Here is a 57,671-nt window from a genome sequence, read left to right as displayed (position 1 = left end):
TCGTTTCTCCTGTTTTAGTCGTCCATGAACGCCATTGGTGACCATAAATTGGACCGAGATCTCCATTTTCATCAGCCCATTCATTCCAAATACGCACACCATGATCTTGCAAATATTTTACATTTGTATCACCATTTAGAAACCATAAAAGCTCATAAATAATCGATTTTAGATGCAATTTTTTTGTTGTCAGAAGTGGGAACCCTTCCATTAAATCAAATCTCATTTGGTAGCCAAACGTACTAATCGTACCTGTACCAGTTCGATCTTCCTTTTTAGTTCCGTTCTTTAAAATATGTTCACATAATTGTAAGTATTGCTTCATTTCTGTTCTCCCATCTATTATTTTAATTGTTGAATATATTTAAAAGTATTTGGAGCTAATGTTTTTAATAGAAAGTGAGATTCTTCATTAGCATAATACATCGCAAATGTTTCAGCAAAATATTCTTCTGGATATCGTAAAAAATATGCATGATTTCCAAAGACTTTAGAAGCTTCAAGTTTCCAAATATGTTTAAACGTTTGATCGTATCGAATACCTTGAAAAACCATTTTATCTAATGTATGAGCAAGTTCATGCAATTCTAAATTTACGGAACCATGACCTTTTCCTTTTTCGCTATGACCAATTTTTATCATCACCACATCCGATCCACCAGCACCTGGAACATCATCCCATGTGGTCGAGGTATTTGTGTACCCCCTAGGAGTGACCCCTTTTAAATGTCTGGCTGTCGGTAAATCTGTTAATTTTCCATCAAATAACCGAATTTTAATTTTATTTATAGCCATTTTCTTTAAAATCGATGATGGGATTCGATCAATTCTTTTAATCATTTCCCCAGCTTCTCGTTCATTAAACGGGGTATGTGGAAGTAGAATAATAGAATCCAAATATTCTTTTGACTGAAGAGGCAATTGTGCCAATAAAGAAGATGGAGGAACATCTTTCAACCAAACACCATCACTTGCTGCTTCTGATTGCTGTACAAATAATAATAAAAACGCGAAACTGATGATGTATGATGTTCGTTTCATGCTGTCTATTCCTCTCTAAGAAAAATTCTATTAAATTATAACATAAAAAGATATCAGAACATTGAGCTTAAAGTCTGAATTTATGAGAAAGTTTATTTTCCACTCATCCATTTAGGTGGCTGATTTTTTCCCCAATAGATACTTCCTAAATCATAATGTTTTTCAAACCGATCTTGATTCATATGGTAATGAAATTGAAAAACAAATCCTTCTTTAGGAATATGAAGCCTACTTACATGAAAACGAGCAATATCTTTTAAAGTTACTCGATTATAGATATTGAAAATTTTTTCATGATATTGGTCACCAGGCCACTCAGTAATAGCTAGATTCGAAAGTTCTTCTGAAGGAATCTGCTCCAAAATTTCGCTGATCGCATTTTCTATTGCTGGCAATATTTCATGTTGAAAAGGCTTTTCTATTTGTAAAAGAATCTTTTCACCAAATTTTATATAAGATTGGGCTTTTGCTTTTTCTATGAAATGTTCATAAAGTTCCTCTTGGGTAATACTTTGAATCTTCTTTATTTCAACTTGCTGATGATCGTTTGATTCATCTTGAGTATCTGAAACTCTATCATTTGAAGCATAAGACTGAAATGGTGTAACTAATCCAAACGTGATAACAGTAACAAACGTAATAAATATATTTTTCATCCAATGTTTCATTGTCTAGATCCTTTCAAACTCTTTTTATCTATTATACATGATTTTAAAGAATTTTTTAAAAATTTTATTTTTATAATTTTGAAGAAACTTTATACATCAATGATACCATAATGAAATTTAGAAGTTTTTCGAATTAATTGTTGAAATCGAAAAACTTTAAAACGTTCACTCCGGTAATGATCTTTTAAAACGACTCGATGCCTAGCTACACGCTTTGCTTCTTTTATATGTTCGATCGTTAGTGGTAATCTTGATGCAATTGCTTTTATCGAACGAATTCCATCTGATTCATCGATACTTTCTTCAAACATTGGATCAAAATAAACGCAATCAAAACTGTTATCGTCTAATGACTTTAAAATTTGCAGGTGGTCTCCTTGTAAAACTTCTATTCTTTTCATTGCTTCATCAATCGGATCCATATTTGTTTTCCACTGCAATAATCCCTCTTTTACCAATCTGAAAATCAATTCATTTTTTTCTATGCCAACAACTTTGCCAACGTTCCCTACAATAAAACTTGCGACAATGCTATCAGAAGCAAGGCCTAATGTACAATCTAGAAAAGTAGATCCTTCTTCCAGATTGCAAGCATCAATCAATGGGTCCCTCTCCCCTTTCATGATACGTTTTATACGAAACATAGCGGAGTTAGGATGAAAAAACATAGGCTTTCGATTACCGTAAAAATAGATTTCAATCCTTTCTTTTCCGACAACAATGATGTCTACAGGCAACTCGGATTGTATTTGTTGAATCGTTCTTTTATTTCGTTCCAAATAAGGTATACCCCATGCTTGGCTAAGTTGTTTTGCCTTCATTATTAACGAAGGATTGGTTCGCCCCGACGTTGTTATATACATGATTTTTCCTCCATCAAGAAAAAGGGGCTTTAATAAATAGCCCCTTTTTTCAACAAATATCCATTTATTAATTAACCATTGGAAATGTACTATTTTCATCTATACCATTTTAATAGACCTTAACAGTATACTGTCAATTATTCACAATATTTTTCAAACGCTTGTTTAATATTTTCAATAATATCTCCTAATGCATGATCTTCAATTTCTTCTCTCGGAATAAAGTGAACGACTTCTTTTCCTTTTAATAAGGCCATGGAAGGCGATGAAGGTTCATAACCTGTAAAATATTCTCTCATCTTTGCCGTTGCTTCTCGGTCTTGACCGGCAAAAACTGTCACTAAATGATCTGGTTTTTTATTTGAACTAATAATGGCTTGAACAGCTGCAGGTCTAGCTAATCCAGCCGCACAGCCACAAACAGAATTGACGAAAACAAAAGTAGTAGAGTTGTTTTGTTGTTCCATAAACTCTACAACTTCATCTTCGGTTGTAAGTTCTTTAAATCCAGCATTCGTTAGCTCTTCTCGCATTGGTTTTACTAATTGTTTCATATATTCCTCATATGCCATTGACACTGTTTATCACTCCTATTACTGTTGTTTTCTTGCCTCGGTCATCTGCTTCCAAACGGAACCTTTAGCCTCAGAACCACCTTCAATACGTTCAATCGCCATTTTCACTTGTAACGCAACTTCAAATTCAGGATCATTTTCAGCTTCTTTTAAAGCAGGAAGTGCTGTTTCATCTCCTACTTCGTATAAAAACATCGCTGCTCTCCATCGAACAAGTTTGCTTTCATCTTTAAGTGCTTCTGTCATTTGCGGGATGGCTTCTTTAAAACCTAAATCTGATAAGCAATCCCCAGCCGTTCTTCGCACTGTTACACTTTTATCTTTTAGCGCTTTATACAAATATGGCAGTACTTTAACATCTTCAATCATACCTAAATATACCGTTGCAAGTCTTCGAATCGAAGCTTTTTCATCTTCTAATGCTTTTTCTAATACAGGTAAATCTTCTAAAGTAGGATCTGGCATTTGTTCTAAAAGTTGGTACCTTTTTTTCCAATCTGGATCATCTAACATGTCCAATGTAACTTTAATTTTTGTACGTTTTACTGTTTTTGCATATTCAGGATTACGTGCACGGTTTACTAAATGATTGAGACGCTCATCAGGATATGCAGCATTTAATTCCTCGACTATATCATGTCCTATTTCATCAAAATCACCATAACGAACACCTTGATCTACCCATTTTCGTAAAAGAATGTAGTTGTCATCCTCAAGTTGTGCCTTTTTCATTGCTTCAATAAAGCGCTCTGGTAGTCCGTAACGCTTTTCTTCCGTTCCATCTGTCAATTTTACTTGTAGAGGTATATCTTTAAAAAATTGCACTTGAACTTGAACTTCACCAAAATCATCGATTAGTTTACGTTCTTCTATATTAGTTTCTTTAGCTTCACCAAAAACTTGACGAACTCTCGATAGAATGTCTTTCCAATCATACTTAGCGTTTCGTTCGACCGCTAAGAAATCCGCCACATGATAAACTCCCTTAACCCCTTCAATTTGTAAAATCGCTTGAATTTTTGGAGGAGCCTCTTTCATATTTTCTTTATTGTAATTATTCCTTATCCCAGCTTCCAACTCTTGATTTAATATAATTTTCATCGTATTCGGACTTGGAGTCGGTTCAATTGATTTAATTTCCACCAAACATTCTCCTCTCACTACAAACAATTTTCTTTCCTTTATCTTATCGCTTTATGAATCGAACTTCAAAAAAGACGTTTATTGCTGTTCCATAATTTCAGCTAAGTATGTCCAACGTTCGATAAGTTCTTCTAATTGTTTATTCTTTTCATCCGCTTCTTTCATCAACTGTTGAAGTTTTTCATAGTTTGTAACTTCTTTTGTTATCTCATCTTGTAGTTGTTCTATTTCTTTTTCTAATAGAGCAATCCTATCATGGATTTCTTCCCATTCTTTCTGTTCTTTAAAACTTAATTTCTTTTTTTTCTTCTTTTCTTGTTGGGCAGGGATTGCTTTTTCTTCTTTATTCACTTTTTTCTCTTTTTTTGTATTAGTATTCAAATAATCCGTATAGGAGCCATAATATTTTTCTATTTTTCCGTCACCTGAAAAAATGAGCAGTTGGTCACAAACTTTATCTAAAAAGTATCGATCATGTGAAACTGTGATAACTACACCTGAAAATTGATCTAAATAATCTTCAAGAACGGTTAGAGTTTCCGTATCTAAATCGTTCGTTGGCTCATCAAGCAATAATACATTCGGTTGTTCCATTAACAATTTTAATAAATATAATCGTTTTTTCTCTCCGCCTGAAAGTTTGTATATCGGAACACCATGCATGTAAGAAGGAAACAGGAATCGTTCTAACATTTGGGATGCACTAATCATTGTTCCATCAATTGTTTTTATAACTTCACTCGTTTCTTTCAAATATTCAATGACTCTTTTTTTATCAACGATATCTTCTGTTTGTTGACGATAGTAAGCCATTTTTACGGTTTGACCAATCGTTATCATCCCATGATCTAATGTTTCTTTACCGGCAATGATATTTAAAAAAGTTGATTTCCCGCTGCCGTTTTGACCGACAATCCCAATACGATCATTTTGTTGAACAATTAAATTAAAATCTTCTAAAATTTTCTTTGAATCATATTTTTTATACCCATTCTTCATTTCAATGACTTGCTTTCCAAGACGTTTCGATGAGAGTGATATTTCCAACGTTTCTTTTTGAATTTGATTTGAAAGATTTTCTTCTAATTGTTCAAAACGTTGAATTCTTGCTTTTTGTTTCGTTGTTCGTGCTTTTGCACCTCTACGAATCCATTCCAATTCTTTTTTATATAAACTTTTCTGTTTCTCAAATTGTTTTGCCTCTACTAATTCCCGAGTGGCTTTAGCTTCTAAATATGCCTGATAATTACCAGGATATTCATATAATTTTCCACTCGTTAATTCGAAAATTTTATTAGCCGTTTGGTCAAGAAAATATCGGTCATGCGTAACGAACAATACAGAACCTTTATATGTTTGTAATTCTTCCTGTAGCCATTGAATAAGCTCATAATCTAAATGGTTTGTCGGTTCATCTAAAATAAGTAGGTCTACTTCTTGAATTAATACTTGAGCTAATGCGACACGCTTTTTTTGCCCACCAGATAAATGAGAAATTTTTTGATTGAAATCATGGAGTCCTAATTTCGTTAAAATTGATTTTACTTTTGCATTCCGTTCCCAAGCATTTCGTTGATCCATTTTTGCTTGTAAATGAAATAATCTATCTTGGATATTACGATCATTCGGACAATTGTTTAATTCTATTAATGTTTTTTCATATTGATGGATGAGTTTATTGATTTCATCATCTATAGATAATACTTGTTCTAAAATAGTCGCATCATTATTAAATATAGGTTGTTGATCTAATAGTGTAATTTTATAATCTTTCGGATGTTCAAATCGGCCAGAATCTGCCTCTTCCTTTTGTGCAATAATTTTTAATAACGTTGATTTCCCAGTTCCGTTTATCCCGATTAATCCAATTCGTTCTTTTTCTCCAATCGAAAAATTAATTCCTTGAAATAAAACTTTTTCACCATATGACTTACTAATACTTTCCCCTCGATAAATTCTCATTGTTCTCCATTCCACTCTTTATAAAATTGATTTAAAAATTGTTCTAAAAACTTATGTCGACCCTCAGCCAATTGTTTCCCGCTTTCCGTTAGCATCAAATCTTTCAATTTAAGCAGTTTTTCATAAAAATGATGAATGGCTGATGTTTGATTCGTTCGATATTCTTCTTCACTCATGTTTTTTCTTACTTCATATTTTGGATCATAAATAGGATTACCTTTATGGCCTGCGAACGCAAAAGCTCTTGCAATCCCTATCGCACCAATAGCATCTAATCGGTCAGCATCACGAACAATTTTTGCCTCTATCGTTGCAAGTTTTCGTTCATGTCCACCTTTAAATGATATAGACTCGATGATTTCCAAAATACAATCTTTTACATGAACGTCTATGTTGATTGTGTCAAGAAAATTTAATAGTTTCTTTTTTCCGGCATCTTTGGAAGAATTTAATTTAGGATCTGATATATCATGTAATAAAGCGGCCATTTCGATAACAAACAAATCCCCTTTTTCTTCCATAGTCGCAATTTTTTTCGCTAAATTTCGAACTCTATCAATATGATACCAATCATGACCGGAAGAATCATTTTTATGTTGTTCGTATACAAAGCTTTCAGTTTTTTTTATGATTTCGATCATTTTTCTTCCTCCGTTGATTGGATGAGGTTTGTTAATTCTTGTATTACAGATATTGATTTTTGAACGGAATCTCTTAATTTATCAACATCTGTTTCGCCAATAAAGTCGAAGACTATCAGTTCCATAAACAATTCATTTTCTAAGTTTTTTTCCATATGAATTTTTTTTACGTTCACTTGATGGTAATACCGGTTTAGTAGCTTTCGGACACGTTTATCTGTAATGTCGTCCAAAACCTCTGGTATTTGATAACTAATTGTATATGTACACCGTAATGAATCTTTCTTTATCACTAATTCATCATAATGATCTTCAAATGAAAAATGAAGTTGTAAACATACAGTAATAGTCTTATGTTGAGATACATCATTTAATGAGAAGGATATATTATACGTTCTTTCCATTTTTGCAATATTAACAAAATCATTTCTATCTAAAATTTGAATCATACCGTTTAAATCCATGTCGTACACGATGCCTTCGAGTACAACTTTTAAATTATCAAAAGCTGTAGGATCAAACATGCTATCATCCTTTATATTTAATCATTACAACTATATTTTACCTTTTCTCATGTTTAGATGAAAATGTATGATAAAATTTTTTATTGGCAGTTTCTTCCCTTTCCTATATAATTTAAGAAAATATTTGTTATATAAAAATAGAATTTATTTTACAAATAAAGTAGTTTTTTATAGAGATTTTTCTTGGGTAAAGGAGGGAGTCGGGGATGAGTTCAACAGTCTTAATTTTATCAGCTAGTTACGGTAACGGACACCATCAAGCCGCAAAATCCATCGAAGACGAGTTTTACCGACAAGGGATTAATAAAGTCGTTTTTTCAGATTTATATGCAGAATCTTATCCAATTGCTGCGACCATCACTCGATCCTTATTATTTAAAGGTTTTAAATATGGAAGTCCTGTTTATAAAGCTTTTTATTATGGAACGGATAAATTTTCACATACCGGATTATCATACTTTTTACAACATTTAGGTAGATCTAGAGTAAAAGAACTTATTCATCTTCATCACCCACAATGTATCATTACTACTTTTCCTTTACTCGCTGCTCCCTACTTACGAAACAAAGATCATTATTCTATTCCAACATATACGGTCATTACTGATTACTGCTTACATTCCCTTTGGGTTCATCCGTATATCGATAAATATTTTGCAGCTTCGGTAAACGTTAAAGAAAAATTATTAAAACACGGTGTTTCTGAAGATAAGATTGTCATTAGCGGTATTCCTATTCGATCAAATTTTGAAAAAAAGGTAAGTAAAGATTACATTTATAAAAAGTATCACCTTTTTAAAGATTCGAAAATTGTTACCGTTCTAGCTGGAGCTAGCGGTTTACTAAAAAATACTGATAAAATTTGTGAAGGACTTCTGAAATTAAAAGAGGCTCAAATTATTGTTATATGTGGAAACAATGATACGTTATACCAAAAACTTTTCCCGCTACAAACTGTTTATGGAGATAAAATTAGGCTACTTCAATATGTTGAAGATATTCATGAAATATTTGAAGTATCTTACTGTATGATAACTAAACCTGGAGGTATTTCAATTACAGAAGCTGCTTCTAAAGAAACGCCTTTAATCCTATATAAACCGATACCTGGTCAAGAAAAAGAGAATGCTCAATTTTTTGAACAATCTGGTGCAGGTAAAATTGCTAACAATGTGAAAGAAACGATCAATGCAGTAGAAGAACTTATTCATAATGAAGAAAAACAAAAAGCGATGAAAATGGCGTTAAAAAATATTTATCAACCCCATTCATCCAAAATTATTGTCAATGAAATCATAAAGGATTGCTTTCAATACGAACATACAAATTAAATATGAATCCATTAACTGTTCTCATAATAAGGGAGCAGTTTTTATTTTTTGTTATTAAAAATAAAAATTTTTGGTAACAATAAATTTTAAATAAAAGAAAAGGAGTTTATCAATGACAGAAAAAATTGTAGCTTGCCAGAAAAATGCATTTGGAAATATCATTAATTTCCAAACTTCAAGCGGAAGAATTATTTCTTATCGTAAAGCAGTTGCTGAAATTGAAAATGGTAACATTATGGGTGCAGAAATCATTTATAATACCCAATCGGAAATTCCCATTATACAATCGTTTGAAGAAGGGGAATATGTATCTATGGATGAATTGCCTTCCTTTTGAATATTCATTTGTCACTTGCAAAAATCAAAGAATATTCTTGAAAATCTTGACTCTAATGGTAAACTGATGTATATTAATAACATCTAAAACTGAATATCTCCGCCTCTTGTGCTGATATATTCTGTTTTATGATGATTATTTTATGTGACACATTCATTGTGTCAAAGATTTAGGAGGAAGAAATATGCAAAACGGTAAAGTAAAATGGTTTAACAATGAGAAAGGCTATGGTTTTATTGAAGTTGAAGGCGGAGACGATGTATTCGTTCACTTCACTGCAATCCAAGGTGAAGGATTTAAATCATTAGAAGAAGGTCAAGAAGTTTCTTTTGAAATCGTTGAAGGAAACCGTGGACCTCAAGCTGCTAACGTAGTAAAATTATAATTTTGGAAAAACAACAAAACTAAAATATACAGGCTGGCAACTTAGCCAGCCTTTTCTTATTGTTATATTTTCTATTCTTTTGATCCTTTTAACGAAATGATCTTTTTACCCAATTCTTGAATTTGATCACCCACCGTACATTGGGTAATACAAAATTTGTGGGCAGAACATTTTCCTTTTTCATTTTTTAAATGCTTATATATGAGACACCCTTTACAGTATGTGGTCAATAATGTATCAACTGAATAAAACAGTTTTTTTCTTTTAAGCGAAAGTTTCATGTTATCCATCATCTCTTTTACTTTCAATTTTTATTCCTGCCAAAGCTTGCGATGCTAATTGATCCGCTTCTTTATTTTCATTTCTCATAATTGGAATATACTCGGGATAAAGTTTTAGTTGAGATATTTTTTCCTCAATTTTATCTAACCAGCGATTTAAATCTTCCTCGAAGCATGGCCATTCCCCTTTTAATTGCATTAATACCCCATGACTATCGCCTTTAATCGTTAGCTTTTCTCCTGTGATTCCTAATTCCTCAACTTTTTGTAAACCAAAATATAAAGCTGCATATTCAGCTTCATTATTATTTATTAGTCCTTCTAAACGTTCATTCCATCTTTGACGTATGGATTTAGAATCTTGTTGATAATATAGGACAACACCTATTCCAGCGGTTTGAGAATGTCGATGATAATTGCCGTCAAAAAATAACGTTAACTGACTAGGTTTTCCTACAGATTTTTCTAGAAGCTTTTTAAATTCTTTTTTTGTCCATGTAATTCCTGTTTCTTCATGAAAAATACATTCTGATTGGGGAGACATTTTTTCTAGTTGCTGGGCAATTTGAAGAGCTTCTGTTTGATCCATCCATTCAGAAATAAATGATTTCTTTTCCTTTTTCTTATATGGATATTTCCATTCAATTTGTACTTTCATGTATATTTCATCACCTTTTTGAAAAATTAGACTTTTTTTCAAACTATATAAATTTTTTCAATTAATCGTTATAATGGTTGTTGACAATTGAATACATCCTATCGCGGTTCGAGAACTCCCGCGTTATCAAAACTACAGGAGGAATAAAAATGTTTAATGAATGGTTAGGACTTATTTTTGCAATTGTTAATTTATCATTCGTCCTTATTATTTATCGACTTTTTGGACGAACAGGATTATTTGTTTGGGTTGGTTTTTCAACCGTCCTTGCAAATATTCAGGTTGTTAAAACAATCGAAATCTTTCATTTAACCGCAACATTAGGAAATTCCATTTACGGGTCTGCCTTTCTCGTAACAGATATCCTAAATGAAAAATACGGAAAAAATGAAGCAAAAAAAGCGGTTTGGATTGGTTTCACAACCTTACTTATGATGACGGTTATCATGCAAATGGTTTTACTGTTTCAACCAAGTGAATTTGATATTGCACATGAATCACTTGAAACGATTTTCAGTCTAACTCCTAGAATTGCCGCTGGTAGCCTACTAGCTTATATTATAAGCCAAATGCTTGATGTTTACTTATTCAGCTTTTTTAAAAAGCTTTTCCCTAAAGATTCGCAATTTTGGATTCGAAACAATGGGAGTACAATGATCAGTCAATTAATAGATACACTCGTATTTACTAGTGTAGCCTTTATTGGTGTTTATTCATTTGATGTATGGATGGATATCTTTATTACCACATATGTATTAAAATTCATTATTGCTGTTCTTGATACTCCATTTGGATATATGGCAAAAAGAATGAATAAAAAACCGCTTTTTAAATGAGAGGACCTGCCTCTCATTTTTTTTCACTTTTTTGTCATTAAAGTATAATATCTTTATAGTAATAATTGATTTAGAAAGGAATAGTTACATGATTGAAGTCTATTTTGATGGTGCTTCCAAAGGAAATCCTGGTCCTAGCGGAGTTGGCATATATATAAAAGATGGTGCAAAGCAATGGAGATATTCCCTTCCGATAGGGGTTTATAATAATCATGAAGCAGAGTTTATCGCTTTTATAAAAGCTTTAGAAATTTGTATGGAACAAAAATTTTCTATCGTTTCATTTCGTACAGATTCAAAACTTGTATGTGATGCGGTGGAAAAAGAATTTGTAAAAAACACATTATTTCGTCCTTATTTAGAAAAAGCACAAGGTTATATTCAGAATTTTGACTTATTTTTTATTAAATGGATACCATCTAAGGAAAATAAAAATGCCGATGAATTAGCAAGAAGTGCAATTGTTTCTAATACATAATGTTTTAAGGGAGAGGTATTCTTTGCATAAAAATAAATTTTTTGCGGATATTTCTTTGTTATTTGTCGCTTTTATTTGGGGTTCAACATTTGTTGTAGTTCAAAATGCCATCTCTTTTTTAGAACCCCATACGTTTAATGCTATACGGTTTTTCATTGCCTCAATTCTATTATGGCTTTGGCTTATATTTTTCCAACGAAAACAACTTTTATTATTAAATAAAAACGTTATTTTAGCTGGAGGTATTTTAGGTTTTTGGCTATTTATTGGATATGCATTTCAAACGATTGGTCTTTTATATACGACGAGTTCTAAAGCTGGATTTATTACTGGTTTAAGTGTTGTTTTAGTTCCATTGTTCACATGGTTTTTCTTTAAGCAAAAATTAACTCCATTCGCTTTGTCAGGAATATGTGTTGCTACCATTGGATTATATTTATTAACAATGACCGGACCGGTTGGAGTAAATATAGGCGATGTGTTTGTCTTTATTTGTGCGATCGGATTTTCTTTTCATATTATTTGGACTGGGCAATATACAAAGTTATATCCTGCTCTATTGCTAACAGTTATTCAAATGACAACGATAACCATCTTATCTTCCATATGTTCATTTAGTTTTGAAAAATGGGAATCAGTATTCCATTCTAATGTTGTATTAAATATGGAGGTCATCTTTGCTTTACTAATTACAGGTATATTGGCAAGTGCACTCTCCTTTTTTATTCAAACCTATGTCCAAAAGTACACGAGTCCATCCCATACTGCATTAATTTTTGCTATGGAGCCAGTTTTTGCTGCATTCACAGCATTTATTTGGGTTGGAGAACGTTTGCATATTGCCGGTTTAATCGGATGTATTTGTATTTTTGTAGGAATGGTCTTTTCAGAAATTCCATGGAAAAAGAAAGGTAAATCTAGTTTAACACTAACTTAAATTCTAAGAATTTCCCCATACATATTTGTTTCAATAACGTGAATAATACCATTGAATAAATGGATGGAGGGAATTATCATGAGCAAGAAAAATCATAAAAATAGAGGAAACACTAAGTCTGGTGTCAATCCTCAAGGGTATGCTGAAGATGTTTTGACAGAAAATACGAAAAGTGAACTTGAAAACATCGCCAAAAAGAAAAATACAAAAATATAAACATTTATTAATTGTAGTGATTGAAAAAAATTTAAGGATAGATGAACATGATTATTTTCTAAGTTCATCTATCCTTTTTCTTACGTTTATTGACCTCATCAAGTAATTTTTTACAATTATTGATGTACATTTAAATGAAAGCACTTTAAGATAAGTAAAAATTTCCTTTGTCTATACAGCTGTGATTTTCATATGAATTTGTTCAACTGAGTGAATAATACTTGTTTTACCTTTAATATCTAATTGATGTAATCGATTTCTGACTTCATCCACATCAATAGATAGTTTTGACTCTTCGAAATTAAACTGAATTGGGACGTCACATTTAATTTTCGCCAATTGACGGGATAAGAGTAGTATTTCCCGATCTTCTTCGATTTTTTTCCTTTGTGAAGGTGTTAATAAATGGAGAGAATCGAGTAATTGATGAACGCTGCCAAACTCTTTTATTAATTTCTCAGCCGTTTTCGGTCCGATGCCACGGACACCTGGATAATTATCACTAGAATCTCCCATTAATCCTTTTACATCAATAAATTGTTTTGGATGAAAACCTTTTTCCTCTAAAAATTTTTGATGTGTATAAAACTCATAATTTCCAAAACCTTTTTTCATTATGGATACATAAATATTTTCGTCTAATAATTGTAAAATATCATGATCCCCCGTTAGAATATATACCTGTGCGTCATGATGATACGTTTTAGAAATCGTCCCAATGCAGTCATCTGCTTCATATCCTTCTACACCAACGTTCGGAATATGAAAAGCATCTGTTACCTCTTTGGCTATATCAAATTGTGGAATAAGTTCTTCCGGTGCACTCGAACGGTTAGCTTTGTAATCATCAAACATTTCATTTCGAAAGGTAGTGCTTCCCATATCCCAGCAAACAGCTACGTGAGAAGGGTTAAAATGAGAAATAGCTATTAATAGATGTTTTAAATAACCATTCACAGCATTCGTCGGGATACCTTTATTGTTAACCATAAATTGCCCTGATACAGCCGTTGCATAAAATGAACGGAATAATAAGGCCATTCCATCTATTAGTAATAATTTATTGGGATTTGATTGCAAAAAGTTCACCTCAATTTGTTTCAATGTTATTTTCCTTATAAGAAATCCAATCGCTAAAACTGCCCACATACAATTTTACATTTTTAAAACCTGCTTCGTTTAATAATAACACGTTTGGAGTAGCAGTAACACCTGAACCACAATAAACAATGATTTCCTTATTTGGATCAATTGAAGAAAATCTTCTTTTTTGTTTCTCAATTGGTGCAAATTGTTTTTCTTCTAATCCTTCCATCCACGGATAGTTGACAGCCCCCGGGATGTGACCTGCTTTGTGATCGATCGGTTCAAATTCCCCTTTATATCTTTTTTCTTCACGGGAATCGATTAAAATTACATCTTTTTTCCCCTTTTCTACGACCTCTTTCACTTCATGGTATTGTGCAATTAATCGATCATTCTTCTCTATTTGAAAGGAAGAAGGAGTGATGTTCGGTTCAACAGTACTTATTGGATTTCCCGCTTTGATCCAAGAATCATACCCACCGTTTAAAACAAAAACATGTTCGATACCAGCATATTTAAGCATCCACCAAAGTCTACTAGAAAACGCTGCTCCTCCTTGATCATAAACAACGACTATACGATTTTTCGTTATTCCGCACTTTTGAACGAATGTTTCAAACTCTTGATCATCCGGTAATGGATGTCGCCCCCCATGTTCACCTACTTTTCCTGATAAATCCCGTTCTAAATGCGCATAAATAGATCCAGGGATATGACCTTTTTTATATTCTTGTTCACCCCAAGTTGGGTCGCTTAAATCAAAACGACAATCGATAATCGTCAAATTTTCTGCTTTTTCTTCCATCCACTTTTTTAATTGGTCAACATCGATGATGGACGACATATCAATCCCCCCTTTTTTCTTTCGCCATCAATTTTTTCACATGTTCTTTAGGTTGCCAACAAGAAAATGAATAATTTGGTTTCGTTTCATAACCTAGTCTTTGGCATTGATAGATCATTCCATTTTTCCATTTGTTAGCTGAGAAATGTATGCAAGTTGCACATACGTGGAAACGATTTTTCATGTCATTTCTCCTAAATGGATTGTTGCTTAAGAGTTTCATAAATTTTTTCTAATTCATCTATTTGAAGCATCTGATTTAATGCTAAAAGAGATCTTTCATAAAAGTCTTCCACTTCATTTAACAATTGGTGAGTAATATGTTCAAAATGAGACTGTAAATTTTGCTCAAATGAAAGAATGAGTAATTTCTTTTGTGATTGAATATATTCGGTTACAGGTTCATTCAGTTGTTTTTCCAACTCTTCTTTCATCAATGTCTTCTCATCAGCTTCAAAAAAAGATTTGGCATTTCGATATAGCGACATAGCCTTTTTGAAACGAGCAATATCAAGATAATCCCATAATTCATTAAACTCAGGTGTTTGGATGTTCGGCAATTCAATCATAGAAAAAGAGAGTTGAGGGTTAATTTTCTCTAGTTGATCCGTCAGTATATCTCTCCATTCAAATAATCGTTTATTCATAAAGGTTTCCACTCGAAGCGTTGTTGCACGCATTTCTTGAGCTAAATCGAAACTTAATGATTGAATAAGCTCTTTTAATGCCTCCATCAATACTTCTTTCATTTCATTTCTCGAACCTTTTAAAATAGAAGGATTAAACGATTCTTTAAAGAAATCTTGGAATCGATAAAAAACTCGCTGTTTGATATAAAAAGTAAGTTCTTCTATTTCTTGGTTCAATTGATTTTGAATAGTATGGGAAGTTGATTGACCTATGATTTCAAGAGCTTGATCTTTTTCTTCGGAAATAGCTTTAATTCGACGTTGTTTTGAATCTTCATCCATTTTCGCTTCTTCTAACATAGTTTGAAGTCTATTTAACGCCCGATAAAATTCCTCTTTCGCTTTTTCGACTGAAATATGGAGTAAATCGTTTCGAATAAATCGATGGAAAGCATTTTCAAAAGCATCTATTTGAGATCCTAATCTTTCATTCGTTTCTTTTTCTTTTATAGCTAGTAAACTTGAAACTGGAAATAAATTAGCATTTCGAATCCCATATTGAAGCAATTGCTCACGCACATAGGATAATACACCTTGTAGTTCTTCTTCTGAATTTGCTAGATCGATAGCATTAACTATGAAGAACATTTTATCTAATTCAAAAATATCTTTTACCCTACCTAATTGAATGAGAAATTCACGGTCCGCTTTTGAAAAAGCATGATTATAATACGTTACATATAAAATCGCATCAGAATGTTTTATATATTCAAATGCAACTCCAGTATGACGTGCATTGATTGAATCTGCCCCAGGAGTGTCAACTAATGTAATTCCCATTTGAGTAAGTGGACAATCATAATAAAGCTCAATCCATTCAACAAAGCAAGATTTTTCTTCTTTCGCAACAAATTGTTGAAATTCATCCAATCCAGCAATGATTGTTTCATTCAAGTGATTTTCAACATTTGGATATCCAGACAAAAACGCTTTTAAAAAAGAGAAATACGCTTTATTTTTTTGATTCACTTGTTTTGTGTCTAAAACTTGCTGAATTTTTTCAAAACTATCTTGAAAATTTGAACTTTGAACATCAAATTTACTTAAAGCATCGTTAATATCAGCAAAAATCATTTCCCGACTTTTTAATTTAATCCGAGCTGTTCCATGCTTAAATTCGCTTGTTGGCGGTAAAATTTTATTAATTGAAGCTGTCGTCGGATTTGGTGAAACAGGTAGAACGTACTGTCCCATTAACGCGTTGGCAAATGATGATTTTCCAGCACTAAATGCACCAAAAAGCGCTACCGTAAATGATCTCTGTTCTAGTCTATCTGTTTTCTCTTTCAGTTGTTGAACGATTTGCTTAAATGTAGGTATTGTACTTAAATGTTTAACTGCTTCTTTTAATGTAGAGATTACTTGTTCTTCATCAATGTCATAAACTTTTTCATTTTGTAATTCAATATTTTCATATTGTTCAGTCTGCTCGACTTTTGGTTTGTCAAAATCTATTGATGAAAAAGAACTTTCAATGATTGTTATATCTTTTTGTTGTTTCCATTCTTTGAATAAACGATGAATCTCCTCATCTTGAATATTAATTTTCCCTAGATTTAACGAAAGAAGAATCTCTTCTTTATAGGTTTGAATGTTTTCTTTTTCAGATAGTAAAAGTTTCATTTCCTCTTTGAGTTCATTTGCTAGAAAATATTGTTGATCTATTTTTTCGAATTTTTCATTCGAAAGATGAAGAAATTCATTCATCATCCTTTGGAATAAATCATTAGCTTTATTTCTAGCCAATTTCTTAATAACATCAGCTAAATCATTCGTATAGTTTAATACATAATCTCCGTTTACTTGTGCACCTTTTTTTACTAATGAAAGAAGGTCTTTTTCATTCAATTCAATTGTAAAATATTCAATCTCTTTCGTAATTGGATGTTGAAGTTGCAAGCTTCTATAAATAGTTAAAAGTAATTCTTTTATGTGCCAATGGATTTGTGAGTCTAATTTTTCCTTTAAATCGTTTAATAAATTAGAAAACCTTTCCCGTTTCACTTCTTCGGTTTTCTTTTTCGCAAAAAACATCCCTACTTTAAAATTTGGTTGAGTGGACTCTAAAAACAACCTAGCTAATTCTCTCGTTTGAAATGGCATTAAGTAGGCATTTTTTAAAATTGCTTGTAATTCTTCATTAAAATACTGTTCTAACTCTTTTTGTTTCCTCTGATACTGCTCTCTTTCATGAATATAGGAATCTATGTCATCAACACCATTTTCCATTATACGATTTTCAAGAAGTGATTTCTTTTCTTCCCACTGTTCATACTTCCATTGAATATGTTCTTCGATAAGCATTTGTAAGGAAGATTCAAAAGATGTCTCTACATTTAACTTAGCCATTCTTTCTTCTAAATATTTTACAAAATTATCATATTCATTTTGCGGATGATCATCCTTTTTTAAGCTTGTATAAAAAATACGGTCAGGTCTAACTCCCCAAGAAGCAAATGAATCAATGACTGATTGTTTAAATTGGTTAAAAGATAATTCTTTTTCGTTATGTTTATCTATTTGATTGATTACTAATATAAGACGCTTTTTTTGATCAACCATTTCTTTTGTAAATAAAAAATTTTGTTCAGATTGAACATGATTGTAGTCCATCACATACACAACAAGATCGGCTAAGTAAAGAGCTGACTCTGTTGCCAATTTATGAGCTTCATCGGTCGAGTCAATTCCTGGAGTATCCATGACAACTGTTTGTTTTGGAAGAGTAGAATTAGAACTTGAAATTTCCAATGAATGAATTTTTTCTCCATCTTTACTGTAATTTTTAATTTCATGAATGTTATATGGAGCCAAATATTTTAATGCCTTACCATCGTGGAAATTCACTTTGGCGTATGATTCTTTTCCTTTAAAAACTTTTACTAAGTTTGCACTTGTTGGAATTGGACTTGATGGAAGAACATCTTCTCCAACTATTTTATTGATCATACTTGATTTTCCGGCTGAAAAGTGACCGCAAAAAGCAATCACTTTCTCTTCGTTATTGAATTTATTTGCGAGTTGTTTTATTTTCTCGCAACGTATGGAATCACCTTCATGTTGAAATTTTTTATATAAATATATTGCTTGCTTTGCATAGTCTTTTGTTAATACGTGCTGAACCATTTCTATCCCCTTACGTTTTTTTTAGTTTTATTGTAAACGATTTCTCTATTTTTTCCTATCTTTATTGAATTTTCATCAAGAACTAAAAGAATGTGAACGCTTAGTCGCTGCTAGATTTGGTCCAATGTAATTGTATATGTTCCTATACAATAAAAAAAGAGGGAATTCCCTCTGTAATTAATTCTATTTTATTTTCTATTCCATTTTGGGAAAAATCTCATTTGAGTAGAAAAATGCTGTCCATATTCCATCCATCGGTTTAAACCTTGTTCTTCAAGTGGAATTCTAATCATCATAAGAATCATATTCATGAGTGAAAAAACAATCATGGTAGCATACGCTTCAAATAGGCATGGAATGACGATTAATTCCAAGGCAACGATTAAATAATTGGGATGTTTCATATAGCGGTATGGCCCTTTTTTAATAGGTTTCTCATTAGGAAGAATAATAACTTTTGTATTCCAGTGGATTCCCAATGAGTATATAGTCCATATTCTTCCAATTTGTAAAAGAAGAAATATACTAAACCATAATGGCCAAAAATTAGATAGTGAATAAGAAGAGATAACAACTTCTGTTAATAGTGAAAGGAAAAACATGACATGTAATCCAACAATCCATTTATAATGATCTCCACCTATTTCAAAAGCTCCCTTTTGTAAAAGAAGTTTTTCATTTCTCTTTGCAAACAATAACTCTCCTATTCGTTGCATCATTAACCATATGTACATGGTGTAAAAAAAGTACATTATGGATCCCACCTAACGAGTAAAAGTTCGGATGAAAATCCCGGACCTAGTGCACAAGCTAATCCAATCGTACCTTGCTCTCTTTTTGTTCTCATAAAATTTTGTAATACGTAAATAACAGTGGCTGAAGACATATTCCCATAGTTTTTTAATATTTCCCTTGATGGTTGAATGGCTTGTTCCTCAATCTCCAACGCCTCAACAAAGGCATCTAATACTTTTTTTCCGCCTGGATGAGCAATCCAACAGTCCACTTGGTCGATAGAGAGATGATGTTTTTTTAAAAACTTAACAACTTGGTCTTTAAAATGTCTTTTTACAAGAGAAGGAATGTCTTTAGAAAAAATAACAAATAATCCTTCTTCTTTTACCTCCCACCCCATGACATCAAGAGAATGAGGCAATAATGTTGAAAATGAATCTACGATAGTAGGATAATTTATATCTTTTCTTTTAGGTACGAGCGCTTGATCCCCACATATTAATGTGCATGCGGCACCGTCGGCAAATAAAGATGCCCCAATTAAATTACTTTTCGATTGATCATTTTTTTGAAACGTTAAACTACATAATTCAACTGTTAAGACGATAACTTTTGCTTTTGGATAAGCAAGGCAATAATCAAATGCTCTTGCTAAACCACTTACCCCACCTGCACACCCTAATCCCCATATTGGTATTCTTTTTGTATGTGGAGAAAAAGGTAATTCATTCATAATTCGAGCATCGATACTTGGTGTGGATAAACCTGTTGTACTAATAAAAAATATAGCATCAATTTCATCATACTTTACTGTCGATATTAAAAATTCTTTATTACTTAAGCATTTTATTATTGCTTCCACACTTAATTTAGTTGCCCACTCAATAAACTCATGATTCTTTTCTCGAAAAGAATGATCATTCTCATACCAGTTTAATTCTTTCACAAAATAACGTGATTCAATTTGTCCAGACTGAAAAATTTTTAATAAACGCTCAATATCCTTAAAGGAATGCTGAAATAAATGTTTAACAAAAGGTTTCACCTGTTTTTGAAAAACTTTATTCGGGGGGGTTATACAAGAAACAGATACGATTTGTGGCAATGGAATCCCCCTTTCTTTCATAATTATTACATAATATTTCCACGTCTAAATGAATTATTCGAAATTTATCTAAATTAATATCGAAAAGTGCATGATATTGTTGTATTATGTCAATATATTCTGAAAATAAATACGTCGCGGAGGACGACAATGAATATCAATGAAAAAATTACACGTTTACTGAACAGTTCCATACTTTCGGTACAAAAAGTACTTCCTTTTCCATTACAAATAATGAAACTAGAGCCAATAACACAACCTTATTTTCAACATTCGATTGGTGTTTTAATTGGTTTAACGGGAGAAATATCTGGGAGACTTTTAATCGAAGGGAACTCATCGATTTTTCAACAAATTGGAGAGAAAATGTATGGGTTTCCACTTGAAGGAGATATATTGGAGTCATTTGCAGGAGAAATAGGAAATATGATTAGCGGAAATTTGGCTACTCTACTATCAAAGGATTTAACGATCGATATAACACCTCCAACGATTTTTGTTGGAGAAACAAAGATATACGGATTCCATCGAGCGTTTTGCATTCCAATTCAATGTCAAAATTTTGGTGAACTGCAACTTATATTTATGTTATCAAAATAATAAACCACTAATCTTTTGTGGAATAATTAAAAGGCTGTTAATGATTTTTTTACAGCCTTTTCTCATTTTTCTTTACTTTTTTGATGTTGTACATCAATAATGATAGGGATTAAATGTACATTTCCGCAACGTATACACTCACCTTTTTGTTGGTGAATAGTACAACAATGATCACAATAATACTTCATATAAATCACTCACCTAATTCATTTTCCATCGAATTCTTTGAAAAAGCGGAACAAATACAACTCTTCTTTTAATATATGAAAAATGATTAGGTGTGTTACAATTTTTATTCATCAAATATGATTCTTCCATTTTCTAAAGACTTTATCATAGCTAGCGACTCAACATGAATTCCTTTTTCTCTTAACTGTTTGCCTCCAGGTTGAAATGTCTTTTCAATAACAATCCCTATTCCTTCTATGAATCCTCCTGATTGTTGCACGATATCAATTAATGCTTGTGCAGCTTGACCGTTTGCTAGAAAATCATCAATAAGTAACCAATGTTCATTCTTATTCATCAAAGATTTTGAAACAATTAAAGTATTCGTTTCTTGTTTTGTATATGAAAATACTGTTGATTGATAAACATTGTTCATAGTTAAAGACTTTCTTTTCCTAGCAAAAACAACAGGAACATTTAATGCCCATCCAGTCATTAATGCGGGAGCAATACCAGAAGATTCAATCGTTAATATCTTTGTAATAGGCTTTGAAGAAAATCGATATGCAAATTCTCTTCCAATTTCCATCATTAATTGAGGATCTATTTGATGATTTAAAAACCGATCTACTTTTAATACTGAATCATTTAATACAATTCCATCCTTAATGATGCGGTCTTTTAATAGTTTCAATGTAATCCCTCTTTCAAAAAAATGCTATCATTGTCCACATTCCTTTAAGATAAGACAATCATAGCATTTTTTTCCCGATTGTTCATTAGATTTAACGACCTAAAGTATTTATAAAGAATTGATGGCAAATGTTAGTACAGCCCCGATTAATGCTCCAATGAGCGGGATAGACAAATACATGAATTTTTTTCGCATCTCTCTTTTTTTTGCCATCTCTTCTGGCGTTAACCAATGACTCATATGATCCCCCTTGTATTCATAATTTTCCATTTTAAAATTGATACTTCTATTCCTTCATTATAATGAAATAGCTTCATCTCACCATCAGTCATTTGGACTAAATTTCAACAAATATTTACAAAATAAAATTTTCTGTAAATATATTGAAAAATATAGTAAAATTTGAGGAAAGAACACGTATTTTGGGGGAAATATGAAAGTATTTGTAGCTAGACAACCAATTTTGGATAGAGAACAAAAAATTATTGCATATGAACTATTATATCGGAAAGATTCGCTTTTCAATGAGTACGATCATACAAATGGTGACCAAGCCACAGCTGATGTGATTATTAATACTTTTTTTAATATAGGACCATGTGATGCATTTGATAATCGAAAATGTTTTATAAATTTTACAGAAAATCTTTTAAAACTTGGAATCGCTTCTTACTTTCCAAGCGATCAAATCGTGATTGAAATACTAGAAAATGTAGAACCAACAGATGATGTGATTGAAATCATTAAAGAATTAAAAAGAAAGGGATACACTATTGTTTTAGATGACGTTATATACAATCAACCATTCATTACATCACGTTTTTTCCCCTATATAGATATTGTTAAAGTTGATTTTCAATCCACCACAGAAGAAATAAGAAATAAAATTATTCGCGAATGCAAGCAGTGGGATATAAAAATTTTGGCAGAAAAAATTGAAACATTGGATGAATATAAAATAGCTTTTAATGAAGGATTTCATTACTTTCAAGGATATTATTTTAGTAAACCAAAGATCTTGTCATCTTACGATATTCCAGAAAATTTCCAATCGTGCCATTTAATTTTGTCTGAATTAAAAAATCCGAATCCAAATGTTTCAAAGATTGCTAAAATTATTGAAACAGATGTATCTCTATCTTATAAATTATTGAAAATGGTTAATTCTCCCCTATATGGGACCAGTCATAAAATAAAATCTATTCAACAGGCCATCATGTTGCTTGGTTTTAATGAAATGGAAAAGTGGATTTTTGTATTAACCATTCGTGATTTAAAACATCAAAGTCACATTCATCAGGATTTAATGCAAATGTCATTAATTCGAGCTAAATTTTGTGAATTATATGCATCTAAGTTTGGTAATGAACAAAATAAATCTAGTTATTTTATTACTGGTTTATTTTCTTTGATTGATACACTTTTACATAGAAAAATGGATGACATTTTAAAAGAATTACCTTTAGAAGAAGACATCAAGGATGCACTATTAAATGGAAAGAATGAGTATTCTATTCCGTTAAATATAATTAAACATATGGAAAGAGCAGACTGGGATAAGATTTCTTGCGATTTAGAAAACCCATATAAATGGGAGGAAGAATTATCTTCTATTTATGTAGATGCAATTCAATGGACCAACCAATATTTTCAAACCGTTTCTTAAAAGATCTCAAATGGAGATCTTTTTTTACTGCCTTCTGATAATAAAATGGCTTTAGTTAACAGTGGCTTGTGAACGATCCTCTCCTTCCCCTACGATAAGTCAACAACCGCTCGTCCCTCGCCGTGTTTCCTTTATCTCAGTCCAGGAGCGTCTCCCCGTTCATACGGCGTTCTATAATGTGCCTTCGCTTTTCTATGTCCAGCTCCGGCACGAACGCCTAGTGAACGATGACCTCTCTCCCCTACGATAAGTCAACATCAGCTCGTCCCTCGCCGTGTTTCCTTTATCTCAGTGCGAGAGCCCCTCCCGTTCATACGGCGTTCTATAATGTGCCTTCGCTTTTCGTATTGTCTAGCTCGGCTCGCAGTGGCTTGTGAACGATCCTCTCCTTCCCCTACGATAAGTCAACAACCGCTCGTCCCTCGCCGTGTTTCCTTTATCTCAGTCCAGGAGCGTCTCCCGTTCATTCGCCACTTATCGCTCGCCTTCACTTTTCTATGTCCAGCTCCGGCACGAACGCCTAGTGAACGATGACCTCTCTCCCCTACGATAAGTCAACAACCGCTCGTCCCTCGCCGTGTTTCCTTTATCTCAGTGCGAGAGCCCTCCCGTTCATACGGCGTTCTATAATGTGCCTTCGCTTTTCGTATTATTCACTAATCTTTCACATTTAGGGTTGTGAAATGTGATTTTTGTCACAGAATGTGGGGGTGAGTGTTCATATTATTAAACTATACAAGGTAATGATCAATTTGGCGGAAGGAGAGTGTGAAAAATGAGCTCTTTACCTGAAAAAAAACGTAACATTCAGAAAGAAGATCATTCATCCTTAAAAGGAACATTAACGTCAGTTTTCATTTTAGGCGGATTCATTCTTATTACTTGGTTAAGCGTTTACTTTTTATTTAATTCAAGGTTCTAAAAAGCAAAGGGGGGAAACAAAATGCATATGCATAAATTTGAAAAAATTTGGTTAATTTTTGGAATTAGTTCATTACTATTTTTCTTATCAATCGTAGGTGTAAGTGCCTTTTATTTAGGGAATCAACCACCTAGCTGTTTAACAACCATTGATCCAGAAAAGGTAGATGAAACAGCTCCTTTCGACAAACCTGGACTAAATAAAGTGGAAGGAAAAGATTGGGATTATGAGTTAGTTTATGTGGCTCAAGCATTTTCTTACAACCCATTAGAAGTGGAAATCCCCGTTGGAGCAAAAGTGAAAGTTATTGCTACAACAAAAGATGTTATACACGGATTTGGTGTTGCTGGTACAAACATTAACATGATGCTAGAACCTGGTTATGTAAGTGAATATGTAACAACTTTTGATAAAGTTGGAGAGTTTTTAATTGTATGTAATGAATATTGTGGAACAGGCCATCACTTCATGGTGTCAAAAATTAAGGTGGTAGAGTGATATGGAATTAATGGTAAATGAAAAAGTCAACCGTAAAGATGCAAAATTAGCAATGGCATATATTTTTGTCGCTTTTACAGCACTTGCCTTAGGTGGTTTAGCAGGTTTACTTCAAACATTAGTACGTTCAGGACGTTTTGAGCTTCCTGCAGGGATCGGATATTATCAAATTCTAACCGTACATGGAGTTTTACTTGGACTTGTTTTGACAACGTTCTTTATCATGGGTTTTCAATTTGCTGTTATAAGTAAAACATCTGGAGCACTCACAAATGGTGCAAGAAGAACCGGTTGGATTGGATTTTGGACAATGACAATCGGTACAGCAATGGCAGCTGTTATGATTTTATTAAATGAAGCTACAGTCTTATATACTTTCTATGCACCTCTCCAAGCTCATGCCATTTATTATATTGGATTAACGCTAGTTGTTGTAGGTAGTTGGATTAGTGGAGCAGCAATGGTTCATGCCTATGTCCGTTGGCGTAAACTAAATCCAAAAAAACCTGGACCATTATTAACATTTATGGTAATCATCAATATCGCCTTATGGGTCATAGCTACACTAGGTGTTGCAGCAACTGTTTTATTCCAATTACTACCATGGTCTTTAGGTTTAGTTGATACAGTGAACGTTGCTTTAAGCCGTACATTATTCTGGTATTTTGGTCATCCACTCGTTTATTTCTGGTTACTACCTGCTTATATGTGCTGGTACGCTATTATTCCTAAAATTATTGGTGGAAAAATTTTCTCAGATTCTCTTGCAAGACTATCATTTATTCTGTTCCTTCTTTTCTCTATCCCTGTCGGATTCCACCACCAACTAGTGGAACCTGGTATTGATCCAGCATGGAAGTTTATACAAGTAGTACTTACATTTTTAGTAGTCATACCATCATTAATGACTGCGTTCTCCTTATTTGCTACGTTCGAATCATATGGACGTTCCAAAGGAGCAAAAGGTTTATTTGGCTGGATAAAAGTTTTACCATGGAAAGATGCTAGATTTGTTGTACCTTTTATTGGTATGCTAGCTTTCATTCCAGGAGGAGCAGGCGGTATTGTAAATGCTTCTCACCAATTAAACCAACTTGTTCATAATACCATTTGGGTTACAGGACATTTCCATTTAACAGTCGCAACTGCTGTCGTTTTAACTTTCTTCGGAATTTCATATTGGCTAATCCCTCACTTAACAGGACGTGTATTAACGCCTGCAATGAATAAATTAGGGATTATTCAAGGAATTGTTTGGGCAGTTGGTATGTTATTTATGTCAGGATCCATGCATCTACAAGGTTTAACAGGTGCACCTAGACGTTCAGCATTTTCTACTTATGGTGATGCTCAACAAGCATTAGATTGGATACCATATCAAATTGCTCAAGCTGTTGGGGGCTCAATTCTTTTCTTAGGAATTATCTTATTCATCATTATCTTTATCAACCTAGCATTCTTTGCTCCAAAAGGTCAACAAGAGTTTCCTGTTGGAGAAGTTGCTGATAGCGCAGATAAACCACCACTTATTTTCGAAAATTGGAAACTTTGGCTTGGTATTACATTTGTTTTAATATTATTTGCATATACAATTCCTATCATGGATTTAATTGAAAATGCTCCTCCTGGATCAAAAGGATTTAAATTCTGGTAATTTATACAAAATATAAAGGCACTCATAATAAATATAATGAGTGCCTTTAATGTTTCTTGTTTGAACCCATCTAATTATCAGCATATATTATCTCAATATTTTTATATCAAATGGTTAAACTATCTTTCTACCATAATCTTTCATGATAAACTTATATCATTTTTTTTATCCATCTTTCGTTCGTAATTGACAAATAATACTGAAATTATAATGAGCAATGCTCCGATGATTTGAAAAGAGGATAAAACTTCACTATAAACAAATACCCCTAATAAAAATGCTGCTATAGGTTCAACAGTCGCCAACATGGAGGCGGTACTCCCCTCCACATATTTAAGCCCCGTAGTATATAACATGTATGCCCCAACAGTTGGAAATAATCCTAGTCCTAATGAATAAAGGAAAACTTCTGTATGAAAAAAAGAATCAATTTTTTCCCATAGTTGTGTAAAAGGAATTAGAAATGCTGATGCCATGATAAACGTATACAAAGTGATCGAAAACGGAGAATAATGTTTTAATGCAATTTTGCTAAATATGGTATATAGCGCATACCCTAATCCTGAACCTAAGCCAACAATCAAACCAAATATCGTTATTTGACTATTCGAAATATCTGTAATTCCTGACACAAAAGCACATCCAATTATTGTACCAATGATCGCTAATATTTTTTTCCGATTCATAGATTCGTGAAGGAAAAAATAAGATAAAACTGCTACAAACATTGGCGCTGTATATAGTAAAATAACTGCAATAGAGATAGACATTTCTTCAATGGCTGTAAAATAACACCAATTAAAAAACGTGATACTAAAAATTCCTGTACCAATAAATAATGGTAAGTGTTTTACTTGAACATTCACTTCATTTCTATATTTGACCAAGACTAAAATGATTAAAAAGATAAGTGCACTTAATGCCCGAATAGCGGTAATTTCCATAGAGTTAAATCCGTATTTTGTTAATCCTTTTACAAAAAAAGCAATTAATCCCCAAAACGTTGCACCTAAAACAATACTTCCATACGCTATCCATTTATTCATTCTTTATCACCTGTAAAAAAAGGATGACCGTAGCCATCCAATTTTATGATAATTGATAAACTTTGCTGAATTTTTCATTTAAATATTGTAATAAATATTTTGCATTCAAGCCCTCACCTGTCGCATCTTTTAAAATTTCTAATGGCTTTTTCATTTTTCCGTATTGATGGACATGCTTTGTCAACCAGTTTTTAATTGGTTCGATATTTCCTTCTTCTAATAATTCATCAAAATTTGGTATATCTTTTAACATCGCATATTTAAACTGAGCCGCATACATATACCCTAAAGCATATGAAGGAAAATATCCGAAACTTCCACCAGACCAATGAACATCTTGTAAAACTCCATTCGCATCATTGTCTGGACGAATCCCTAAATATTCTTCATATTTAGCATTCCAAATTTCTGGTAGGTCTTTTACTTCAATTTCATCATTAAATAAAGCTTTTTCAATTTCATATCGAATAATGATATGTAACGGATATGTAAGTTCATCAGCTTCTATACGAATCAAAGATGGTTTACTTTCATTGATAGCTTGATAAAACTGTTCTAACGAAATATTATCAAATTGACCAGGATTATAAGATTTTAAAAGATCATAATTTTTCTTCCAGAAAGATAAGCTTCTACCTACAAAGTTTTCAAAAAATAGCGATTGTGACTCATGAATCCCCATTGATGCTCCATCTGCTAAGGTGGTACCAACTAAATCTTTAGAAATATTTTGTTCATAAAGTGCGTGTCCACCTTCATGAATGGTTCCAAAGATAGCTATTCGAAAATCTTCTTCGTTATATTTCGTTGTCACACGAACGTCTCCTGGATTTAAGGCAATTTCAAATGGGTGAACGGTTTCATCCAGTCTTCCAGCATCAAAATCGTACCCCATTTGTTTTAATATTTCTATACTAAAATCTTTTTGTTTTTCTTTTGGAAAATGTTTTAACAAGAAAGAAATATCAGGCTTATTTGGAGATTGTTCGATTTTCTTTAATAACTCTACAATTCCATTTCTTACTTCTGAGAACACTTGGTCTAATATTTCAACAGTCATTCCTGGTTCATACAAATCTAATAGACGGTTATACTTATTTCCTTCATAACCCCAATATTCGATAAATTTCTTCGTCTTATCAACTAATTTTTCTAAATAAGGTCGAAACATTTCGAAGTTATTCTCTTCTTTAGCTTGTTCCCAAACATTTTCCGCTTGAGATTGGAGTACGACAAATTCTTTAAATTCATCAGCAGGAATTTTTTTATTTAATTCATAGTCTTTCTTACTTTCTAGTAAAGATTTTTTTGTAATTTCTGAAATTTGAGCTTCTGCTTCTGGAGTTAATAATTTTTCAATGTATTTTCCCATTTCATCAGAGGTTGACATATTAAAAACTTCTGATGATAAAAGTCCAATGACTTCAGATCGTTGTTGTACTCCTTTTTTCGGTGCACCTGTTCTTAAATCCCAATACATTAAACTGATTGCTTCAGAATAGGCTTTCATCTTTTGAACAAATTGCAAATATTCTTTTTCTAATTTCTTAATTTCTTCTGACATCCATACCACTCCAATTAAAATAAAATATATTAATATATTACCATATATTTTTTATAATAGTAGGAAAAGTAAATAAATTTTCCATTTGAGGTGTATGAGATGAAAGAATATATAGGAAAATGCGAACAATGTGGAACGGATATATATTGTTTCGGTGGTTTTTTTACTGGAATCATCGTTGATCAGAAGTTATTTTGTATAAGTTGTTATCAAAAATTGAAAGACAAATAAAAAAGTGCGCATATAACGCACTGATTATATATTAATTAATGGCAATTTCTTATAGGTTGAGACAGATTAAAAACAAGTGCTTGTTGATAATTCTTTTCAGCTTCTTTTAATTGTTCCAATCCGATATGAGAGTGATTGTCATCTTCCATCATTTTCATTGTATTCCTGATAGCTTTCGAAATACTAAATAGTTGCTGATACACCTGATTCATTTCCATCCCCCTATAGTTATTCTTATATATTAGATAATATATACAATTTTCACTATTTTATTCATTTTTTACTATAGGAGGTTTTGGTCCCCAATATTGATAATAGTCTGTACGAATAAATCCGTTAAATAATTTTCTTTTTTTCGTTGCCTTCTTTCCATATAACTCTTCAAATTTTGGATGGGATGTAATGATATAAATGGACCATGTATCTAGTATAGAAAATGTCTTTCCCATTTCCCGATACATTTGTTCGACTTTTTCTTTTTCACCTAGTCGTTCCCCGTATGGTGGGTTTCCGACAATCACTCCATACTGGTCTGTCGTTCTAAAATCAGTTACTTGCATTTGTTTAAAATTTATAACGCCAGAAAGACCTGCCTCCATTGCATTTTTATTTGCAATTTTGATCATTTTATGATCAATATCAAATCCATAAATGGATAATTCCCGGTCATATTTAGCTAAGTCTTCTGCTTCTATTCTAACTTCTTCCCATACTATATTTGGCATCCATTCCCATAATTCGCTAATAAACTCTCGGTTAAAACCAGGGGCAATATTTTGACCGATTAAAGCAGCTTCAATTGGAATCGTTCCAGAACCACAGAAAGGATCAACAAATGGCCGTTCATAAGTCCAATTTGTTAATAATATCAGTGCAGCTGCTAATGTTTCTTTTAACGGTGCTTCTCCTTGTTCAATCCGATATCCACGCTTATGTAATCCATGGCCACTTGTGTCAATTAATAATTGGGCTTTGTCTTTCAATATAGAGACCTCAACCGGCACTTTTGGACCGTTTTCTTCTAACCAAGAATAATGGTGATAGGCTTGTTTTATCCGCTCAACAATCGCTTTTTTTACGATTGTCTGACAATCAGGAACGCTGAATAATTTAGACTTAACCGATTTTCCTGTTACATATATTTCACTTGTTACATCCATGAATTTTTCCCACGGAAGAGCCTTAGTCCCTTCAAATAATTCATCAAATGTAGTGGCAGGGAATTCACCAATTAGTAATTTAATCCGATCGGCACATCTAAGCCATAAATTACTTTTGGCAATTGCCCGTTCGTCCCCTTCATAAATAACTCTCCCATTTTCTACGATACAATCAAATCCTAAATTTCTAACTTCTTTGGCAACTATTGCTTCAATTCCCATCGGGCATGTTGCAACAATTTTATATTTCATGTAGGTTCAAACCACCTTTATCTTTAATCTAATCATAACAATGAAAAATTTGCTTTTCCGTTTCATGTTAGTGTGTCTATTTGCAAATTCAATTTTGAAAATTGCTTTCGAAGTTTGTCCGCTCAATTTGACTTTATTTGCAACTTAATAATAAAAATCCATCTCCATGCTCAACATGAAATAAACTCTTACAATTTGCAAGATATTATAATCAATACCTATTCACCCTCGTACACTCAACTTACAAATATAACAAAGCAAGTCAAAATTGAGCCTTATTTTTTGGCAAGCTCGTTACTAGTATGTACCTTTCTTATGATATAAAATGTTAAGTAAAATGAAAAGCTCTCCTAATTTGGAGAGCTTTTCATTTTATATTGAACGATTCCATTAATAACGTTCTGTAAGCCATGTTCTGTACCGGGTACTGCAAGCGATCTAAAAATCTCGTACGCCGGCGGTAATCATCTATCTACAAGTGATAAAATCACTTGTCTTTCTCCTCGTTCATTTCCTCAGAGAAAGTGCCCCTACCATCATTTGGGTTTCTCGCTCGTGGGGTTTACCGCGTTCCACCCTTGCAATTTCTTGCAAGGCTCCGTCACTGTGGCACTTTTATAGGTAATCACACCATATCCTAATGGACTTAGGTGTTTTCCCAGCCGTCAGCCGAGCTATAAAGCCCAACTGCCCTAGCTTATGGTTTCGCTAGGCACGAACACTACGGGCGTCTCAGCCCGTGCGAGCATGGACTTTCCTCTACAACGATTACGTTGCAGCGATTACCCGAACGTTATTAATGATTGCTAATCTATTATAGTAGAGGATACTTATAAATTCAATGGTAATATTTTCTATTATTCATATAATTTATTTCCAAATACATGCTTTTCTAAATTGCTGAGCCTTTTTAAAATGTCAAAGTTTGTTGTGCCAACCGGTTGCACATTTTGTCTTTTTGTTTCTTCTAATTGCTTTTTCAATCGTGTATTCTCTAATTTTAATTCTTCAATTTGAGATTGAAAAGCTTCATAGTCTTTAATAATCAAATCAAGAAATTGATCGACTTCTTCTTGTTTATATCCACGCATACTTGTTTTAAATTCTTTTTCTAATATGTCTTTCGCAGTTAATTTCACTTTATTTGAAAGCATGTTTTCCACCTCTATTTTCCCCATTCTTATAATATTTTTTCAAAATTAAATACGTTTGTCAATTTTATCTTCTTATGACGACTAATTCCATTCTGTTTCTTCATGAATTAGTTGTAAATCATAAAACGAAATTTGTTGGATTATATAATTTCTTTTTTCTTGTTCCTTTTTCGCTTGTTGCAACATAAATTTTTGAGTTCCTTCTTTTTCTTCATCGTAAACGATTAGTAAACCATCCGTTTTTTGAATGATAAATTCATTTTTCAATCGAAACTGGGCAGGTGATTCATAAGGTCTATTTGTTATTGTATTTACATAATCAGCATGGATTAAAATTTCTTCAAAGAAATGTTTATTTCCTTCATTCCAATTTTTTTCTTGTTCTATAAACGGAAGTAAAACGGCTAGTTTCAAATAGTCAAATGTTTCTTTTAAATCAAAGACTACTTCCGCTGCCCATAATTCAACCCCTAATTGACCGCTTATGACAACCCATTCCAAACCCTCTTCTACGAAGGATCGGATGTTTCGTTCGATCGATTTTTTAATTATTGAAATAGCTGGATGTGATGGTTGAAATATACCTAACTCATGGCTTTTATAACCAGTGATTGCTAATGTATGTATCAATAGATGAACCCCTTTTCACCATATTCAAAGCTTGAACATAATATACCATTCATGGATAAAACTTTAAAGAAAAAAATAAGGACCAATTTAATGGTCCTTATCGTTGATATGGAAATGGTACTGGTCCTTCACAGCAAAAATGTTGATGACAAACTTCATTAACTACTGAATGAGTGTGAGGGAAGTAATGAAGATGTTGATACATCGTTTCATTAATTGTTGTCGTATGAGATGGATGAATATGTGGAACGATATTCGTGCATTGATTATTTTGAACAAATTGTTGAGTCGGATACACAATTGGCGGTAATACATTAGGTGGGAATACGTTAACAGGCATCCTCAAAATCTCCTTTCGTTTATTTCATTGTACACTAATAACCTATGTTGAATTAGGTATACCTGTACTAATGAAAGTACCTATTTTTCGGATACCTATCAAAAAATAATAAATAAATGGTCTTTAAACAAAGTAAATACGAACATTGTTAACCCTATTAAAAGAAAAAAAAGAACAAGTAACATTTTATACATTGATGCACACCTCTACTAGTTGTCATAACTAATATTTTATTGTATCTTTTTTCTCTACATCAATAGGAATTTATTGGACTTTATAAATGTTAGTGCGTTCGTTTCGTTTGTAATCGCTCCATTCGTTTTAGAAGAGCTGATTCAAGGTTTTCCCATTTTTTATCCTGACCTTTCTTTTCCGATAAATAATGAATGGCTTTCAATACTATTTCATAAGCATTGTTGAAATCTTTCTTTTTATGTTCTAAAATTTTCGCCGCTTCTACATGAGCTTCGATTTTTTCTATTCCTTCAAGTTGATGATGAATATCCAACCAAATCGATAGTGCTTGATCATAGTTTTTATTTTTTTTATATTGAAAAGCTAATTGATGAAATCCTTTCCATTTATCGTATCCTAGTGCATGCTGAACAGCATTTTCGTATACTTCAATGGCATAATGATGTTCTTTTACGGACGAAAACCATTTGCCAACGGCCAATTGCTCTCGTGGAGTCATTTGACTATCATTTTGTAACAGTTTATAGGTTAAATGAATGTAAAGGGTGATTAATGATAATAAATCATCTTCATTATGTTTTAACACTTTAAACATTCCTTCAGGATCTTTCCGCTCGAGAAAATCAAAGTAGATCAATGGAGCTAAGTGTCCAGGTAAATCATTTTCCCGTTTAATTCCGAGAATATTTCTTTCAATATTCGAAAGCTTTAAAGACTCCAATTCACCTTTCCACATTCTCCTTGACGCATGATATAAGTCAAAGTGTCCAAATGAAGGAAGTTTTGGAACTTGCTCACGAACGAGTGTATGCCTTGTTTTTACTTGTGGCCAATCAAAAGATTTTCCGTTAAATGTTACTAACGTTTCGTAATTAACATCATTTAAAAAGCTATCATATAAAGCTACTTCTCCAGAAGGATTTGGTAAAATATATTGCTTTACAACAATTTCATCATTAGTAAAAAACGCTGTCCCTAATATAAATATTGTATTCCCCGCTCCTCTACTTAATCCCGTTGTTTCCGTATCAAAAAAGAAAAGATCATTGGCGCTATATCCTTTCGCAGATAAAGGATGGTCAACCTTGCTTTCGTTCCATAAAGAGATCGCATGAAAAAATTGATGATAAAAATATGGACCTCTTTTGAAATGTAGCGAGATTTTCTTTTCCTTAATCAAACAATAACCATCTTCACAAAAATAAGGATACGCACCTTCTTCTCTCCATCTTTCGAAAAATGGAATAGTTACATCATGTTCCATTGGCTTAGGCTGAACGTTTTCTTTTGTCTCGTGTTTTAAATAAGATTGAAAACGTGAAAGCTTCGTTTTTAACGACATTTTCATACCCCTTCTTGATTACGTATGAATAAATGATTCCAATAAAAAAATAGCGTCAATTTTACTTGTTTCTGAATGAGTTTCGGTTCCAATACACGATGGACATCCTTTTTCACATTGACAACGCTCTATAAGAGATTTTGCCTCAAGTAGAATCCTTTCAATATTTTCATATATTTTAGAACTCAAACCGATTCCACCAGGATAACGATCATAGAAGAAAATCGTTGGTTTCTCTAATTGGGATGATTTCACTTGTGGGACAACGTGAACATCTTGAGGGTCACACATAGCAAATATCGGCACAATATTTTTTAATGCATGTGTTGCCCCAAGTAATCCTTCTTCAAGACGCACTTCAGACAGATTAATTTCATGTTTATGTAAAGAAATCCATGTAGCACTTGTATGCAATTCCATTTCCGGTAAATGAATAGGACCTGATCCAATATTTTCATGCGTTTCAAATTTTATTTTTTTAAAGATCGTTGCCATCGCTTGAACGGTAACATCTCCAAAAGATATAGTAGATGTTGATGATTCTTTTCGTTGATCTTCCTCTAATATTTTTATTTGGACAGCCAAATTTGCATCCGTATAATAATCAACGTTCACTTCACGTACAAATGCCTTTTTCTCATCCCAATCTAATTTTTCCACTTGATATTGTACTCCCTGATGTAAATAGATCGCTTCTTCGTGTAATAATGTCAATGCACTAAAAAGGTCCATTTCTCCAATCACTTTCGCTTTCGCAATATCCGATTGGTCGATGATTACGACATTTTCTTGTGAAGCAGAGCGTAAACTTATATTATGTGCAGGAAAAGAATCATTCATCCAAAACCACTTGTTACCATTACGAATAAGTACTTTTTCAGAAACTAAATAGTCTAAAATATCTTCTACCTCTATGTTTCCAAATCTTTCTCCTTCTTTAAATGGAAGTTCATAGGCAGCGCATTTCACATGGTCTACTAAAATAATAATATTATCAGGATTAATCCTAGCTGTTTCAGGAGATTGCTTAAAAAAATATTCTGGATGTTGAATCACATATTGATCTAAGGGGCTTGAACTTGCAACAAGAATAATTAAAGATTCATGTTGTCTTCTACCAGCACGCCCTGCTTGTTGCCAAGCACTTGCGATAGTACCGGGATACCCGGTCATTATACAGGCTTGAAGTTGTCCTATATCGACACCTAGTTCCAATGCATTTGTACTAACAACACCGTAAATATCACCATTACGTAATCCCTTTTCAATTTCTCTTCTCTCTGTTGGCAAGTACCCTCCCCTATAACCACGAATCGACTTCTTTCCTAACTGATCGATTAAAAGTTCTTGTAAATACGTCAGTAAAATTTCAACTCTTACTCTACTTCGAGCAAAAACGATAGTTTGAATTTTATTTTTTAATAATTCTCCTGCCAAGTTTCTAACTTCTAATGAGGCACTTCGACGAATGTTTAATGGTTTATTCACAATTGGTGGATTATAAAATACGAAATGTTTTTTACCGCTTGGCGCCCCATTTTGATCTATTAATACCATCTCTTGACCAGTTAATTGCTCTGCCAATTCTTTAGGATTTGCGATCGTTGCAGAAGTACAAATAAAGATTGGATGACTTCCATAGAAGCGACAGATTCTCATTAACCTGCGTATAACATTCGCTGTATGGCTACCAAAGACTCCACGATACGTATGAAGTTCATCAATAATAACATATTTTAAATTTTCAAATAAAGAAACCCATTTTGTATGATGTGGTAAAATACCTGAATGCAACATATCTGGATTCGTAATGACGATATGGCCAGCTTTTCTCACCTTTTGGCGAATCGCTGGAGATGTGTCTCCATCATATGTATAACTGTTAATGTTTACATTCAATGATTCTATCATTTCATTCAATTCACTTTTTTGATCATTACTTAAAGCTTTCGTTGGAAACAAGTATAAAGCTCGCGTCGATGGGTTTTCCAAAATCGATTGTAAAACCGGTAAATTATAACATAATGTTTTCCCTGAAGCCGTCGGTGTCACAGCAGTAAAACTATTATGATTCATAGCTGTTTCAAATGATAAAGCTTGATGGGAATATAATTGTGTAATTCCTTTTTTAATAAGGGCGGATTTTAATCGATCATCCATAGAATGAGGAAACGGAGCATAAACAGCTTCTTTTTCTTCGATCGTTTCCCAATGAACAATATTATCTTTATATGGAGCTTCATTTTTTAGAAAATTTATAATATCAGTTATCGATTTTTTCTTAAACATGTTAATCCTCTCCTCCTTCCATTTTATCGAATGAACGTTCGTGTGAAAAGGAATTTATCCGCCGAAAAAAGATAGATGTTAGTAATCCATCACTGTTTAACGAATATGTTCATAATATACAGATAGGAAAAACGGGAGGGATGGTAAAAATGCATGAACAAGAAAAAGAAAAAAAGCGGCAATTATTTCCTATGAAGAATCCGCTTGAATCGATAGATGGTTTTTTTTGGGATAAGCCATTAAAAAATTTTATTTATCAAATGGATGAGTTTTTTAGAGCTCCAATGTTTTCTCGAACCTTTCGCGTTCGAATGGATGAAACTGAAGATGAATACTTGATATACGCAGAATTACCAGGTATTCATAAAAAACAAATTACCATTGATATCTTTCAAAATACGATTACCATAATGGTCAATCATTCCGAAATACAAGAGGAAAAGAACACGAATAAAAACTATTATGGCAAGATGACAACGTATGAAAATATGAGCCGTACCATTTCGTTACCTTTCGTCATCAATGAGAAAAAGGTAAAAGCTCATTTTGAAAATGGATTATTAACCATCACGATTCCGAAAGAGAAAGGAAAGAGAATTTCGATTGAAGGTTAATCACAGTTTCATAAAAACAAACATATATAAAGCAAGTGGAATTTTCCCATTACCACTTGCTTTACTCATTTAATTCTTTGATTATATCTTATTTAAAGAGGGATCCTAATCCTTTTACGACAGAACTAATTTGTGAGAAAACATTCACCATTTGTCCAGTCGTTTGGATCAATTTATTTAAATCAATGGTTCCGTCTTTATTTTTAAATGAATTCATAATCATATGAAACGGTGAAGGTGGTTGAAAAGGCATTGGCCATTGTTGTTGAAAATAATTCATATATGGATTAGAAAAAAACGTTGGATTTATACTTGGTGGGATAAAATTTTTCCAATCAATCGCATTCTGCCATCCATGTACATAAGGAATTGGATACGGCATCATCGAATATGGAAGATTCATTGGATCAAACATCGAGTTTCTCCAAAAATCATCGTGGAATGGTTCATATATATATCCTATAAAATCGTTTGAAGAGTACATAAAATTAGCCCTCCTCATATCCAATCACTCTTGTCATTATATGTGTACATAACTGGACTGGTGATAAAAGGAAGGCTATTGGTGAATATTTTCTTTTAAATGAGAGAGAACTAAATCAACGGTAAATAAAGCGGATTGATGGGTGCTTTTAAAACGCTTATAACTTGTTTGATAATAAAACGATTGAACAACCAATTCATTGATTTGTTCAACAACATTTTCAATTTGAGGAGGATGAATGTTACGAGGACGGTTTTTCTGAACCCATAAAAAGACCTTTTCCTTCCATTCCCCCGTCAATTGAAAAACTTCATCTCCTAAAGGCTTTACTTCCGTATAAAAATCGTAAACTTTTTTAGTTTTCCGGCAATCTTCATATCTACTAAGTGATGTCAATAAAGTTTCTTTTAATTGTTCGGTTAATGTAACTAACTCTGTCATGTTTCCCCTACTCCAACAAATTTCTATCCTTAATATTTATCACAACGATAATTAATTTTCCACTTTTTTAACTGATTTTCGATAACTTTGTAATATGACTTAGTTGTGATTGAACGAATTTTTCCATTTCAGAAATTTTATTCAGTTGCTCTTCTCTCATCTTTTTGGCTTCTTCGTTGATTGTTTTTGATAACGCCAGTTCTAATTCTTTCAATTGTTGATCTAACTGATTTAATTTATTTAATAATTCTTTATTGCCAATCATGGTCATCATCCTTCCCCCCTTTAAGACTATTTTTCATAATCTTTTATTCTTTATGACCTTCTTAGCTCCTTCTTGTATGACAAAACTAGAAGAAGTTCGATAAAGAAAGTTCAAATCAGACATATTCCGAGGAATTTGTATGAAAATTTCATTCTTGAACAAAATACCACTAGGAGGTGTCCAAATGGCTAAAAAGAAAAAACAAAAAAATAAAGGTGCTGATAAAGAAAACCGTGCATTTACACAAGCTTCCGAAGGAAATCCAAAATTAGAAGGTCCAAATCGTCCATCTACGTAAAAAAGAAATAATGGTGAATTCTCTTTAGATGATAGATATAAAATCATTTATTGTTAACCATCATGCAAATACACTGTCATCATTTTCCTCTTTATTGGAAAATGGTGATGTTTTTTTATTTATGCCTCATTTCAAATCTAACCATTGATGAAGTAAAATTAACATTTGAATTTGCATTTCTTTCTTTTGATGCCACTTCGTTAAATCAATCGTCCCTTTTAATTTTGGAGGGTCATACCATTTATCCTTAATTTTTCGTATTTTTGACCAATCCGTGACAATTCCTCGATGATGTGAAACAATTGGATATGTGAAACGTAAATATGGTGTGTCCCTTTTTTTACGAACAAGACTGTATTGCTCATAATCATATCTTGAGCCTGTATGAGTCGTCATCTTTGAAAAATAAATAAATTCTTCATGTAAAGAGTCAAGGAACAAAATATAAGAAAGTCTCTTTCCAAGTTCAATTCTGCTTGTAACATCTTGAAAATCGTAAACGCTAGCTCCGTATAATTTACCAGTTACCGTTGGAAATAAGCAATAACTGAAATGAAACCAGTCTTGTAATTTAAATGGAAGTGATCGAAATACTTTATCTTTAAAAACATGGTGAAGAATGACGGGATCTTGGATAACATTTTGTTCATTAATGATGAGAGAATATAATAATCGCTCTTGATCTCGGTATTTCCAAAAATAGTTCCATTCATTTTGCATAAACAAAGAAACTTGGAATTTTGCTAATAAATGAAACATTGGTCGTTGGAATTTCGTCGAATAATGATAGAGTAATAGTTGTGGATAAGCATCTTGGAAAATGAGCCAATTCGCTCTTTCATACACGTGAAACAATAATTGACGATAAGAATATGGTAGAATTTTTGGTATCCACTCATTTTCCAAGTCGCACATATTCCAGCCAGCATTTCTCGAAACCATTGCTGCCAAAAAGGCCCATTTGATTTCAGGATACTCTTGGTAAAACCTTTCATATTTTTCTGTTCTTGATATATTATCTTTATTAGCTTTTTTCGTTAAACGACTAATGTTGTTTATAATTTCATTTTCAAATAATTCAATTGGCATGCGATGATTCTCCTTTAATAGGAGTGTTTTATTTAAAGAGGTGAGAGAAATGGTCATCAAATATCCGAACGGAAAAACATATACGTCCGAAACTTCAATAAAACAGTCAATATCACCATCTATAAAACAATATGGAAATCGAGGAATGACTCTCGAAGAAGATATTAATGCATCTAATGAATATTATTTGTCCCATAATATTGCTGTTATTCATAAAAAACCGACTCCGGTTCAAATCGTACATGTTGACTATCCTAAACGTTCAGCTGCTGTTATAAAAGAAGCTTATTTTAAACAGCGGTCAACGACCGACTATAACGGAGTTTATAAAGGAAGATATATTGATTTTGAAGCAAAAGAAACACAAAATAAAACATCGTTTCCTTTACAAAACTTCCATTCTCATCAATTTGAACATATGGAACGTGTGATTTTAAACGGTGGAATTACATTTGGTATTTTTCGATTTTCTCAAACAGAAGAAGTATTTTTATTAGAAGGGAAATACTTGATTGAATTTTGGAATCGAATGAAAAATGGCGGACGGAAATCTATTACAAAAAGCGAATTTATTAAATACGGACACCACATTCCACTTGGCATTCAACCGAGAATTGACTATATTAAAATAATAGATTATATCTATAAAGACTATTTTTGTTAAGATTCATGGTACTTTCAAAAAAGAAAGTCGTGTACTGTTCAAGTATTGAGCAGTTTAGAAAGGAAGGGAATCTGTCATGACAGAACAATATAAATCTAGAACAGAGAAACGATTGGCAAAACAGAAAGCAAAAGGAGAAAAAAATAAAAAACCGAAACGTAAAAAGATTTTAATGGGAATTGCCATATTTTTTATCGTTGCATTCATTGGTGGCGTTTCTACCGTTGCTTATATGATTAGTGGTGCACCTGATATTAACGAAGAGGCATTACGAGATCCTTTATCATCAAAAATTTACGATGCCAACGGTGAACTCATCATTGAACTAGGAGCTCAAAAGCGTGATTATGTCGAATATGATGAAATCCCTGAGTTGGTAAAGAATGCAATCCTTGCAACTGAGGATGTCCGCTTTTTTAAACATAACGGGATTGATATTATCCGAATTGGCGGTGCCATTTTAAGCAACGTGAAGGATGGCTTCGGTTCACAAGGAGCTAGTACTCTCACCCAACAAGTGGTGAAAAATTCATTTTTATCTCCTGAAAAAACACTCAAACGAAAAGTACAAGAAGCTTGGTTAGCTTTTCGATTAGAGCAAAAATATAGTAAAGAAGAAATTTTTGAAATGTATGTAAATAAAATCCATATGGGTGGTTCCGTTTACGGTATTAAATCAGCAGCAAAAACATATTTCGGGAAAGAGTTGGATGAATTAGAACTTCATGAGGCAGCTCTTATAGCAGGACTACCTCAATCACCAAATGGTTATCATCCTTTTTATTATCCAGATGCTGCAGAAGAAAGAAGAAATACTGTTTTAAGTCTCATGCATCAACATGGATTTATTACGAAGGAAGAAATGAACGAAGCGAAAAAAATTCCGGTTGAGTCCACACTTGTTAAGGAAGAAGACCGACAAACAGATGAATTCCTATATGATTCATTTATCCAACAAGTCGAACGGGAAGTAAAAAAAATTGGAGACTATAATCTCTACACGGATGGTTTGGAAATTTACACAAGTTTAGATTCGAAAACCCAAGAATATTTATTTGAACTATTAAATTCAAGTGATGCTATTCCTTTTCCAGATGATGAGATGCAAGCTGCTGTTGTCCTAGTAGATACAAAGACAGGAGAAATTCGTGCAATTGCCGGTGGTAGGAAAAGAGATGTCCTTCGTGGAACAGATTTTTCCGTAGAAGCTCGTCAACCTGGTTCAACAATCAAACCAATATTAGATTATGGTCCGGCCATTGAATATTTAAATTGGTCCACTTATCAAATTTTAGAAGATAAGCCTTATAAATATTCTAATGGTACTCCAGTTTATAACTGGAATAGACAATATGCAGGTCCGGTTACGATGAGAGAAGCATTGAGATGGTCCTTGAACATTCCTGCCATTCAAGCGATCCAAGCGGTTGGGTTAGAAAAAGCAAGAGAATTTGCTGTTAAACTCGGAATACCTCTTGAGGAGCAAATTTATGAACCTTATGCAATTGGTGGAATGAGTAAAGGGATTTCTCCACTTGATTTAGCAGGTGCCTATAGCGCATTTGGAAATAATGGAATCTATACGGAACCGCATGCTGTTACAAAAATTGTTTTACAAGATGGTGAAACTGAAATTAAAACAAAACCAGATTCTAAAGTTGTAATGAAAGATTCTACCGCTTATATGATCACCGACATGTTAAAAACGGTTGTAACAAGTGGTACTGGTACAATGGCAAACGTTTCAGGCGTTCCTATTGCAGGGAAAACAGGTACGACCAACTATACCGATGAGGAATATAAAAACTATAATATTAATCCTAATCAAAATGCTGTACCAGATTCATGGTTTGCTGGATATTCGACTAACTATACGGCGGCCATTTGGGCGGGATATAAAGATCGTTCCACACCGGTTATAGGAAGTGCACAAAAAATCCCGCAACAAATTTTTAAACAATTAATGACGTTTGTCCATCAAGGAAAAGAAACCACTGATTTTAAACAACCAAGATCTGTTGTGAAAGTTGGAGTTGAAAAAGGAACAAATCCTCCTAAGTTAGCTAGTGAATTTACACCAAAAAGCGAAATTATTTACGAATTGTTTGTAAAAGGATTTGAACCAAAAGAAATATCCGACAAATATGATAAGTTAGAGGCACCAAGTAATTTAACGGCAAAATACAATAAAAATAAAAATGAAATTACTCTATCATGGAAAAAGCCAAAAACTGATAAAAAGATTTCCTTTGAAGTTTCAGTTATTTTAAATGACGGAAAAGAAACGGTTTTACAAACAACTGATAAAGATGGATTAATTGTGGAAAACATTATCCCTGGTATGAAATATACGTTTAAAGTCGTTGCGATCTTTGAAGAACTTCGAAGTGATGCAGCTAAGACGACAATTGAAATACCATCAGAAGACCAAAACCATCCAAAGCCACCTGGAAAAAATAACGGTAATGGAAATGGTCCTGGAGACAACAACGGCAATGGTAATAACCGTGGAGATGACAATTCCGGTGAAAGTGATAATGAAGATGAAGAGAATGAAGATCAAGAGGATGAAGATGACGGATTTGGTTTTCCATAATAAAAGGTCCAAGCATTTTGCTTGGACCTTTGTTATTGTTTCTTTTTCATAATTAAACTTTTCCGATAAAGCTTTTCCATTTCTAACATTAGTTCTTTCAATTGAATCATTGAATGATATAGATTCGGGTATTTCATAATAAATTTTAATCGTTCGATTGTATTTAAAGGAATCAATGAAAATGAGTTTAATTGTTTCTCCCACTCAAATAGATGAACTGGTTTTTCGTTTGTCCAAAATAATAGCGATAGAAAAAGAGAAATCCCTCTTTTCATATGAGGTGTTGCAGCTTGAACCTCTCGCTTAGAATAAAGAGTTTGTAACTTCGGAAAGACATCTTCCTTCCATTGAAATAGAAGTTTTTCAAATTCTTCTCCGCTTACAACCCAATTTTCCTTTTCCTGTTTATAATAGTCAATTTCTTTAGGAAATAATTTTTGGATTTGTTCTTCACTAAAAAAGTTGGATTGTAATGGTTTAGGAATCCGAGTCATTTCTATCGAACCTTCATTCTTTTCTTACCTTCCCTGCATAAGGAAAGTAGTGGACAATTGGGGCAGTTAGGATTTTGTGCTTTACAGTGATAACGTCCAAAAAATATTAAACGGTGATGTGTAATGGACCATTCTTCTTTCGGAATTTTCCTCATCAACGTTTTTTCTACCTCTAATACACTATCTTTCCAACGGCAAATACCTAGTCGTTTACTAACTCTTTCAACATGAGTGTCAACGGCAATGGCGGGAATTCCGAAAGCTACGGAAACTACAACATTAGCTGTTTTTCGTCCCACACCAGGTAACTTCATCAATTCATCACGATCTTTTGGTACTTCCCCTTTATATTCATCAATTAATATGCGACATAATTTTTGTATATTTTTAGCTTTATTACGATATAATCCAATCGAACGAATATCATTTTTCAATTCTTCTAATGAGACGTTTAAGTAGTCTTCAGGTGTTTTATATTTTTGAAATAAATGTTTTGTTACTTTATTGACTAATGCATCGGTACATTGGGCAGATAGTGCCACCGCTATAACGAGCTCAAATGGATTCGAATGATTTAATTCACAATGAGCATCCGGAAACATTTCTCCAATCTGATCTAAACAATATCGAATTTCTTTTAATGTTAGCATAACGTCACCATCTAACTTTCTAACCAATTATAAAAAGGTACATCATGTACATTTGTTTTTATTTCTGAAACTTTCTCACGCTTTTGATTCATACGAAATTTCTTTCCATAATCTTTCGCTTGTGCTACTGTTTTGATCCCGTTCTTCTTCCATTCAAATAAAATTCGATCTATATATCGAAAGTTTAACTTTCCAGAAATGACTGCTTCTTTTAATGCAGCAACCACAATTTCCGTACTATGTTGATCATCATCCAGCCACATAGCTAATGTTTCGCATTCAAACGGTGACAATGGTCGTCCGAATTCTTTTTCAAAGATAGTATATATGCTTTCATTTTGCATATAAGACGTTTGGAGTTCTTGTTGATTAATATATTGCTGTAACAAGCGTTCCCAAAGAGGATCTAACGAATATCTTTCGCCATAAATTCCTTCTTGATTATAATGTTCAATTTTCATATAACCTCGTTTAATTAATGCGCGCAATAACATTGAACATTGTTCGACATCAATTGTCATTTGTTCTGACAATTCATCTGGGGTTGGAAATTCATTTCCATTTTTTATAAATGAATATACATTTAATAAGAAAAAACATTCTTGATCCGTTAGTCCAATTTTTTTATAAAATTGAAATAAAAAAGAAGGAATAGAAATAATTCCATCTTTCATCCACGCTTGTACTGCATGTTTGATCATCTTCTCCACCTCTAAAATAGTATAACATGATTCCTTGAACATGATAAGAAATTTGTCGAACATACCCTATTCAATTTCGAACATCTAATAGATCAAAATTATTAACTAAACTGGAAAATGTTTTGGCGTCTTTTTAAGAAAATGTTCACAAGTTACAAAATATTTTATTAGAAAAATTACAATGAAAAAAGTTGCCATTGTGGCAACTTTTTTATGGATATAATCGATTTAATAAACGTGGGAATGGAATGGTTTCACGAACATGTTCAGTACCAGTAATCCATGCAACGGTTCTCTCTAATCCTAAACCGAATCCTGAATGAGGAACAGAGCCGTACTTTCTCAAATCTAAATACCACTCATATGCCTCTAAAGGTAATTGATGTTCTTCTATACGTTGTTTTAATAAATCATAGTTATGTATACGTTCAGAACCACCGATGATTTCACCGTAACCTTCCGGTGCAATTAAATCCGCACATAAAACGACATCTTCTCGATCTTTTGCTGGTTGCATATAAAATGGTTTTAAAGAAGTTGGATAGTGCGTAATAAATACTGGTTTATCAAAACTTTCAGCAATAGCTGTTTCATGTGGTGCTCCAAAGTCATCTCCCCACTGAATATCATTAAATCCTTTTTCATGTAATAATTGGATCGCTTCATCATATGTAATTCGCGGGAACGGAGCTTTAATATGTTCCAATTTAGATATATCGCGTCCTAATGTTTTTAACTCTAATGAACAATTTTTCAAAACAGATTGAACGATATAAGATACGTATTCTTCTTGAACTTTAAGGTTGTCCTCAAATTCATAGAAAGCCATCTCAGGTTCAATCATCCAAAACTCGATTAAATGTCTTCTTGTTTTTGATTTTTCCGCTCTAAACGTTGGACCGAAGGAAAACACTTTTCCTAACGCCATTGCCGCAGCTTCCATATATAACTGACCACTTTGGGAAAGATAAGCATCTTCATCAAAATATTTCGTATGGAATAATTCTGTTGTTCCTTCCGGTGCACTTCCAGTCAAAATCGGCGGATCCACTTTCACAAAACCTTGGTTGTTAAAAAATTCATAAGTAGAACGAATAATTTCATTTCGTACTTTCATAATGGCATGTTGTCTTTTTGAACGAAGCCATAAATGGCGATGATCCATTAAAAATTCAACACCGTGTTCTTTCGGAGTAATCGGATAATCCGTAGATTGGTGAATAATTTCCAAGTTTTTCACTTGTAATTCATAGCCAAAAGGAGAACGTTCGTCAATTGTAACGGTTCCAGTAACATAGAGCGAAGATTCTTGTGTAACAGTTTTTGCTATTTGAAAAACTTCTTCACTAACTTCTGCTTTTACAACTACCCCTTGAATAAAACCTGTTCCATCACGGAGTTGTAAAAAGGCAATTTTTCCACTAGAACGTTTATTCGCGAGCCAAGCTCCAATTGTAACTTCTTTTCCTACAAAGTTTTTTACTTCTGCAATGGTAGTTTTCACGTATAATTCCCTCCAACTATCTATAACTTACATCATTATACCTATCATTTCTTTAATAACGCAATATAAGCCTTATCTTACTTATCCATTTTATTTACGACAAATTGATGAATTCGATCGACTGCTTCTTCAAGTAATTCCAGTGAAGTGGCATATGATAGTCGTATATTATCAGGAGAGCCAAAGCCAGAACCCGGAATCACTGCAACTAGCGCCTCTTTTAATAATGCTTTCGCAAATTCATCCACGTTGTTGTATCCGCAAGATAATGCTGCATTTTTCGCATTTGGAAATAAGTAAAACGCTCCTTGTGGTTTAACACAAGAAAATCCAGGAATTTGAATGATTCGATCATAAATGATCGACAATCGTTTTTCAAAAGCTTGACGCATTTCTTCAATCGGTTGCTGATCCCCTTCATACGCTGCAATGGTCCCATATTGAGATGCGGTCGTTGGATTGGATGTACTATGGCTAGCTATGTCCGTCATCGCTTTGATAACTGTAGCATTACCAGCAGCATAACCAATTCTCCATCCAGTCATCGAATGTGATTTTGATACCCCGTTAATAATAATCGTTTGATTTTTTAATTCATCAGAAATTTGTGCAATAGAAATATGCGAGTGATGATTATAAACTAATTTTTCATAAATTTCATCAGAAACAATAATAATGTTATGTTCTAAACATAACTTTCCTAGCATCTCAAGCTCTTCTTTTGTATAAATGACACCAGTCGGATTGCTTGGAGTATTGATGATGATTGCCTTTGTTTTTTCTGAAATAGCTTCTTTTAATTGGTCTAAAGTAATTTTAAATTGATTTTCTTCTTTACCTTCTACAACCACTGGTGTTCCACCAGCTAATTTTACTTGTTCAGGGTAACTTACCCAATAAGGAGAAGGAATAATGACCTCGTCACCTTCATCTAAAATTGCTTGAAAAAGTGTATATAATGCATGTTTTGCACCGTTTGTGACAATAATTTCATTAGGTGCATATTCAATTCCTTGATCTGTCTTAAATTTATTGATAATCGCTTGTTTTAATTCCGGTAAGCCTCCTGTTGCGGTATATTTTGTTTTCCCATCAATCATGGATTGATAGGCAGCTTTAATAATATGTTCCGGAGTATTAAAATCAGGTTCACCGGCTCCTAATCCGATAACGTTTAATCCTTTTGCTTTCATCTCTTTAGCTTTAGCAGTAATTTCTAATGTTGTGGATGGTGAAATTGATTTCGCTCTATTTGATAACACTTTCGTTCCCCCAATCGTATTATAAATTATATTTTCTAAATAACTTTCCTGTATAAAAATCTAAATATAAAAATGTATAGCGGTTTCGTTGATCAATGTATGTTACTTCCCAAATTGGAGATGTTTCATACATACCTAATTTAACATGAATATATTCTTTCGGAACATCTTGACTACTTAAACCATCAATTAAATTTTGGTTTAATGCGTCCATGATTTCTTCTTCCGTTTTTCCTTTTTGAGCTAGCTCTGTATATAATTGCTTTGTTTCTTCGTTAATCCAAACGATAACTTTTTCACCTTTATGATTCGTTCCCTTTACAACGAAATAGGAATCAATGTAATGAAACCAGTCTACTTTATCAATATTTACAACATTACTCTGTTCCTTTGCCAATTGTATAAATTCTTCTTCTTTTTCTACTATCGGACGAGTAGCATTAGAGTAAATGATGCCGACAGCAATTATACATATTAAGGATATTGAAATTAATCCAATAATGATCCATTTTTTCATATTTATCACACTTCTTCTTTATGTACGATATATAGTAAAAACGGCTTTCGTATTATCATTAGCATCCAATGCTAAGCCAAACATTAAATTTTGGTATTTTAATGTTCGGTTTAAAATATCAACGATTTTATATAAGTCATCATGATAATTTATCGTTACAGATGAAAGTACTTCAATTTTGCTTTCCATTATGTGTCCCCCTAAAAATCGTGTAAATATTGTTATCATACGAACCAGTAAAAAGGAAACAATAAATATTCAATTTAAAGACCCTCTTTCATTATACCAATGATAAGAGGAATGAAAATGATTGAATTTTAATTTTTCTAGTCCACACAAAATGGCTGCAATATGCAGCTTTTTTATGGAAGACTCACATTGCTTACCTAATCAAGAAATTCTTTTTTATCCAAACCATTTTTCGATTTCATAACATACTTCATCAATATTTTTCACATGAAGTTGTTTCACTGGAATTGATTGAATAAACTTTTTTCCATATCTGTTTGTTAATATTCGTTTATCAAATACGATAAAACATCCTTTATCATGATCAGTTCGAATGATTCGTCCAAATCCTTGCTTAAAACGCAAAATAGCTTCTGGCAATGAATATTCATAAAAAGGATTTTTTCCTTGCCTTCTTATCGCTTGAGATCTCGCTTCATTTACAGGTTCTTGAGGAGAAGAAAACGGTAAACGTACAATAATTAAGGCACTTAACGCTTCTCCTGGTATATCCATACCTTCCCAAAAAGAACCGGTTCCAAATAATACAGCTTTGTTAAACTGTTGAAAATGTTTCATTAACCGATGTTGGCTTCCACCTGAGATCCCTTGAGCAAGTAATACATAATCCTCTAAAAGCTGGCTGTCTTTAATTAAAAAATACGTTTTCTTCATCATTTCATAAGAAGTAAACAAGATGACAAGCCGACCTTTTGTAGCTTCAGTAATGGAAGTAATATGAGATGAAATCGCTTCTGAATAGTCATCCATATCTACTTCTGTAACATCAGGTAGATCATTTAGGATAAATACTTTTGTTTGATTCTCATAATCAAATGGAGACGGATATTGTTTTTCAGAAGCATTTACCTTTAATAAACCGATCTGTTCTTTAAAAAAGCGAAAATCATGATTCACTGTCATAGTCGCAGAAGTAAAGATAATGGATTTTTTCTTTGAAAACAAATAATTATATAAAGCTTGTCCAGGAAAAAGGTAATGACTATTTAATGATGTTTGGTTTAATGTTGAACGGACGTCTGTTTCAATCGAATGAATTCTCTGAGTAGAATTTAATTGAATAAAATCTTTCAAAGCATCTCCTAGTCCGATAAAATCATGAACATATAAAAACCATTCATCAACGATAACTTTTTCAAAATCTTTTAATTGAGAATATAGCTCTTCTAAAAGATCATTCCATTCATCAAATGTCTCACTTACTCTTTTCCAACAATCATAAACTCGTTCACAACTATATAAAATGGAAGAATTTGTTTTGTTATATTCTTTTAAGTACATGCTTAATTTACCCGCTTGTGTTTCTGTACAACTGTACTTTTGCACAATATTTGAACATATTCTAAATAGTTCATCCGCTTCTTCTGCAAATTGTAATAATTGCTTGTCGGAAATGTCCTCTTCTTGAATGGAAGTTGAATGTTTTAAAAGTATTCGTTTAATTTTAGATAGTAAATAATCACTGTCTAATGTACCAAAACGACTTATTAAAAAACGAATATGATTATATTCGAAACGATGACCGAAAAAGTTGGTTCCAGCATTTTCAAAATGATGCGCCTCGTCAATAATTAAATAATCGTATGGAGGTAATAACTGTTCACGGTTTACCGTGTCCGCTAATAAAAAATGGTGGTTCGTGATAATGATATTGGCATTTTTCGCTTTTTCTTTTGCACGATAATAAAATTCCATTGATTTCCATGGATTGATGGTTTGGTTGATATCGATTTCACTGCATACCTTTCGCCAAAAAGTTTTCCCACCGGAAGATAAGTTTAGCTCATCAACATCACCAGTCAGTGTTTCTGTTAGCCAAACAAGTATTTGCATTTTCGTAATCGTTTCATCATAATGTTCATTTTTCTCAAATAAAAGTTTTTCAAATTTCCATAAACTTAAATAATTTTGTCTTCCTTTCAGCATCGCCACCACAATGGTGAAAGGAATCATCTTTAATAGTCTTGGTATTTCATTTTCCATTATTTGATGCTGGAGTTGAATCGTTGAAACTGATATAACTACTTTTTTTCTCTCTATTTCACTAAAATATGCCGCAGGGATTAAATAACCGATAGTTTTTCCAAGACCTGCTCCCGCTTCAATGAAAGAGATCTTCTCATTAACGAGAGAATTCCACACTTCATTCATCATTTCCAACTGGTTATGTCGTTCCTCATAATGAGTAAACCCTTTTTTTAATATATCTCTTTTTTCCTCATGATTAAATGGATATTTCAAAGAATGTTCAATATTTGGATTGATTATTCCATCTTCTACATCTTTACGAATAATTAAGTTTCTTTTTTTAACAAGATTTGGATTTAATCGATCATAAGGATTTTTTTGTTGTAACACTTGTTGGAGTAATAATGATAAATCACTTTTCAACCCTTTAGATAATTTCTCTAAATTTTGGATCGTTTCAAAAGGAAGTTGATTCATTTTTTTCAATAAATTTAAAAATAATTGGGCTGTCACTTTTGCATCACTATCAGCCCGATGAGGTCTTGAATGATTAAATCCTACACTAAAAGCAATGTCTGATAGTTTATAACTATCTAACGTTGGCATCAATATTTTAGTTAATTCTACTGTATCAATGACTGGCCCTGAAAACTTCTTTCTTCCACAAGCTTCTAACTCCGCTTGAAGAAATGCTAAGTCAAAATAAACATTATGTGCCACGAAACAGCTATCTCTCAAAAGTGATTCGACTTCATCTGCAATCTCGTAAAATTGTGGAGACGAACGAACCATATCATCCGTAATATTCGTTAATTCTGAAATGAAAGTTGGAATTTCCACATTTGGATTGAGAAATGTATGGAAAGAACGGACTATATTCCCGTTTTCAATCACAACAGCTGCAAATTGTATTATGCGGTCACCTTTTTTCGGTGAATTCCCCGTAGTTTCTAAATCGACAACAACAAATTTATTCATATATACACCTCTAATGAAGACAAAAAAAACGAAATTTTCCCTTATTAGTTTAAACAAGATGAATAAAAATAACGATGTAAATGGGATAAGAAAGATTTATTCTCATTTTATCATAAAAATAGTATAGCACTTCGATTCCATAAAAAAACTCCTCATGCATAGAGGAGAATCTTTTTTATAAAATCGTATGAGCTGGCTCTGATGTAAGAAGTTGCGATATTCGATTATTTTCATCCATAATAGCAACTTTTGGACGATGTTCATGTATTTTATCTTCTGGTACAAGAGCGTAAGAAATGATTATGACAATATCACCAGGTTGAACAAGTCGAGCTGCAGCACCATTTAAACAAATGACACCTGATCCTCTTTCCCCCGGAATAATATATGTTTCTAGTCGTGCACCATTATTGTTATTCACAATTTGTACTTTTTCGTTTTCAACCATTCCTACAGCATCTAAAATATCTTGATCTATTGTAATACTACCAACGTAGTTTAGATTCGCTTCGGTTACTCGAGCACGGTGGATTTTGGCATTCATCATTGTACGAAACATCATCTTTCCCTCCCTTATACCGTAAATGTCATGTTATCGATGAGTCTCGCTTTAGAAAATTTAACCGCAATAGCAAGTATAACATGTCCGTTCAATTCTGTTAATGGTGTTAATTGGGGATAAGAGTAAATTTCAACATAATCAATAGTTCCTGATGTATGCTGTTCAATATGACGACGTACAGCATCAACAACGGTATTAGGATTCCTTTCTCCTTCTTCTATAAGTTTTTTACCTAATTGAAGCGCTTTGTATAGTTGTGGTGCTTCTTTTCTTTCTTTTTCTGTTAAGTAAACATTTCTAGAACTTTTTGCTAAACCATCATGTTCACGTACGGTTTCCACACGGACTAATTCAATTGGAAAATTGAAATCTTGTATTAAGCCTTCGACAATCGCCACTTGTTGAGCATCTTTCATTCCAAAATATGCTTTATTTGGCATAACGAGGTGAAATAATTTAGTTAAAACTGTTACTACCCCATCAAAATGTCCTACTCTTGATTTACCACATAATACATCTGTTCTTCTTAAAGCTACCGCTTGAACCGTCAATTCATTTGGATACATTTCTTTGGAAGATGGATAGAAAATGATATCTACACCGTTTTCCTTAGCCATTTTTTCGTCTCGTTCAAAATCTCTCGGATAAGACTCAAAATCTTCATTTGGGCCAAACTGCAGAGGGTTTACAAATATGCTTAAAACGACAATGTCATTTTCATTTCTAGCATTTTTTACTAGCGACATATGTCCTTCGTGTAAATATCCCATAGTAGGTACAAATCCAATCGTTTTTCCTTCCAATTTTAATTTTTGGGATGTTTGTTGCATTTCTTGTAAGTTACGAATGATTTTCATTCAGCTGTTCCTCCGTATAAACCTTTTAATTCTTCTTCTTTCATCGTGAATGAATGTTTTGTTTCAGGAAATGTTTGCTCTTTTACTTCCTTGACATATCGACTAATACCTTGTCTAATTTCCTCTTGAACATTTGCAAACGGTTTCACAAACTTCGGTAACCGTTCAACACCATATCCGATTAAATCATGATAAACTAACACTTGACCATCAGCATCAGGACCTGCACCAATCCCGATCACTGGAATTGTCAATTTTTTTGCAATTTCTTTAGTTAACTGATAAGGAATACATTCTAATACTAGTGCAAATGCGCCCATTTGTTCACACATGATTGCATCTTCCATCAATTGCAAGGCCTCTTCTTTTTTCTTACCTTGCACTTTATATCCACCTAAGACACCTACGGACTGTGGCAATAAACCTAAGTGTGCCATAACAGGAATACCTGCTTGAACTAAAGCTTCAATTTTCTTTAAGACGTCCCCACTTCCTTCTACTTTTACAGCATGGGCTCCGCCTTCTTGGACTAATTTTGCCCCATTTTTTAATGTTTCATCTATGGAAAGATGGTAGGTCATAAACGGCATATCTGTCACAATAAATGTATTTGGTGCACCGCGTTTAACTGCTTTTGTATGATGAATCATATCATCCAATGTTACAGGAATTGTTGAATCATATCCTAATACAACATTCCCTAATGAATCTCCAACTAATATTAAGTCTACCTCTGATTGTTCTGCCAATTTAGCAGATGGATAATCGTACGCGGTGATCATTGCAATTTTTTCACCGGATTTTTTCATCTTTAAAAAATCAACCGTCGTTTTCATCTAACTCCTCCTCTTTCATTTTATAGAGGAGATGAAACAAATGAAATGGATAAATGGGGTACTATTAAAAAAGATTCCCTGTTAGAGGGAATCTTAAATCTCCATTGTTTCATCCCTCTGTCCCGGTCCATATTTGGATACAGGCAGAAATTCGCTTCAATGATGAAATTGATATTAACATCATGGTGCAGTTCTTTGACAGATACCGCCCTTTCGATAAAAATTATAACAGTAGATTTCTACATTGACTACTATTGTTCATTAGAAAATTCAATATCAGCTGAATAAATATAGCGGATTGTTCCGTTTTGTTCTCTTAACATTAAAACCCCATCATCGGTTATTCCTTCCGCGACTCCGTAAAATTCCTTATTTATCGTTCTAGCAACGATTGATTTACCAATAGAATTTGAATAGCTCTCCCATAAAATTTTAATTGGCTTAAAGCCTTGTTGTAAATATAAATGATATAATTTTTCAAAAGCTAAGCAATATTGTTGAATATACTCTGCACGATTCATTTCTTTATTCGTTTCGATTGCAATGGAAGTCGCCTTATTTCTTAACTCATTAGGAAAGTTTTTTTCATTAACATTAACACCTGTTCCAATAAATATATTTTGAATTCGGTCGCTATCGGCTTCCATTTCTGTTAAAATTCCACAAACTTTTTTACCGTTCAATAAAATATCATTTGGCCATTTTATAGTTGGTAACAATCCAGAAATTGCTTCTACCGCTTGAACGACTGCAACAGCTGTCAATAACGTCAATTGAGGAGCTTGTTGGATGGGGATGTTCGGTTTAATGACTAAGGTCATCCATACTCCAGTTCCTTTAGGAGAATACCAGTGACGATCCAGCCTTCCCCTTCCTAATGTTTGTTCTTCAGCAATTACAATCGTCCCTTCTTCTACAGTTGGCGCAAGTTCTTGGGCTATTTTTTGTGTTGAAGGAATCGAATCGTACATAAATATACTTCTTCCAATTTTTTCTGTTTCTAAGCCAAGTAGTATCTCTTCTTCTGTCAAAACGCTTGGTGTGTGTATTAAGCGGTATCCTTTTTTTTGCACCGCTTCTAGTTTAAATCCTTCCTTGCGCAAATCATCTATATGTTTCCAAACGGCTGTTCTCGAACAGCCAATGGCTTTCGCTAATACTTGACCCGAAACATATCCACCATTTGCTTTTTGAAAGGCATCGATTAATTTCTTTCGTATTTCAGATTTCATGAATAAAGCCACTTCCTTATTTGCTCCTTCTCGTTTTGAACAATCCCGTTAATGACGGCTTCTTCAATTAATTCCAATCGTTGTTTCACCCAAGGTCCGCTTTTTTTATTTTCCCATTGAATAAGGTCGTTCCCATTTACTGATAATTCACTTCTATGTTTAATAGGAAGAGAATGATAGATGGAAGTTATTTTATTCAATTCGTTTGTTGGATCTTTTTGTTCGAATATCGAAAAAATATGTTCAGCCATTAATGCAATAGAAAGTCCTGTTTGATAAAGAGTTTTTTTCGACCATCGTTCTTTTTTCCGCATTTCATACGCCTTACAAATGCTTTTGATTTTCTTGATTTTTTTTCCTGGCATTCTCCACATTTTCAAGAATGGAGGAATGTTAGACACTTCCATCACAATCATTAAAATAGCCCACATTTCCTCTAAGTTAAGATCCTCAATATTCATCTCCGAAATGGAATATAATGATGCCTTTTTATCTTTTAATCCTGGTAACCATTGATATAAATCGGATTCTGCGATTAATTTCAACGCTTTTTTTCTGCTTTTTCCTTGTAATAACTTTTCAAACTCAACCAAAATTCTTTCAACAGAAATATGTTGAAGCAAATGTTGATTTTGACATATACTTTCGTACGTTTTCTCGTCCAATTGAAAATCTAATTGACTAACGAAGCGAATGGCACGCATCATTCTTAGAGCGTCTTCACGAAAGCGTTCTTCAGGCAATCCGACGGTTTTAATTATTTTATTTTTAATCGCATCTTGTCCATGAAATGGGTCAATGATTTCCCCATTTTTTGTCATTGCTATCGCATTCATTGTGAAATCTCTTCTTTTTAAATCTTCTAATAAGGAACGAACAAATTGTACCTCTTTCGGTTTTCGATAATTTTCATATTCGGATTCCGTACGAAAAGTGGTAACTTCATAACTTTCATGTTCATAAACGATAAGAACGGTACCATGTTCAATTCCTACATCCACTGTTTTCGGAAAAATTGATTGAATTTCATTAGGTAGTGCACTTGTTGCAATATCTACATCATCAATTTCTTTCCCTAATAAAAAATCACGAACAGCACCACCAACAAAATATGCTTCAAAGCCTGCCTGTTCAATTTTTTCTAAAATGGGAACTGCCTTAAGAAAAGGTTTGTTCATGAAGGTTTCCTTCCTTTTCTAATAATTGAAAATAGATTCGTTCATATTGTTGAACAATTTTTGCTGAATAAAAATGTTCTATTACATGATGAATTCCATTCATAGAAAATTGATGACGCAATTCTTCATTTGTTAAAAGAGATAATGCCTTTGCTGCTATTTGCTCGATATTTCCAAGGTCACAAATAAAACCTGTATAATTGTCTACAATTACTTCAGGGATCCCGCCGACATTCGTACCGATACATGGTACTCCACATGCCATTGCTTCAAGCGCCACTAAACCAAAACTCTCTTTTTCTGATAATAAAAGCATTAAATCACTAACAGAATAGATTTCTTCTAAATTATCTTGTTTTCCTAGGAAGATGACATGTTCCTCAAGTTGTAAGTCTTGAACTAATTGCGTTACGGTTCTCATTTCCGGACCGTCCCCGACTAATAATAATTTGGAAGGAACATGTTGATGGATTTCATGAAACACACGAATGACATCTGGAACTCTTTTAACAGCACGAAAATTAGAAACATGAATCACGACTTTTTCATGTTCTTCAATATGAAAGTCTTGTTTGATCTTTTTCCGATGGTGTTTAAAATACACACGTTCATCGATAAAATTATAAACCGTTTCAATTTTTTTCTTTGGTTGAATTAAATCATATGTTTGTTGAACTAATGCATTTGAAACAGCTGTTACATAATCGGAATGTTCAATTCCAAAGCGAATCGCATCTGTTAATGAAGGATCTTGCCCAAGAACAGTAATATCCGTTCCATGTAAGGTTGTCACAAGTTTAAATTCATTTTCTCCTACCATTTGTTTAGCTAAAATTCCGCAAATCGCATGCGGTATTGCATAATGGACATGTAATATATGTAACTGTTCCCGCTGTGCAACTTCAGCAATTTTACTTGCTAGGGCAATATCATAAGGAGGGTATTGAAAAACGGAATATTGATTAACCTCCACTTGATGAAAAAAGATATTCGGATACATTTTCCTTAGACGAAAAGGGATACCTGATGTAATAAAATGAATTTCATGCCCTTTTTCCGCTAACATTTTTCCTAATTCCGTGGCGATAACTCCTGAACCACCGACTGTTGGGTAACAAGTAATGCCAATTTTTAATTTTTTCATGATTCAACAATCCATTCTGCTTTTATCTTTAAAGGTCGACGAGTCAGAAAACCTTCTCCATATTCCACGCCTATTTCTTTACCAAATAAACGTTCTCTTGCCTCAACGGCTTCAATATAGCCGTTAACAAGTGGTGTATCAATCGAATGATCTTGCTTTATAAATTGACTTTGATAACACTGTAAAGCTTGAATCTTCTTATCGATTGTTTCACTTATGTCG

At 33.0% G+C, this 57,671-nt stretch carries 62 protein-coding genes and 1 other RNA gene (1 of these 63 cut by a window edge); 15 read left to right on the top strand and 48 right to left on the bottom strand.

Going from position 1 to position 57,671, the window contains the following annotated elements:
• The 9 genes from AC3ASS_RS00640 to AC3ASS_RS00600 all read right to left on the bottom strand — a co-directional run.
• A protein-coding gene (locus AC3ASS_RS00640; protein WP_488281557.1) for a thymidylate synthase crosses the window boundary here: on the bottom strand, positions 1-325 show its beginning. 470 nt of this gene lie to the left of the window's left edge; the window shows 325 of its 795 coding nt (coding positions 1-325); the start codon lies at positions 323-325; its stop codon lies beyond the left edge, outside the window.
• Positions 326-342: 17 nt separating this feature from the next.
• Complete coding sequence (locus AC3ASS_RS00635) at positions 343-1,041, bottom strand: anthrax toxin lethal factor-related metalloendopeptidase (protein ID WP_488281556.1); 699 nt, start codon at positions 1,039-1,041, stop codon at positions 343-345.
• A 92-nt stretch (positions 1,042-1,133) separates the two neighbouring features.
• Positions 1,134-1,709: a YpjP family protein gene (locus AC3ASS_RS00630; protein ID WP_488281555.1), complete on the bottom strand. Its 576-nt coding sequence runs from the start codon at positions 1,707-1,709 to the stop codon at positions 1,134-1,136.
• An 89-nt stretch (positions 1,710-1,798) separates the two neighbouring features.
• Positions 1,799-2,572 carry a class I SAM-dependent methyltransferase gene (locus tag AC3ASS_RS00625; RefSeq protein ID WP_488281554.1) on the bottom strand — a complete coding sequence of 258 codons (774 nt, stop codon included), beginning with the start codon at positions 2,570-2,572 and terminating at the stop codon, positions 1,799-1,801.
• A gap of 137 nt (positions 2,573-2,709) precedes the next feature.
• Positions 2,710-3,150 (bottom strand): BrxA/BrxB family bacilliredoxin, encoded by a 441-nt coding sequence (locus tag AC3ASS_RS00620; RefSeq protein ID WP_488281553.1) that lies wholly within the window; start codon positions 3,148-3,150, stop codon positions 2,710-2,712.
• Between the two features lie 15 nt (positions 3,151-3,165).
• Positions 3,166-4,290: a conserved virulence factor C family protein gene (locus AC3ASS_RS00615; RefSeq protein ID WP_488281552.1), complete on the bottom strand. Its 1,125-nt coding sequence runs from the start codon at positions 4,288-4,290 to the stop codon at positions 3,166-3,168.
• 78 nt (positions 4,291-4,368) lie between these two features.
• Positions 4,369-6,252, bottom strand: coding sequence for an ABC-F family ATP-binding cassette domain-containing protein (locus AC3ASS_RS00610; RefSeq protein WP_488281551.1), 1,884 nt, complete (start codon positions 6,250-6,252; stop codon positions 4,369-4,371).
• Entirely contained in the window at positions 6,249-6,893 is a 645-nt protein-coding gene (locus AC3ASS_RS00605) for an HD domain-containing protein (RefSeq protein ID WP_488281550.1), read from the bottom strand. The genes AC3ASS_RS00610 and AC3ASS_RS00605 overlap by 4 nt, the downstream gene beginning before the upstream one ends.
• Positions 6,890-7,417: a hypothetical protein gene (locus tag AC3ASS_RS00600; protein ID WP_488281549.1), complete on the bottom strand. Its 528-nt coding sequence runs from the start codon at positions 7,415-7,417 to the stop codon at positions 6,890-6,892. Before AC3ASS_RS00600 ends, AC3ASS_RS00605 begins: the two co-directional genes overlap by 4 nt.
• 206 nt (positions 7,418-7,623) lie before the next feature.
• On the opposite strand from AC3ASS_RS00600, the gene AC3ASS_RS00595 reads away from it, so the two are divergent.
• The 3 genes from AC3ASS_RS00595 (at position 7,624) to cspD (ending at position 9,470) form a co-directional block, all read left to right on the top strand.
• A complete protein-coding gene (locus AC3ASS_RS00595; RefSeq protein WP_488281548.1) occupies positions 7,624-8,748 on the top strand; it encodes an MGDG synthase family glycosyltransferase in 1,125 nt (374 codons plus the stop codon).
• A gap of 112 nt (positions 8,749-8,860) precedes the next feature.
• A complete protein-coding gene (locus AC3ASS_RS00590; RefSeq protein ID WP_488281547.1) occupies positions 8,861-9,085 on the top strand; it encodes a DUF3892 domain-containing protein in 225 nt (74 codons plus the stop codon).
• A 184-nt stretch (positions 9,086-9,269) separates the two neighbouring features.
• On the top strand, positions 9,270-9,470 hold the full coding sequence (gene cspD, locus AC3ASS_RS00585; RefSeq protein ID WP_028396624.1) for a cold-shock protein CspD: 201 nt from the start codon (positions 9,270-9,272) through the stop codon (positions 9,468-9,470).
• 71 nt (positions 9,471-9,541) lie between these two features.
• Here cspD and AC3ASS_RS00580 read toward each other — a convergent pair whose 3' ends face one another.
• Together AC3ASS_RS00580 and AC3ASS_RS00575 are read right to left on the bottom strand one after the other, a co-directional pair.
• Positions 9,542-9,751, bottom strand: coding sequence for a zinc-finger domain-containing protein (locus AC3ASS_RS00580; protein WP_488281575.1), 210 nt, complete (start codon positions 9,749-9,751; stop codon positions 9,542-9,544).
• 1 nt (position 9,752) lies between these two features.
• Positions 9,753-10,409, bottom strand: coding sequence for a reverse transcriptase-like protein (locus AC3ASS_RS00575; RefSeq protein WP_488281546.1), 657 nt, complete (start codon positions 10,407-10,409; stop codon positions 9,753-9,755).
• A 149-nt stretch (positions 10,410-10,558) separates the two neighbouring features.
• Here AC3ASS_RS00575 and AC3ASS_RS00570 point away from each other — a divergent pair, with 149 nt between their 5' ends.
• From AC3ASS_RS00570 to AC3ASS_RS00555, 4 genes are all read left to right on the top strand, one after another.
• Positions 10,559-11,245, top strand: a complete 687-nt coding sequence (locus AC3ASS_RS00570) for a queuosine precursor transporter (RefSeq protein WP_488281545.1) — start codon at positions 10,559-10,561, stop codon at positions 11,243-11,245.
• A gap of 88 nt (positions 11,246-11,333) precedes the next feature.
• Positions 11,334-11,723: a reverse transcriptase-like protein gene (locus AC3ASS_RS00565; protein ID WP_488281544.1), complete on the top strand. Its 390-nt coding sequence runs from the start codon at positions 11,334-11,336 to the stop codon at positions 11,721-11,723.
• A gap of 22 nt (positions 11,724-11,745) precedes the next feature.
• On the top strand, positions 11,746-12,660 hold the full coding sequence (locus tag AC3ASS_RS00560; RefSeq protein ID WP_488281543.1) for a DMT family transporter: 915 nt from the start codon (positions 11,746-11,748) through the stop codon (positions 12,658-12,660).
• 78 nt (positions 12,661-12,738) lie between these two features.
• Positions 12,739-12,876: a small, acid-soluble spore protein L gene (locus AC3ASS_RS00555; RefSeq protein ID WP_488281542.1), complete on the top strand. Its 138-nt coding sequence runs from the start codon at positions 12,739-12,741 to the stop codon at positions 12,874-12,876.
• Between the two features lie 171 nt (positions 12,877-13,047).
• On the opposite strand, the gene AC3ASS_RS00550 is transcribed toward AC3ASS_RS00555, so the two are convergent.
• From AC3ASS_RS00550 to AC3ASS_RS00525, 6 genes are all read right to left on the bottom strand, one after another.
• Positions 13,048-13,917, bottom strand: a complete 870-nt coding sequence (locus AC3ASS_RS00550) for a 5'-3' exonuclease (protein ID WP_488281574.1) — start codon at positions 13,915-13,917, stop codon at positions 13,048-13,050.
• Between the two features lie 49 nt (positions 13,918-13,966).
• On the bottom strand, positions 13,967-14,806 hold the full coding sequence (locus tag AC3ASS_RS00545; RefSeq protein WP_488281541.1) for a sulfurtransferase: 840 nt from the start codon (positions 14,804-14,806) through the stop codon (positions 13,967-13,969).
• 1 nt (position 14,807) lies between these two features.
• Positions 14,808-14,990 (bottom strand): hypothetical protein, encoded by a 183-nt coding sequence (locus tag AC3ASS_RS00540; RefSeq protein WP_488281540.1) that lies wholly within the window; start codon positions 14,988-14,990, stop codon positions 14,808-14,810.
• Between the two features lie 10 nt (positions 14,991-15,000).
• Positions 15,001-18,621 (bottom strand): dynamin family protein, encoded by a 3,621-nt coding sequence (locus AC3ASS_RS00535; RefSeq protein ID WP_488281539.1) that lies wholly within the window; start codon positions 18,619-18,621, stop codon positions 15,001-15,003.
• 188 nt (positions 18,622-18,809) lie between these two features.
• Complete coding sequence (locus AC3ASS_RS00530; protein ID WP_488281538.1) at positions 18,810-19,373, bottom strand: isoprenylcysteine carboxyl methyltransferase family protein; 564 nt, start codon at positions 19,371-19,373, stop codon at positions 18,810-18,812.
• Positions 19,373-20,461, bottom strand: coding sequence for a type III polyketide synthase (locus AC3ASS_RS00525; RefSeq protein ID WP_488281537.1), 1,089 nt, complete (start codon positions 20,459-20,461; stop codon positions 19,373-19,375). The genes AC3ASS_RS00530 and AC3ASS_RS00525 overlap by 1 nt, the downstream gene beginning before the upstream one ends.
• 150 nt (positions 20,462-20,611) lie before the next feature.
• Here AC3ASS_RS00525 and AC3ASS_RS00520 point away from each other — a divergent pair, with 150 nt between their 5' ends.
• Positions 20,612-21,061: a chemotaxis protein CheX gene (locus AC3ASS_RS00520; protein ID WP_488281536.1), complete on the top strand. Its 450-nt coding sequence runs from the start codon at positions 20,612-20,614 to the stop codon at positions 21,059-21,061.
• A gap of 292 nt (positions 21,062-21,353) precedes the next feature.
• Here AC3ASS_RS00520 and AC3ASS_RS00515 read toward each other — a convergent pair whose 3' ends face one another.
• Both AC3ASS_RS00515 and AC3ASS_RS00510 read right to left on the bottom strand, forming a co-directional pair.
• On the bottom strand, positions 21,354-21,923 hold the full coding sequence (locus AC3ASS_RS00515) for a xanthine phosphoribosyltransferase (protein ID WP_488281535.1): 570 nt from the start codon (positions 21,921-21,923) through the stop codon (positions 21,354-21,356).
• Positions 21,924-22,031: 108 nt separating this feature from the next.
• Positions 22,032-22,163, bottom strand: coding sequence for a hypothetical protein (locus AC3ASS_RS00510; protein ID WP_488281534.1), 132 nt, complete (start codon positions 22,161-22,163; stop codon positions 22,032-22,034).
• 193 nt (positions 22,164-22,356) lie between these two features.
• Between AC3ASS_RS00510 and AC3ASS_RS00505 the strand changes: the two genes are divergently transcribed.
• The 4 genes from AC3ASS_RS00505 (at position 22,357) to AC3ASS_RS00490 (ending at position 26,663) form a co-directional block, all read left to right on the top strand.
• The gene (locus AC3ASS_RS00505; protein WP_488281533.1) at positions 22,357-23,589 is read left to right on the top strand and encodes an EAL and HDOD domain-containing protein; all 1,233 of its coding nucleotides are present in this window, start codon (positions 22,357-22,359) and stop codon (positions 23,587-23,589) included.
• Positions 23,590-24,364: 775 nt separating this feature from the next.
• Positions 24,365-24,511: a cytochrome c oxidase subunit 2A gene (locus tag AC3ASS_RS00500; RefSeq protein ID WP_488281532.1), complete on the top strand. Its 147-nt coding sequence runs from the start codon at positions 24,365-24,367 to the stop codon at positions 24,509-24,511.
• A gap of 21 nt (positions 24,512-24,532) precedes the next feature.
• Positions 24,533-25,009: a cytochrome c oxidase subunit II gene (locus AC3ASS_RS00495; protein WP_488281531.1), complete on the top strand. Its 477-nt coding sequence runs from the start codon at positions 24,533-24,535 to the stop codon at positions 25,007-25,009.
• 1 nt (position 25,010) lies between these two features.
• Entirely contained in the window at positions 25,011-26,663 is a 1,653-nt protein-coding gene (locus tag AC3ASS_RS00490; RefSeq protein ID WP_488281530.1) for a b(o/a)3-type cytochrome-c oxidase subunit 1, read from the top strand.
• A gap of 140 nt (positions 26,664-26,803) precedes the next feature.
• Here the strand turns inward: AC3ASS_RS00490 and AC3ASS_RS00485 are convergent, their stop codons facing one another.
• The 10 genes from AC3ASS_RS00485 to AC3ASS_RS00440 all read right to left on the bottom strand — a co-directional run bounded on the left by AC3ASS_RS00485 (position 26,804) and on the right by AC3ASS_RS00440 (position 36,866).
• Complete coding sequence (locus AC3ASS_RS00485) at positions 26,804-27,709, bottom strand: DMT family transporter (RefSeq protein ID WP_488281529.1); 906 nt, start codon at positions 27,707-27,709, stop codon at positions 26,804-26,806.
• Positions 27,710-27,752: 43 nt separating this feature from the next.
• A complete protein-coding gene (locus tag AC3ASS_RS00480) occupies positions 27,753-29,273 on the bottom strand; it encodes a carboxypeptidase M32 (RefSeq protein WP_488281528.1) in 1,521 nt (506 codons plus the stop codon).
• A gap of 266 nt (positions 29,274-29,539) precedes the next feature.
• Positions 29,540-29,716 carry a hypothetical protein gene (locus AC3ASS_RS00475; protein WP_488281527.1) on the bottom strand — a complete coding sequence of 59 codons (177 nt, stop codon included), beginning with the start codon at positions 29,714-29,716 and terminating at the stop codon, positions 29,540-29,542.
• 57 nt (positions 29,717-29,773) lie between these two features.
• Complete coding sequence (locus AC3ASS_RS00470) at positions 29,774-30,916, bottom strand: THUMP domain-containing class I SAM-dependent RNA methyltransferase (RefSeq protein WP_488281526.1); 1,143 nt, start codon at positions 30,914-30,916, stop codon at positions 29,774-29,776.
• Positions 30,917-31,315: 399 nt separating this feature from the next.
• Positions 31,316-31,710, bottom strand: an RNA gene (gene rnpB, locus AC3ASS_RS00465) — RNase P RNA component class B.
• Between the two features lie 63 nt (positions 31,711-31,773).
• On the bottom strand, positions 31,774-32,070 hold the full coding sequence (gpsB, locus tag AC3ASS_RS00460; RefSeq protein WP_488281525.1) for a cell division regulator GpsB: 297 nt from the start codon (positions 32,068-32,070) through the stop codon (positions 31,774-31,776).
• Positions 32,071-32,151: 81 nt separating this feature from the next.
• Positions 32,152-32,697 carry an SLOG family protein gene (locus tag AC3ASS_RS00455; protein ID WP_488281573.1) on the bottom strand — a complete coding sequence of 182 codons (546 nt, stop codon included), beginning with the start codon at positions 32,695-32,697 and terminating at the stop codon, positions 32,152-32,154.
• Between the two features lie 100 nt (positions 32,698-32,797).
• Entirely contained in the window at positions 32,798-33,040 is a 243-nt protein-coding gene (locus tag AC3ASS_RS00450) for a CotD family spore coat protein (RefSeq protein WP_488281524.1), read from the bottom strand.
• A gap of 283 nt (positions 33,041-33,323) precedes the next feature.
• The gene (locus AC3ASS_RS00445) at positions 33,324-34,577 is read right to left on the bottom strand and encodes a ribonuclease H-like domain-containing protein (protein WP_488281523.1); all 1,254 of its coding nucleotides are present in this window, start codon (positions 34,575-34,577) and stop codon (positions 33,324-33,326) included.
• An 18-nt stretch (positions 34,578-34,595) separates the two neighbouring features.
• Complete coding sequence (locus AC3ASS_RS00440; RefSeq protein ID WP_488281522.1) at positions 34,596-36,866, bottom strand: DEAD/DEAH box helicase; 2,271 nt, start codon at positions 36,864-36,866, stop codon at positions 34,596-34,598.
• 149 nt (positions 36,867-37,015) lie between these two features.
• On the opposite strand from AC3ASS_RS00440, the gene AC3ASS_RS00435 reads away from it, so the two are divergent.
• The gene (locus AC3ASS_RS00435; protein WP_488281521.1) at positions 37,016-37,480 is read left to right on the top strand and encodes an Hsp20/alpha crystallin family protein; all 465 of its coding nucleotides are present in this window, start codon (positions 37,016-37,018) and stop codon (positions 37,478-37,480) included.
• An 88-nt stretch (positions 37,481-37,568) separates the two neighbouring features.
• On the opposite strand, the gene AC3ASS_RS00430 is transcribed toward AC3ASS_RS00435, so the two are convergent.
• The 4 genes from AC3ASS_RS00430 to AC3ASS_RS00415 all read right to left on the bottom strand — a co-directional run bounded on the left by AC3ASS_RS00430 (position 37,569) and on the right by AC3ASS_RS00415 (position 40,057).
• Positions 37,569-37,964 (bottom strand): YppG family protein, encoded by a 396-nt coding sequence (locus tag AC3ASS_RS00430; RefSeq protein ID WP_488281520.1) that lies wholly within the window; start codon positions 37,962-37,964, stop codon positions 37,569-37,571.
• 75 nt (positions 37,965-38,039) lie between these two features.
• Positions 38,040-38,405, bottom strand: a complete 366-nt coding sequence (locus AC3ASS_RS00425) for a YppE family protein (RefSeq protein WP_488281519.1) — start codon at positions 38,403-38,405, stop codon at positions 38,040-38,042.
• A gap of 67 nt (positions 38,406-38,472) precedes the next feature.
• Positions 38,473-38,676 carry a hypothetical protein gene (locus tag AC3ASS_RS00420; RefSeq protein WP_488281518.1) on the bottom strand — a complete coding sequence of 68 codons (204 nt, stop codon included), beginning with the start codon at positions 38,674-38,676 and terminating at the stop codon, positions 38,473-38,475.
• 418 nt (positions 38,677-39,094) lie between these two features.
• Positions 39,095-40,057: a DUF2515 family protein gene (locus tag AC3ASS_RS00415; RefSeq protein WP_488281517.1), complete on the bottom strand. Its 963-nt coding sequence runs from the start codon at positions 40,055-40,057 to the stop codon at positions 39,095-39,097.
• Positions 40,058-40,106: 49 nt separating this feature from the next.
• Between AC3ASS_RS00415 and recU the strand changes: the two genes are divergently transcribed.
• Together recU and AC3ASS_RS00405 are read left to right on the top strand one after the other, a co-directional pair.
• Positions 40,107-40,721, top strand: a complete 615-nt coding sequence (gene recU, locus AC3ASS_RS00410; RefSeq protein WP_488281516.1) for a Holliday junction resolvase RecU — start codon at positions 40,107-40,109, stop codon at positions 40,719-40,721.
• A 76-nt stretch (positions 40,722-40,797) separates the two neighbouring features.
• Positions 40,798-43,317 (top strand): PBP1A family penicillin-binding protein, encoded by a 2,520-nt coding sequence (locus tag AC3ASS_RS00405; RefSeq protein ID WP_488281515.1) that lies wholly within the window; start codon positions 40,798-40,800, stop codon positions 43,315-43,317.
• Positions 43,318-43,349: 32 nt separating this feature from the next.
• Here AC3ASS_RS00405 and AC3ASS_RS00400 read toward each other — a convergent pair whose 3' ends face one another.
• From AC3ASS_RS00400 to AC3ASS_RS00330, 15 genes are all read right to left on the bottom strand, one after another.
• Entirely contained in the window at positions 43,350-43,811 is a 462-nt protein-coding gene (locus AC3ASS_RS00400; protein ID WP_488281514.1) for a YpoC family protein, read from the bottom strand.
• Positions 43,812-43,813: 2 nt separating this feature from the next.
• The gene (gene nth / locus AC3ASS_RS00395; protein ID WP_488281513.1) at positions 43,814-44,461 is read right to left on the bottom strand and encodes an endonuclease III; all 648 of its coding nucleotides are present in this window, start codon (positions 44,459-44,461) and stop codon (positions 43,814-43,816) included.
• An 11-nt stretch (positions 44,462-44,472) separates the two neighbouring features.
• Positions 44,473-45,162: a DnaD domain-containing protein gene (locus AC3ASS_RS00390; RefSeq protein WP_488281512.1), complete on the bottom strand. Its 690-nt coding sequence runs from the start codon at positions 45,160-45,162 to the stop codon at positions 44,473-44,475.
• A gap of 211 nt (positions 45,163-45,373) precedes the next feature.
• On the bottom strand, positions 45,374-46,666 hold the full coding sequence (gene asnS / locus AC3ASS_RS00385; RefSeq protein ID WP_488281511.1) for an asparagine--tRNA ligase: 1,293 nt from the start codon (positions 46,664-46,666) through the stop codon (positions 45,374-45,376).
• 77 nt (positions 46,667-46,743) lie between these two features.
• Positions 46,744-47,928: a pyridoxal phosphate-dependent aminotransferase gene (locus AC3ASS_RS00380; RefSeq protein WP_488281510.1), complete on the bottom strand. Its 1,185-nt coding sequence runs from the start codon at positions 47,926-47,928 to the stop codon at positions 46,744-46,746.
• Between the two features lie 19 nt (positions 47,929-47,947).
• A complete protein-coding gene (locus tag AC3ASS_RS00375; RefSeq protein WP_488281509.1) occupies positions 47,948-48,445 on the bottom strand; it encodes a cell wall elongation regulator TseB-like domain-containing protein in 498 nt (165 codons plus the stop codon).
• Positions 48,446-48,463: 18 nt separating this feature from the next.
• Complete coding sequence (locus AC3ASS_RS00370) at positions 48,464-48,634, bottom strand: YpmA family protein (protein ID WP_488281508.1); 171 nt, start codon at positions 48,632-48,634, stop codon at positions 48,464-48,466.
• A 216-nt stretch (positions 48,635-48,850) separates the two neighbouring features.
• Positions 48,851-51,640, bottom strand: coding sequence for an ATP-dependent DNA helicase DinG (gene dinG / locus AC3ASS_RS00365; RefSeq protein WP_488281507.1), 2,790 nt, complete (start codon positions 51,638-51,640; stop codon positions 48,851-48,853).
• Positions 51,641-51,815: 175 nt separating this feature from the next.
• Positions 51,816-52,199 (bottom strand): aspartate 1-decarboxylase, encoded by a 384-nt coding sequence (gene panD, locus AC3ASS_RS00360; RefSeq protein ID WP_488281572.1) that lies wholly within the window; start codon positions 52,197-52,199, stop codon positions 51,816-51,818.
• A gap of 14 nt (positions 52,200-52,213) precedes the next feature.
• Positions 52,214-53,059 (bottom strand): pantoate--beta-alanine ligase, encoded by an 846-nt coding sequence (panC, locus tag AC3ASS_RS00355; RefSeq protein WP_488281506.1) that lies wholly within the window; start codon positions 53,057-53,059, stop codon positions 52,214-52,216.
• Complete coding sequence (gene panB, locus AC3ASS_RS00350; RefSeq protein ID WP_488281505.1) at positions 53,056-53,895, bottom strand: 3-methyl-2-oxobutanoate hydroxymethyltransferase; 840 nt, start codon at positions 53,893-53,895, stop codon at positions 53,056-53,058. Before panB ends, panC begins: the two co-directional genes overlap by 4 nt.
• Positions 53,896-54,146: 251 nt before the next feature.
• On the bottom strand, positions 54,147-55,127 hold the full coding sequence (locus AC3ASS_RS00345; protein WP_488281504.1) for a biotin--[acetyl-CoA-carboxylase] ligase: 981 nt from the start codon (positions 55,125-55,127) through the stop codon (positions 54,147-54,149).
• Positions 55,124-56,305, bottom strand: coding sequence for a CCA tRNA nucleotidyltransferase (locus AC3ASS_RS00340; RefSeq protein ID WP_488281503.1), 1,182 nt, complete (start codon positions 56,303-56,305; stop codon positions 55,124-55,126). Before AC3ASS_RS00340 ends, AC3ASS_RS00345 begins: the two co-directional genes overlap by 4 nt.
• The gene (gene bshA, locus AC3ASS_RS00335) at positions 56,286-57,449 is read right to left on the bottom strand and encodes an N-acetyl-alpha-D-glucosaminyl L-malate synthase BshA (RefSeq protein WP_488281502.1); all 1,164 of its coding nucleotides are present in this window, start codon (positions 57,447-57,449) and stop codon (positions 56,286-56,288) included. The genes AC3ASS_RS00340 and bshA overlap by 20 nt, the downstream gene beginning before the upstream one ends.
• Positions 57,446-57,671 (bottom strand): PIG-L deacetylase family protein (locus AC3ASS_RS00330; RefSeq protein ID WP_488281501.1); only part of this gene is annotated, 226 nt, incomplete at its 5' end. The genes bshA and AC3ASS_RS00330, both read right to left, overlap by 4 nt.

Source organism: Bacillus sp. JST-5, from assembly GCF_057747715.1.
The sequence above is the reverse complement of the archived record's forward strand: the minus strand, read 5'-3'. Positions and strand labels throughout refer to the sequence as shown.

Bases quoted from the DNA above. Each gene is read 5' to 3' on its own strand.
- AC3ASS_RS00485 (WP_488281529.1), bottom strand. From the start codon at position 27,709: ATGAATAAATGGATAGCGTATGGAAGTATTGTTTTAGGTGCAACGTTT.
- AC3ASS_RS00390 (WP_488281512.1), bottom strand. From the start codon at position 45,162: ATGATCAAACATGCAGTACAAGCGTGGATGAAAGATGGAATTATTTCT.
- cspD (WP_028396624.1), top strand. From the start codon at position 9,270: ATGCAAAACGGTAAAGTAAAATGGTTTAACAATGAGAAAGGCTATGGT.
- AC3ASS_RS00625 (WP_488281554.1), bottom strand. From the start codon at position 2,572: ATGTATATAACAACGTCGGGGCGAACCAATCCTTCGTTAATAATGAAG.
- AC3ASS_RS00590 (WP_488281547.1), top strand. From the start codon at position 8,861: ATGACAGAAAAAATTGTAGCTTGCCAGAAAAATGCATTTGGAAATATC.
- AC3ASS_RS00600 (WP_488281549.1), bottom strand. From the start codon at position 7,417: ATGTTTGATCCTACAGCTTTTGATAATTTAAAAGTTGTACTCGAAGGC.
- AC3ASS_RS00555 (WP_488281542.1), top strand. From the start codon at position 12,739: ATGAGCAAGAAAAATCATAAAAATAGAGGAAACACTAAGTCTGGTGTC.
- AC3ASS_RS00510 (WP_488281534.1), bottom strand. From the start codon at position 22,163: ATGAGTCATTGGTTAACGCCAGAAGAGATGGCAAAAAAAAGAGAGATG.
- AC3ASS_RS00520 (WP_488281536.1), top strand. From the start codon at position 20,612: ATGAATATCAATGAAAAAATTACACGTTTACTGAACAGTTCCATACTT.
- AC3ASS_RS00425 (WP_488281519.1), bottom strand. From the start codon at position 38,405: ATGACAGAGTTAGTTACATTAACCGAACAATTAAAAGAAACTTTATTG.
- recU (WP_488281516.1), top strand. From the start codon at position 40,107: ATGGTCATCAAATATCCGAACGGAAAAACATATACGTCCGAAACTTCA.
- AC3ASS_RS00440 (WP_488281522.1), bottom strand. From the start codon at position 36,866: ATGTTTAAGAAAAAATCGATAACTGATATTATAAATTTTCTAAAAAAT.
- AC3ASS_RS00495 (WP_488281531.1), top strand. From the start codon at position 24,533: ATGCATATGCATAAATTTGAAAAAATTTGGTTAATTTTTGGAATTAGT.
- AC3ASS_RS00545 (WP_488281541.1), bottom strand. From the start codon at position 14,806: ATGTCGTCCATCATCGATGTTGACCAATTAAAAAAGTGGATGGAAGAA.
- AC3ASS_RS00450 (WP_488281524.1), bottom strand. From the start codon at position 33,040: ATGCCTGTTAACGTATTCCCACCTAATGTATTACCGCCAATTGTGTAT.
- AC3ASS_RS00480 (WP_488281528.1), bottom strand. From the start codon at position 29,273: ATGTCAGAAGAAATTAAGAAATTAGAAAAAGAATATTTGCAATTTGTT.
- bshA (WP_488281502.1), bottom strand. From the start codon at position 57,449: ATGAAAAAATTAAAAATTGGCATTACTTGTTACCCAACAGTCGGTGGT.
- AC3ASS_RS00505 (WP_488281533.1), top strand. From the start codon at position 22,357: ATGAAAGTATTTGTAGCTAGACAACCAATTTTGGATAGAGAACAAAAA.
- AC3ASS_RS00405 (WP_488281515.1), top strand. From the start codon at position 40,798: ATGACAGAACAATATAAATCTAGAACAGAGAAACGATTGGCAAAACAG.
- AC3ASS_RS00500 (WP_488281532.1), top strand. From the start codon at position 24,365: ATGAGCTCTTTACCTGAAAAAAAACGTAACATTCAGAAAGAAGATCAT.
- dinG (WP_488281507.1), bottom strand. From the start codon at position 51,640: ATGAATAAATTTGTTGTTGTCGATTTAGAAACTACGGGGAATTCACCG.
- AC3ASS_RS00345 (WP_488281504.1), bottom strand. From the start codon at position 55,127: ATGAAATCTGAAATACGAAAGAAATTAATCGATGCCTTTCAAAAAGCA.
- AC3ASS_RS00550 (WP_488281574.1), bottom strand. From the start codon at position 13,917: ATGGCCTTATTATTCCGTTCATTTTATGCAACGGCTGTATCAGGGCAA.
- AC3ASS_RS00370 (WP_488281508.1), bottom strand. From the start codon at position 48,634: ATGGAAAGCAAAATTGAAGTACTTTCATCTGTAACGATAAATTATCAT.
- AC3ASS_RS00400 (WP_488281514.1), bottom strand. From the start codon at position 43,811: ATGACTCGGATTCCTAAACCATTACAATCCAACTTTTTTAGTGAAGAA.
- AC3ASS_RS00635 (WP_488281556.1), bottom strand. From the start codon at position 1,041: ATGAAACGAACATCATACATCATCAGTTTCGCGTTTTTATTATTATTT.
- AC3ASS_RS00630 (WP_488281555.1), bottom strand. From the start codon at position 1,709: ATGAAACATTGGATGAAAAATATATTTATTACGTTTGTTACTGTTATC.
- AC3ASS_RS00490 (WP_488281530.1), top strand. From the start codon at position 25,011: ATGGAATTAATGGTAAATGAAAAAGTCAACCGTAAAGATGCAAAATTA.
- panB (WP_488281505.1), bottom strand. From the start codon at position 53,895: ATGAAAACGACGGTTGATTTTTTAAAGATGAAAAAATCCGGTGAAAAA.
- AC3ASS_RS00415 (WP_488281517.1), bottom strand. From the start codon at position 40,057: ATGCCAATTGAATTATTTGAAAATGAAATTATAAACAACATTAGTCGT.
- AC3ASS_RS00565 (WP_488281544.1), top strand. From the start codon at position 11,334: ATGATTGAAGTCTATTTTGATGGTGCTTCCAAAGGAAATCCTGGTCCT.
- AC3ASS_RS00430 (WP_488281520.1), bottom strand. From the start codon at position 37,964: ATGTACTCTTCAAACGATTTTATAGGATATATATATGAACCATTCCAC.
- AC3ASS_RS00445 (WP_488281523.1), bottom strand. From the start codon at position 34,577: ATGTCGTTAAAAACGAAGCTTTCACGTTTTCAATCTTATTTAAAACAC.
- AC3ASS_RS00605 (WP_488281550.1), bottom strand. From the start codon at position 6,893: ATGATCGAAATCATAAAAAAAACTGAAAGCTTTGTATACGAACAACAT.
- AC3ASS_RS00420 (WP_488281518.1), bottom strand. From the start codon at position 38,676: ATGACCATGATTGGCAATAAAGAATTATTAAATAAATTAAATCAGTTA.
- panD (WP_488281572.1), bottom strand. From the start codon at position 52,199: ATGTTTCGTACAATGATGAATGCCAAAATCCACCGTGCTCGAGTAACC.
- AC3ASS_RS00580 (WP_488281575.1), bottom strand. From the start codon at position 9,751: ATGAAACTTTCGCTTAAAAGAAAAAAACTGTTTTATTCAGTTGATACA.
- AC3ASS_RS00575 (WP_488281546.1), bottom strand. From the start codon at position 10,409: ATGAAAGTACAAATTGAATGGAAATATCCATATAAGAAAAAGGAAAAG.
- gpsB (WP_488281525.1), bottom strand. From the start codon at position 32,070: ATGCTTTCAAATAAAGTGAAATTAACTGCGAAAGACATATTAGAAAAA.
- AC3ASS_RS00470 (WP_488281526.1), bottom strand. From the start codon at position 30,916: ATGAAATATAAAATTGTTGCAACATGCCCGATGGGAATTGAAGCAATA.
- AC3ASS_RS00535 (WP_488281539.1), bottom strand. From the start codon at position 18,621: ATGGTTCAGCACGTATTAACAAAAGACTATGCAAAGCAAGCAATATAT.
- AC3ASS_RS00340 (WP_488281503.1), bottom strand. From the start codon at position 56,305: ATGAACAAACCTTTTCTTAAGGCAGTTCCCATTTTAGAAAAAATTGAA.
- AC3ASS_RS00540 (WP_488281540.1), bottom strand. From the start codon at position 14,990: ATGAAAAATCGTTTCCACGTATGTGCAACTTGCATACATTTCTCAGCT.
- nth (WP_488281513.1), bottom strand. From the start codon at position 44,461: ATGCTAACATTAAAAGAAATTCGATATTGTTTAGATCAGATTGGAGAA.
- AC3ASS_RS00435 (WP_488281521.1), top strand. From the start codon at position 37,016: ATGCATGAACAAGAAAAAGAAAAAAAGCGGCAATTATTTCCTATGAAG.
- AC3ASS_RS00570 (WP_488281545.1), top strand. From the start codon at position 10,559: ATGTTTAATGAATGGTTAGGACTTATTTTTGCAATTGTTAATTTATCA.
- panC (WP_488281506.1), bottom strand. From the start codon at position 53,059: ATGAAAATCATTCGTAACTTACAAGAAATGCAACAAACATCCCAAAAA.
- AC3ASS_RS00595 (WP_488281548.1), top strand. From the start codon at position 7,624: ATGAGTTCAACAGTCTTAATTTTATCAGCTAGTTACGGTAACGGACAC.
- AC3ASS_RS00375 (WP_488281509.1), bottom strand. From the start codon at position 48,445: ATGAAAAAATGGATCATTATTGGATTAATTTCAATATCCTTAATATGT.
- AC3ASS_RS00610 (WP_488281551.1), bottom strand. From the start codon at position 6,252: ATGAGAATTTATCGAGGGGAAAGTATTAGTAAGTCATATGGTGAAAAA.
- AC3ASS_RS00475 (WP_488281527.1), bottom strand. From the start codon at position 29,716: ATGAATCAGGTGTATCAGCAACTATTTAGTATTTCGAAAGCTATCAGG.
- AC3ASS_RS00530 (WP_488281538.1), bottom strand. From the start codon at position 19,373: ATGTACTTTTTTTACACCATGTACATATGGTTAATGATGCAACGAATA.